Here is a 55,727-nt window from a genome sequence, read left to right on the forward strand (position 1 = left end):
CCAGTAATTAAGAAATTACAATGGAAAACGCTATATACACCTATTTTGGTAATAGGAGCACCAAAAGAATTTGAAGAGGTAATGAATCAGTTTGGTGTTGAAGTACATACAGAAGCAAGAACTGAAAAATATGGATTTATTCTTGTATTCGGAATATCGAATAAGGAGCTGCAAGAGAAGGCTTTAGCTGTTGTAAATCTTCTTAATGAAGATGGGTTGCTTTGGCTTTGTTATCCAAAGAAATCATCAAAAACATATAAAGGATCTGATTGTAGTAGAGATACAGTAGGAGCAATGTTAGCTGAACGAGATTTTGAACCGGTCCGTCAAATTGCTATTGATGAGGATTGGTCAGCTTTACGTTATAGGCATATCAGCCAAATAAAATCAATGAAAAGGACATTTGCTGTTACAGCAGAGGGAAAAGAGCGCACAATGAAGGAGGAGAACTAATGAGAATTGCGAGTTATCAAATGGATATCGTACCTGGTCAACCGGTTGAAAACCGTAAACTTGTGGCGGAGTGGGCTAAAGAAATCTGTAGAAATGGTAAAGTAGATGTTCTAGTATTACCTGAGATGTGGACTACTGCCTACACATTACCGACATTAGAAGAGACGGTTAAAGAGGATAAAGAACAAACAGAAGTGTTCATTGCTGAATTAGCTAAAGAACATCAAGTGAATATAGTTGCTGGTTCTTATGCCGCCTTTGATGTTGATGGTATTTATAATCGTTCACTCATTGTAAACAGAGCTGGAGAACGAATTCATACATATGACAAGATGCATCTAGTTCCAATGTTAGACGAACCTACTTATCTAAAGGGCGGCAAGCATGGGGGTAAGATGTTTGAGTTAGACGGTAAGAAGATGGGCATCATTATTTGTTATGATTTGCGTTTTCCTGAATTAGTCCGGTCCTTAGCGTTACAAGGGGCAGAAATGATTTTTGTTGTCGCGGAGTGGCCTGAAGCTCGTGCGATGCATTGGGAAATCCTCCAACAAGCTAGGGCCATAGAAAACCAGGTCTATATAGTTAGTTGTAATCGTGTCGGTACATATGATGGAGTGGAATTTGCAGGGCGTTCGATGGTTATTAGCCCGTGGGGAGACACAATTTATAAGGCATCGGCATCGAAGGAAGAAACGATAAACGTTCAAGTAGAATTGAATGATGTTAAGAAAATACGGGAGCAGGTTCCAGTTTTTAAAAGTCGAGTTCCAGAACTTTATGATCGTCATTAATGGAAGTATAAAGAAAAAGGAGCGTCGTAAAAGGTCTGTTTTTGACTTTTTACGACGCTCCTTACATTGTACTTATTTTCTTTTTCCAAAAGGTTAATTAAACTTTTTGGAGCTTATCGATAAATTTTAGCGAACGGCCTGTCCCAATTGCAACAGCTTCGAGAGGATTAGGAGCGATATGAACAGGAACAGATATTTCAGTTGAAAGCCATTCTTGCATACCGTTTAACAGAGCTCCACCACCGGTAAGGGTAACCCCTTGGTCGACAATATCGCCACTTAATTCAGGAGGACAATCCTCCAGTGTTGCTCGGATCGATTCTAGCAGCTGGAACATTCCTTCTTTAAGTGCTTCTTGAACTTCAATTGAATTTAGCATAACGGTTTTCGGTAAGCCGTGAACGAGGTCTCGTCCTCTTACTTCCATTTCTAATCGTTCATGTTCAATCGGAGCATAGCCAATTTCCATTTTAATTCGCTCAGCTGTACGTTCACCTATTATGATGTTATACGTTTTACGAACATGTTGAATAATGCTTTCATCAAATTTGTCGCCACCAATTCGAATCGAATGACATGTAACGACTCCACCAAATGATATAATCGCTACTTCTGTTGTTCCTCCGCCAATATCAACTACAACATTGGCTATTGGTTCTTCAACGGTAAGGTCAGCTCCAATCGCAGCTGCTAACGGTTCTTCGATAATATGAGCTTGCTTTGCACCACAGCCTCGGACAGCATCTAAAATAGCTCTACGCTCTACTGATGTTGAGCCAGAAGGGGCACAAACGACGACACTTGGTTTCCTAACGGATAAGTTAAGTGTTTTACTAGCCTTTTTCATAATGGCTTTTAACATGTGACTCGTCATATTGAAATCGGCAATAACCCCATCTTTTAGCGGACGAACTGTTACGATATTTGCAGGTGTTTTTCCTACCATATTTTTAGCCTCTAGACCAACAGCTAATACTTCATTTGTATCAAGGTTAATGGCAACGACTGAAGGTTCGTTCAAAATCATGCCTTTGTCTCTACTGTAAACAAGTGTATTTGCAGTTCCTAAATCTATTCCAATTTCTGCATTTTTCCACATTAATATTCACCAACTTTTTTTGTGTAGTAGTCTACGCAAGTATTGATTTTACAGGATAGAAAGAGGGAAGCATAGAGACGGTTTACTCATCTTATATGTAAGAATATGAGAGGAATGTGGGACTAATAACGAATTTTGACGAGATTTTAATTTTGATGAGACTTTAGTATGAGTTATGTCGAAATACGTCTTATTTTATTTGGAATGTTTGAAGGAGAAGAACTTCCATTTTCAAAGGCTCTAGATTGAAAAATATAGCAAAAGACTCAAACATTTTAAGGTATGTTTGAGTCTTTTTGACTTACTTATTTTTGTTTAATAGAGATAACATCTTCTTCACCTAAAGAGACATCTTGCTGTTTATTAATCTGAATAAATTCACCTTCTGCAAGATTTGTAAACACGATAGGTGTAATCGTTGAAGTAGCATTTTCTCTGATGAACTCAAGGTCAAAACGTAACAATTCTTGTCCTTGTGTGATGAGATCATCTTGCTTTACAAGTGTTTCAAAACCTTCACCTTTTAAGTTGACCGTATCTAGACCAACGTGAATCAAAATTTCTTTTCCTTCGTCAGATAAAATACCGATTGCATGTTTAGTTGGGAATAGGTTAACTATTTTCCCTGAAACAGGCGACTTTACAACACCTTCAGAAGGATCGATAGCAAAACCATCACCCATCATTTTTCCTGAAAATACTTGGTCAGGTACTTCTGTAATAGGTAGTACTTTCCCTTGTAAAGGTGAGGTGAAATGGATGTCACCAGCAACTGCTTCTGTTGCCTGAGCGGGTTCTTCAACTGGTGTTGGTGTTCGTCCATTAATAATGTCTTCAATTTGTGTTTTGATATTTTCGGAACGTGGACCAAAAATGGCTTGGAAGTTTTGATCTACTTGCATAACGCCAGAAGCGCCAAGTTCTTTTAATCGGTCTTTATTTACTTTGTCGCTTTCTTTAACGGACACTCTTAAACGTGTGATACAAGCGTCAAGGTGAGTTAAATTCTCTTTACCACCAAGTGCTTGTAAAATATTAAATGGAAGTTCTGAGCCTTTTTTGTGTGATTGACTTGAACCTTCATCTGTATTACCGACTGCTTTTTCACGTCCAGGTGTCATTAAGTTAAATTTCTTAATCATAAATGTAAACAGTACATAGTAAATTACGGCGAAGATAAGACCTACAATAATGACGATCCACCATGGTTCACGTCCTGGAATAATTCCAAATAGGAAAAAGTCGATCGCGCCACCAGAGAATGTATAACCTAAATTAATATTAAGGTAGTATAAAATAACAAATGAAAGACCATCTAATACAGCATGGATAAAAAATAGCAATGGTGATAGGAATAAAAATGAGAACTCAATTGGTTCTGTGATTCCTGTTAAAAATGAAGTTAGTGCAGCTGACCCTAACAAACCACCAACTAGTTTTTTATTTTCAGGACGAGCTTGATGGTACATTGCTAATGCTGCAGCTGGAAGACCAAACATCATAATAGGAAACTCCCCAGCCATAAAGTGCCCAGCAGTGATTTCTACTCCATCACGTAACTGTGCAAAGAAAATGTTCATGTCTCCATATACCATGTTTCCGGCAACAGTTTGATAGGAACCGAATTCAAACCAAAATGGAGCATGGAAGATATGGTGGAGACCAAATGGAATTAACAAACGTTTAATGAAACCAAAGAAGAATACAGCAACAGCCATTCCTTCTTCCATTAAGAAGATAGAAGCTGTGTTCATTCCTGTTTGGATTGTCGGCCATATAAAGTATAATGCGATACCGACAAAGAAAGAAGAAAATGCTGCAACAATTGGTACAAATCGTTTCCCTGCAAAGAAACCTAAAAACTGTGGCAATTCAATATTGAAGAATTTATTATAAGCCCATGCAGCGAGCGCACCAATAATAATTCCTCCGAATACCCCGGTTTGAAGTGTTGGAATCCCTAACACAAGAGCGTGGGCTGGATTTGCTTGTTCAAGGACACTTTCAATGGTTAATCCACCCATTACACTCATTGTCATATTCATAACAAGATATCCGACTAATGCAGCAAGGGCGGCAACACCTGCGCCATTTGTTAACCCGATTGCTACACCGAGTGCGAAGATAAGAGCTAAATTATCAAAAATGACACCACCGGCAGATTCCATCATTGTAGCTAAGCTAGTAAAAGCATCATTTTCTAAAAAAGGCATAAGCGAAATCATATTTGGATTTCTCATTGCGTTACCGATGGCTAGTAACAAACCTGCGGCCGGTAATATAGCAACTGGTAACATCAATGATTTACCGATTCTTTGTAAATTACCAAAAGCTTTTTTAAACATACGTTTACCTCCTTAATAAATTTTCTCAAAATTAGTATGGGTATTTAAAAGCGGAAATATCAGAAAAAAAAGCATGAGTAAAAAGGAGAGACCGCACAGTGGAAAAAAGAGTGTCCTCTTATTTCCATACTTGTGCAATCGTTTTCCTTTCCACTCATGCCTGCATAATCAGTAACACGTAAAAAGTATGATAGCTAATTGTTATTGTTTTGAAAGTTGCTGAAGATGTAGCGTTAAGTAAACGGCTTCAGCATCTGGTATAGTCTTTTTTAACGCTTGTTGCATTATTTTCATCAATTTCCACGACAAATTGTAACACAGAGGATATTCGGCTTGCAATACCTTTTTTAAGGGTTCTTGATTATCCATATATTGTTCTTTAGTTATACGCTCAATCGCATGATGTAGATGACGGACAAGTCTTAAATACCTTGTATCTTTATGATCCATCTTAATATTTAACGATTCTTCAATTACTAGTACTAGTTCAGAAATCAATTGTGTGTGACGATTTACTTCTCTAAGGGTGCGTCTAGTTAAGGCACTATGAATATGCAAGGTAATAAAACCAACTTCCCCAGGGGGAATTAAAATGTTTAGTTCATCGTTTATATGATCTACTACTTCACAAGCAACTGCAAATTCCTTTGGATAAGCCAATTCAGTTTCATTTAGAAAAGGATTCTTAATATCAAGTCCTTGCTTAATTCGTTTAATAGCATAGAAGAGGTGATCCGTTAAACTGATATGAATATGTTCGTTAAGGCGTATAGAGAAGCGATCTTCTACAATTTCAATAATATCATTCATGAGTCCGATGAAACTTTCATCTACATAGTTAAGTAATTGTTTATATTGTTCCTGATCTTTTTCTTCTCTTAATACAAAAAATTTCTCAGCCTTATCGCCGGCTACTGTGTCGCCAATTTTTTTGTTGAAACCAAGTCCTTTTCCAATTAGAACGACTTCTTCATACTCAGGGTGTTCCGCGACAATAACATTGTTATTTAGGACCTTTTTGACAAGTAACATTTGCTCCTCCTTTCGCTGATGAGGAATTTGTCGAAAAATGCGTTCTTTTTGCTTTAATCTTAGCGCGTAAAGGAAATATCGTCAATTAGAAGCATTAATAAACTTTTTCCATTATTTTATAAAGGGAAAAACGGTCGCTTTTTTCTTTCATTTCTACTACTATAAGGGTTGAATCCCGGTTAGGAGCTGTTTTACGTGAATCAACCTATAAGTTATCAAGAAATGACAGAAAAAGTAAAGAAAATCAACCAACGTGATTATGATTATGAACAACCTTTTTTCGATCTAGTTGATCAACTTCTGGATGAAAGTGAAGGCAAGCATGTTCACAATTTTTTGACGGATGCTTTTGAAAGATTATTAGCTCAAGTAAATAAGGAAATTGAGTTAGTTGAGGATGAGCTAGGACTGACACCAACCTGTGGAGTAGGATGCGCCCATTGTTGTTATTTTCCGATTATCGTAACGAGACTTGAAGCTAAGTTAATGTTGCTTTTTATTAATCAATTGCCTGAGGCGCGAAAACAACGTATTTTCCTTCAAATATCCGAATATCATGATAAGTTCTCAAGTGAGATTAATGTAATTAAGAAATTCGACTTTAAGAAAGACGATTCCTTTAAATTAAAATATAAACAGTTAGGTCTCCCTTGTATGTTTCTAGATGAAGAAACGAATAGATGTATTGCTTATGAAGTTCGCCCGATTCCTTGCCGAACTTACTTGAATTACACGAATGCAAGTGTCTGTTCAGAAGAACATTTGCCAAAAGAGCCTGTTAGTTTTGAATTTTTACATCGCTTCTATGTTCAAGGAATGGATGAAATTATTCAAGAAATCCTTGAAGTAGTGAGCGATCAATCATTAGGATTTTCTTATCCTAACGATGCAGCTGAAGTGAATTACTTACCGATTTTAATTGAGGAAGAGTTAAATAAAAAGTCTCTAAAGTAACTATTAGTATAAAGGGTCATATCTGTTAGTTTTAACTAGTTAACAGGAGTGGAAAGGTAGTATTCTTTGAATGTTACCTATTTGTACAAAATTTTCTAAATATTTTTCATTTAGTATCCGCTGTACTCGTGGTATTATTAGAATAAGACAGTAGTTATTCTTAAATTTAGAGTTAGTGCATAAGCTATAATACTTACTAATGTTAGAGAGAAGCTTTAGGGAGGGATTGCTGGTGGAAGAGAAAGAGATGAGTACGTATTTTGAAGATCGAGTGACCAAAGCAAAAGTTCAGTTTGAGCGCACGGTTGATTGTAAGCATACGGAGTTCGATGATCTATACCCTTATATGACGGAGCAACCTCAATTTTTCTGGTATAAGCGTTATGTAGCATGGCAAGAATTATTAACTGTTGTGAAAATTGCTGATGATATGCAAGTGGAATGGAAAAAGCTTTTCTTAGATAAGCAAGCTTCCTTTATTGAAAGTAGAGTACTGGATGCAAAAGTGTTAGATGATTGGTATGAAGAACAAGGAAAATTAGAAACAGAATCATCTTCTAAACAAGAGTAGATCAAGTGAGACTGTTAAAGGGATCCCCTTTCTGACAGTCTCACTTTTTGTCATAGTAATAGTACATGAGTGGAAATGAAGGTGAGTGCCTGATGAAACAAGTATCGTTGCTAATCGTTTGTCTGACATTACTTATAACTGCTTGTCAAACAATTGAAGTACCTGAAGAACCTAAAGTAGAAGAGAAACATGAACATGATCAAATAGAGGTGGACGCAGGTAGGGAAAATACCTTCAATGAAGAGATTAGTAAGGAAGAAGGAGAAAATGAAATAAAATTAGAACAGTATGAGGGCAAGGACCCGGATCAATGGGGAGAAAATGTTACTGGGGTTAAGACGAGTATAAAAACCGATGAAAGGGTAATAGCTTTAACGTTTGATGCATGTGGAGGACCATATGGAAACGGGTATGATGAAGAGTTAATTCAATTCTTAAAAAGTGAACAGATTCCAGCAACATTGTTTATTAATGAACGTTGGATTAAAGAGCACGAAAAGGCCTTTCTTGAATTAGCGAAAGACCCATTGTTCCAAATTGAAAACCATGGAACTGCCCATGTCCCACTATCTGTAACTGGAAAGGCCGCCTGGGGGATTGAAGGTACAAACAGTCCAGAAGAAATTGTAAATGAAGTAATGGCAAATCAAGAAACAATTGAAAGTTTAACTGGACGGGCCCCTACCATGTTTCGTTCAGGTACGGCATTTTATGATGAAGTTGCTGTTGAAATTGTAAATGAGTTAGGGCTTGAAGTTGTGAATTTTGATATTTTAGGTGATGCAGGGGCTACTTACAATGCTGATCAAGTTTATACAGCTTTACTGCAGGCGAAAAAAGGGTCAATAGCACTTTTACATATGAACCAGCCTCAAAGTGGGACAGCGGAGGGTGTAAAGCGTGCAGTCTTACAATTAGAATTGGATGGCTTCTCATTCGTTAATCTTGATGGTTTTGAGCTACAGTAATTAATAATTATTTATAAACCATTGATCTAACAAAAATGCTCAGCAAACGTGGCTGAGCATTTTTGTTCTAGAAAAGTTAGTTAAGTGTAATGTGGGAATCACGATGTTGATAAATTCCATCAAGCTTATCGTCGACATCTTCCTCAATCTCTTCATTTGACGGCATGGAATCGTAACTCTCAATGATTGTAAAAGTTTCAAGACAAAGAAGATGGTATGGGTATTTTTCACCACGATCTTCAATAATAGCATAAAGCTTATTTCCTTTTGTGCTTATAAGGTCACCAGGCTCTTTAATCGAACGTTTACGGTTAATGGTCACATTCATGCTGGATTACACCTCTTTTTTAGCACCATTATCGACAGGAAATGCCATTTATAAACGTTGTTTATTGTTTTTTCTTATTGTTCGCTCGATTGCTCCCATTATCAATCATTTCACTTGCAACATCTTCGTTTAATAAGTTCTCTTTAGGCGTTTGGTTATTTGTAGCAGCTTTGCCGGCTTGACGGTTACGTTTGTTCATATAGATCCTCCTTCTAATTGTCTTAAGATGGTTTCACTGTTACTATTTCTTTAGAACAAAATTATATACAAAGAGTAGGTGTCATTTGTGGCCAAAAAGAAGTTTTATGTTGTGTGGAAAGGAAGAAAAACTGGCATATTTAATTCATGGGCTGAATGTGAGGCGCAAGTTAAAGGATTCACTGGAGCAAGATTTAAATCCTTTCCTACAAAAGCAGAAGCAGAGGCTGCTCTTTCAGGTAAGAGAACAGCTGGTTCAGGTTCTAAGCGCTCTACTGCAGAATCAGTTAGTGAAGAAGTTGAATGGGATAGCATATCTGTAGATGTAGGTTGTCGTGGAAACCCTGGGATTGTAGAGTACAAAGGAGTCGATACGAGAACGGGAGAAGTTTTATTTGCACATGATGAAATTCATATTGGTACAAATAATATGGGGGAGTTCTTAGCGATCGTTCACGGATTAGCCTATTTACAAAAGCAGGGAAGTACGAAAACGATTTATTCTGATTCGATGACAGCGATAAAATGGGTGAAACAAAAAAAAGCGAAATCAACTCTAGAACGAAATGAAAAAACAGCTTATATCTGGTCACTTATGGATCGTGCTGAAAAGTGGCTTCAAACAAACGATTATCAAAATAAAATTAAGAAATGGGAAACGGAAAAATGGGGAGAAATAAAGGCGGATTATGGGCGTAAATAACGTATAGCTTATAATAGCGGAGGTAAATTAGCTTAACTGTAAAGGTAGGAGGAGTTTTAATGTATGCAGAACTTATCGGTAAGCAGCGTAAATACTTTGAGCAAGGGGAAACACATGAACTTACGTTTCGTATTAAGCAGTTAAAGCAATTAAAAAAGGCAATCAAAGAACATGAGCATGAACTTATTGAGGCATTACATAAAGATCTAAATAAGTCAGAAGAAGAGGCCTTTTTAACGGAAATTGGTCCGTTATATCAAGAAATTAAGCATACGATTAACCACTTACCTAAGTGGATGAAGCCTAAGAGGGTCAAGACAGCAATATCTCATATAGGTTCTCGTGGGGTGATTTATTCAGAACCCAGAGGAGTAACCTTAATTATTGCCCCTTGGAACTATCCTGTCCAATTAGCATTTGCTCCATTAATAGGGGCTATAGCTGGAGGGAATTGTGCTGTCATAAAGCCATCGGAACTGACACCTAACACATCTAAAATAGTGCGAATTATAATTGAGAAGTACTTTCCAGAAGAGTATATTGCTGTTAAAGAAGGTGCGGTCGAAACAAGTAAACAATTATTAGAGCAACGCTTTGACTACATCTTTTTCACAGGAAGTGTTGCTGTTGGAAAAGTCGTTATGGAGCAGGCGGCGAAACAGCTCATCCCGGTTACGTTAGAGCTTGGAGGTAAAAGTCCAGTAGTGATCGATAAGAGTGCACGCCTTGATTTAGCGGCAAAAAGAATTGCATGGGGGAAATTTCTCAATGCAGGACAGACGTGTGTTGCACCTGATTATGCCCTAGTTCATGAAGATGTAAAAGATCTATTTATCTCCCTACTAAAAAAGCAAATTGATCTTTTATTTCGAGAAAAAGTGGAATCACAACTTTATCCACGTGTTGTTAGTGAACGGCATTTTAATCGGCTGCTAACGTTCTTAGAAGAAGGAGATGTGATAAAGGGGGAACGTATAACCGAGAGCAGCTCACGATCTCCCCTACTCTATTAGAAAATGTAAATTGGGATCAAGCGATAATGAACGAAGAGATTTTCGGGCCGATTTTACCGATTTTTACTTTTGACCAAGTGGAAGAAGTAATTCCAATTATTCGAGAACGAGCCAATCCACTAGCTTTTTATGTATTTGCTGAAGATCGAGCTGTTCAAGACTTGTTAATTAAAAATCTTTCATTTGGTGGAGGCTGTATCAACGATACCATTATGCATTTGGCAACTCCTCATTTGCCCTTTGGAGGGAAAGGGGAAAGTGGAATTGGAGCCTACCATGGATATGAGAGCTTTGCTGCATTCACCCATAATAAAAGTATTTTAAAACAAACAACACGATTTGATCTTCCGTTACGTTATAAACCTGATTTGAAGCTGCTAAGAAAGGTATTTCGCTAGACGAAGTATCTAATCGATTTCCATTCCAGTAATGTTGACTTTTTTCTCGGCGCGGAGTCTACGTAAATATTCTTCGCTAAGGTTTTGTATGTTTCAATAAAAACTTCAACGTTAGGTGACGAAAAAGATTGAATTAGATTAAGCTTTTATAAAAAACGTATTGGCGATTCAATTCGCAATACGTTTTTTAATGTAGGGGATATTTATAACTTCAGTCCGCTTCGACTCTTAAATCTTCTTAATAGAATATGACTCTCTACTCTAGTAATCCCTTTCAAAGCATATAATTCTTCGTTAATAAAATGCTCTAATTGTTCAAAGTCTTCTACAAGAACATGCATGTGTAACGTACTTGGACCTGTCATTTGATAGCAACTTGCAACCTTTGGATTTTCAGCTAATGTTTCTGCAACGGAAACAAGAGATGTAGGTTCGCAATCTACCTCAAAAAAAGCAGATACTTTTTTGCCTATTTTATCAGAGTTGATAACAACACTAAATTTCTCAATGACTTCGTCTTCAATGAGTTGGTTAATTCGTTCTCGAATGGCTACACGGGAGAGACCTAGTTCCTTTGCAATATCCACATAGGACATACGGCCATTTACGGTTAAGAGTTCAAGTATTTTTTTGTCGGTCGTGTCAATTTTCATTATTTACCACACCTTTATACAACTTAGATAATATTATTATAGAACATTTTAATTGTTGAAAACATCCTTCCAGGAGATGGTTTACATCAAAAGTTTCTGATACACTATTATTACGAGTTACGAAATAGTGAGGAGGTTTTAAATGATGAAATTTCCAGAGGTTTGGGATTTAACTTCTATTTTTAAAGGTGGAAGTAAATCTGAACAATTTAAACAGTTCGTCCAAGAAACGGATGAATTATTAATAACTTTAGAACGTAAACTTGTACAGCAAATTTCGCTTGATCAACTAGAGACGTTTATACATAATGTCCAAGAATATATGCAAAGAGCCAGAGAAGCTTCAGCCTTTATAAGTTGTTTAACCGCACAAGATGTGAAAGATCAAGAAGCACGACTCTGGCTTGGTAAAGTAACTGAACAAAATACACAAATTCAAAATATTTGGGGAACAATTGAAAACTTCCTTGTTGAATTAACAGAAGAGGAATGGAAGGCATTTATTTCACGTCCATCGTTAGTAGGTATTGCCTTTAATTTAGAAGAGAGAAGGCAGCAATCAAAAGAGAAACTCTCATCGTTAGAGGAGAAATTAGCAGCTCAATTAGCGATTGATGGTTATCATGCATGGGGAAATGTTTATAATAGCGCAGTTGGCCGTATGCATATTCCATTTGAGGAAAACGGTGTAGAGAAACAGTTGTCGCCTGGTCAACTACAAAACCGTATGAACAGTTCAGATCGATTAATACGTGAAAGAGCATTTAAAGCATCTGAGATTGCCTGGGAAAAAGAAGCTGAATTATTTGCTCAAACGTTAAATCACTTAGCGGGGTTTCGCCTTAATTTATACAAAGCAAGGGGATGGGATCGTGTTCTAAAAGAGCCGCTTGCGATTAATCGGATGAAAGAAGAGACGTTACAGATGATGTGGGAAACCATCACTGAAAATAAACCAAAGCTCTATAAATTTATGGAAAGAAAGGCTAAGCTTTTAGGTATGAAGAAATTAGCAATGCACGATGTATCTGCGCCTTTGCCTGTCGAGGGTGATACGACAATTTTATATGTAGACGCGTGTCAGTTGATTATCGAACATTTTAGGGCATTTAGTCCTAAGTTAGCTACCTTTACAGAAGGTGCTCTTCGTGACGGTTGGGTTGAAGCGGAAGATCGAGCTGGAAAACGGCCAGGAGGATTTTGTACGACCTTTCCAATTTCGAAACAGTCCCGTATCTTCATGACTTATGACGGAACAATGGCGAATGTCGCAACACTCGCCCATGAATTAGGGCACGCGTATCATGGTTATTGCTTAAGAGAATTGGATCCTCTAGCACAACGGTATGCAATGAATGTAGCGGAGACAGCATCAACTTTAGCGGAAACGATTATTGCCGAGGCTTTAGTGAAAGAGGCAGCTAATGAAGACGTAAAATTATCATTATTAGAAAACAAAATATCTCGATCACTAGCCTTTTTCATGAATATTCATGCTAGATTTTTGTTTGAGACAAGATTTTATGAGGCTCGTAAGGAGAAAGTGTTATCCGTTAGTGAATTGAATACAATGATGGAAAAAGCACAAAGAGAAGCATATGGTAATCAATTGTCTTCTTATTCACCAACATTTTGGGCTTCTAAATTGCATTTTCATATTACAGGTGTCCCTTTTTATAATTTCCCGTATACATTTGGCTACTTATTTAGCTTAGGTATTTATAAGAAGGCTCTAGTAACTGGCAGTTCATTTGAACAAGACTATATAGCCTTACTTCAAGATACTGCAAGTATGACGGTTGAGGAGCTTGCAGAAAAGCACTTGAAAGTTGATCTGACTAACAAAGCTTTTTGGCAAGAAGCGATTGACCTTGTATTAACGGATATAGACGAATTTATGACTTTAACAGAAAATAGATGCTAAGATCTTCTGGAGGCTTGCCAAAAAGGATATAACTTTTTTTCGGCAAGCCTTTCGGGGCTGTAAAGGAACGTCAGTATTGACTTCCTCTTCAAACTTTCTCGAACAGAGTCCGTAAATAATGTATAATAAATTGTATATTTAACTAAAGGTACCGTTCAATTTTAACATTTTAAAAAAGGCATATTGATGAAAGAGAGTGAGAAAAGCATGGGTCGTAAGTGGAATAATATTAAAGAAAAAAAAGCTTCTAAAGATGCGAATACAAGTCGCATATATGCTAAATTTGGCCGTGAAATCTATGTTGCAGCAAGGCAAGGTGAGCCTGACCCTGAATCAAACCGCGCATTAAAGGTTGTACTTGAACGAGCAAAGACATATAGTGTGCCAAAAGCTATTATTGATCGAGCAATTGAAAAGGCTAAAGGTGGTTCGGAAGAAAATTATGATGAACTACGTTATGAGGGGTTTGGACCGAATGGCTCGATGGTTATTGTAGATACATTAACAAATAATGTTAATCGTACGGTTGCAGAAGTACGATCGGCATTTAAGAAAAATGGCGGAAATATGGGTGTTAGTGGTTCCGTAGCTTTTATGTTCGATGCGACAGCTGTTATTGGACTAGAAGGAAAAACAGCGGATGAGGTACTTGAGATATTAATGGAAGCGGATGTAGATGTTCGTGACATTCTGGAGGAAGAAAATTCTGTGATTGTATATGCGGAGCCTGATAACTTCCATGCGGTACAAGAAGCATTTAAAGATGTTGGAATTACTGAATTCACAGTAGCCGAACTAACGATGCTAGCGCAAAATGATGTTTCTTTATCGGAAGAAGATCAAGAGCAATTTGAGAAATTAGTTGATGCGTTAGAAGATTTAGAGGATGTTCAACAAGTGTATCATAATGTTGATCTAGGTGAGTAACAGTTTTGAAAAGAGCAGGCCTATTTTTTGATAGGCCTGCTCTTTTCATAAATTATTTCTTGATTCAGGCCTAAGTTAGTGAGGAGAATCTTGCCTTAAATATCTTTTATCTTTCATAAATAATTTCCAGAACCAGATAAAGACAGGAATCAAGATGGCCATGCCAATACCATAACCAATTAACAAGGAATAAAACATTATATCATTGGTAAAAGCATCGTAAATCGTTACATTAGGATAGAGAAAGTATGGCATATGTGCTGAACCGTAGGCGAAGCTTGCTAATCCAAACTGCAAAGCAATTAGCAATACGGCTACGCGAGGTTTACCGATACTCATTTTTTTCGAAGGCCACCAAAGGGCACTATATCCAATCGCAAACGCTAATAAAGACAGAGTGAAGAGAAGCCATTCGTTTGCCATGTTTTCAAACATCCAAAAAGCTTCTGGTATTAAAGTGAAAATGGCACCAACAGCAAAGGAAAGTGTAATAGGACCTAAAATAATCGCATTTCTTCGATAAACATGGTAGGTCTCCTCTGAATTTGCTTCGTTTGCATAGTCACTTAATAATAAAGCTGATAAAAATAATTCTGTACTTAGTCCAAAGCCAAGGTGGGTATAGAAGGTTGGACTTGTAAACAATTGATTAAGTAAAATATATTGACGATCTCCAACTGTTTCGACGAATCCACCAATTGCTGCAGGTAACATACTGATTAATAAAGCGGGGATTAGCAGTCCTGTAACCCCAGAAATTATCACTAACATGTTTGTATATTTTTGCACGGTGTAAGAGTAAACCATAAACGCACTACGAATAGTTAATAAAAAGAGTACGAGACAAATGGGAACAATCATCAATGTTCCGAGTGTTGCCGCAGCTCCTGGGAAGAAACTAACGAGTGCTACAACAAGCAATACTAAAAAGACATTGGTTACTTCCCAAGAAGGAGAGAGGTAACGGTTTGCAATACTAGCAGCTTTTGTATCTGTTCTTTTTCGATAGTACATTGCCCAAAAACCAGCGCCGAAATCTATCGACCCAGCAATGGCATACATGAATAAAAAGATCCATAAAATCGTAATCGCTATATAGACAGGCTCCATCTTATCACTCCTCACCTCATATTTTTAAGTGATGCTGTGTAAATCTTTTGAAACCGGGTTGCGATTGAAATAGAAATGCATGACAAGTGCTGTAATAACGAGAAGTACTACATATAGGGAGACGAACAAGATAAAGAGCATTCCTAAATTCCCTGAATTCGTAGCAGCCTCACTTGTAAGTTGAAAGCCATAGATCGTCCATGGTTGCCGGCCGGTACAGCTGAAGATCCATCCTGTCTCAATTCCAACCATAGCGAGGGGACCAGAAACTACGATTCCAGCTAACAACCATTTTGGGAAAGGCTTTTCGCTTTTACGGTTTTTGAACCAATACAACCAATACACTCCCGCTAGGAGAAGAAGAACAGAACCAATTCCGACCATCACATTAAATAAGGTGTGAACGAATAATGGAGGCCATTCTTCTTGTGGATAATCATATAAGCCTCTTACTACTCCGTCAGTTGAGCCTGTTGCAAGCCAACTAAGCATCCCTGGTATCTCAATTCCTCCAACGACTCTACCAGCCTCTGGATCAGGAGTACCCATGATTGCTAAAGGCGCGTTCGATTGAGTTTCAAATAAACCTTCTGCAGCTGCGAGCTTCACGGGAATATGTTCATGAAGTAATATAGCTGTATCGTGGCCGCTATTAGCTGTATACACACTCATTGCAAGTGCAACGGCTAAAGATAAAGATAATCCTTTTTTGTGATACGTGATTTCTCGAACACTAAGACCTCCTCGAAATAATTTGTAAGCTGCAACTGCAGCAAGTACAAAGGCACCCGTCATATAGGCGCTTCCGACAACATGAAAAGAAGTAACGAAGAAGCTTGGGTTAAAAACAGCTGCCAGCGGTTGAACATTCGTTATTTGACCATCTACTACATCAAAGCCACGAGGTGTATTCATCCATGCATGAGCATCTGTAATTAGAACAGCAGAAGCTGTAGCGCCTAATGCGACAAAGAAAACACTAATTATTCTCATCGTTGGCGAAAGTCGATCTGCTGCGTATACATAAATGGATAAGAAGAGAGCTTCAAGAAAGAAAGCAAATATTTCAATTTGGAATGGAAGGGCAATGACTTGTCCTACAATTTCCATAAACCCAGGCCAAAGCAAACTAAGCATAACAGCTACAATGGTCCCAGAAGGAATGGCAACGCCTAATAAAATAGCTACTCCTTTTGTCCATCTTTTGGCAAGCGTCCCATAATCATCATCTTTGCGAATGATTCGCATGATCTCAGCAAGAAGGATCATTAAAGTGATTCCTACTCCTAATGTTGCAAAGATAATATGAAAAGCAATGGAAGAACCAAATATAGTTCGAGCCAGCAATACATTATCCATTTTCTTACGCTCCTTCAAAAATAAAAGTAGGTATGTATAAAGTGAATCTACACAACTCTTACTGTGCGTTATCAGCTCTTGTAATATTCGTATGATTTTCCATTTTTTAAAAAGAAAAGAGCGAGTTGCCAATGTGGCAAACTCGCTCTTTTTTATTTAGGTTCCTGTTGGTTTGTTGTTTCTTTTGATTTACGCTCATCAATTCTCTCATCGATTTTTTCTAACGCGACAGGGTCATTAAGTAATTGTTTTTTATTTTCTAAAACTAACTCCTCAAAAGAAGTTACTTGTCTACGCATTTTTACATCCCACCTCATAGTAGTGAAATTACTAACTATCATAAGTATAGCAAATAATCATTCGTTTAGTAGTTGAAATTGTTACAATTGTTTGAATAAATAAATTTTACCGGAAAATGTCGAATCTAGTAGAAGGTTAATGAGAGTGGAAGTTGCCCACAGAAATCGGTAAATTTATTAACAGTATACCTTGTTTATTCACAGTGAAACGCTTACTTATTAACATAAATGTGGAAAACTTTGTGGATAAATAAAGGTGCATGTACGATATAAAAAAGTATTTACAAAACAGTTTATTATTGTTAGAATATTTTTAACAATTAGAAAAAGTTAAAGAGGTAGTACTTAGAAAGTGAGCGACTGCTCAATCGATAAAAAGAAAAAAGGGAGAGAGAACCATGACAGTTTCAGAAAAAAAGATGATTGAAGACATGCAAAAGAAATTAGATCGACTTGCTACAGAGTTAAATGAATTAAAAAAGTCAAGCCATGATGGTTTTGAAAAGTTAGAGACTGATCGTTTTCTAACTCAAGCCTATAATTAATCGACAAAGAGTGCCTAAAATATCTATTTTTTAGGTCACTCTTTTTTACTGGTTAAAAATAAGAAGGGAGCAGTATAATGACTCATCGCCGAGAGCAAATTTATCAATTTACCCTACCTACGCCTTTTTTAGTAGGACCCGTTCATGTTTATTTAATTTGTGGTGAATCGTTAACTCTTGTAGATACAGGACCATTAACAAAGAAGGCTAAAGAAATACTTGAGAATGAATTAAAGAAACTTGGCTTCACATTTCAAGACGTTGAGAGAGTCGTACTAACCCACCATCATCCTGACCATGTTGGTTTAACAGCGCAATTTCCTTCTGCATTAAAAATTGGTCATCCTTACTTAAAGACGTGGTTACAGAAAAATGATTCTTTCTTTCAACGTTATCAACAATTTTTTGATGCTTTGTATCAGGAGAATGGAGTTCCGGCTGACTTAATTGAAAAAACAGTCCAATCAAATAGTGGGTATTTAAAACATACAGTAAAAACCGACTTGGATGTATGTGTAACAAACGGAGATGACCTAACGGGACTTACAGGCTGGAAAGTATTTGAGGTGCCTGGTCATGCTCAGACTCACATTCTCCTTATGCGTGAGGTGGATCGTGTAGCAATTGGAGGCGATGTGCTTCTCAGTACGATATCTTCCAATGCTCTTTTAGAACCACCGATGGAAGAAAGGATGGAGCGACCGAAAACATTACTTCAATATAGACGCTCACTGAAACAGATAAGGGAATTAGAGTTGAAGGTCTTACTGCCTGGACATGGTGATATCATTACGAATGTAGATGAACTAATAGAACAAAGGCTACAAGGGCATCTTAAGCGAGCAAAGGTGATTAAGAAATTACTTGCAAATTACAGGTGGACAGCAAACCAAATTAGCTCTATATTGTTTCAAGAAAAGCATATAAAGGAACCAACATTAACTTTCTCTGAAACAATGGGACATTTAGACTTATTGCTAGAGTTAGGAGAAATCAATGTAACAAAAGAAAAAGGAATTTATTTGTACTATAATGAGTGATTAATCATTCATATTGCTGAAAGGATAGAAAGCTTGCCTTTCCTTTTCATTCCTATTCCTGATAAAATAAAGGGAGTAATAGTAGGAGGAGGGGCTAGTTTGAAAAAGCAAGAAAGAAGTTCTTTTAAGTTAGTGTGGATTTTTGGATTGATTATCATTTCAGTTGTATTAGCTAAGAAAGAATGGAGAACAAAGTTGCTAGCTGAATTAAAACATGCTCGTGAGTCAACTGAACAGGCGGTTGAATTTATTAAAGAAAACCGAGAACAAATCGTTGACCAGGTTAGAACAACTGCTACTGAGATTTCAACAGTTGTTCGAGATATTACGAGCGATGTTAAGAAGCTTAGCGAAACAGCTTCTCATCTAAAGGATAGCTCCGAAGAAATTATGAAAGCAACGAAAGAAGCAGCAGATGGGATGAGAAACTTGAAACAGAGTTTACCTAGTTCAGAGGTAGAGTCTAAACAATAACAAGAGGCTTGGCAAGTTTATAAAAAAGGGCGTCTAAAGCAGGTCATAAAAGATCTTTTAGATGCCCTTTTAATTAATAGAAGCTTTTTGGTGTCCTAGTAAAAATCACAATAATAAAAAAGATGAGTAGCAACATTAGTCCTATAATAATGAAATAGCTAACCCCGCTTAAAAATTGAATAAATACCCCCCTAAGTAAGGTCCGAGTAAGCTCCCAATACTAAAGGCGATTCCACAAAGAATATTTCCTGTAGGTAATAGTGATTTAGGGGTTAAATCAGTCATGAAGCTTATTCCCATAGAAAAAGTGGATCCGACTAACATACCTGCAATAAATAAACAAATTGTCAGTCCGAGTGTAGTATTCTCTAAGAAGCTCGCAACAAAAAAGGAAAAGCTTCCTAATAATAATAGTAACTTAATAATGATCTTTCTACCATATTTGTCACTTATGATTCCAAGAGGCAATTGAAAGATAATACCTCCAAAAGCAAAGGAAGCTAAGAGTATCGAAACGCTTGTTACGTCTATTCCAATACGTAAAGCGTAAATAGGGAAACTCCCATTTAGAGATGCTTCTAAAAAGCCATACCCTAATGGAGGAAGTAGGGCGACCCATGAATATTTAAGTGTTCTTCCAAAGCGCCCAGCTGTATCTCGAAAGGAAGTTAATTCAACTGCCTGTTCAGGAAAGTCATTATGAAGGAAAAACAAAAGTAACCAAGCAATGAAACAGAGTGCAGCGGAGACGATGAACGGGAGAGCTTCATTATATTTCATTAAAGGTGTCATTAAGGGCCCAACAGCAAATCCAATGCCGAAAAAGAGACCGTAAATACTAATATTGCGACCACGTTGTGCTTTAGGAGTTACTGAAGTAATCCATGTTTGTGTTCCGAAATGCAGAGCATTATCGCCAATGCCTATACATAGACGCAAAAAGAACCAGAACCAGAATGACTTCCATAATGGGAAAAAAGCTAATGCAATGACAACGATTAAGCCGCCAGTAACAATAATCGGCTTATAACCAAATTTTCTAAGTGGAGGTTCCATAAAAGGAGAGATAATTAGAATTCCAATATAAAGTGCAGTTGCGTTTAAACCATTTAAAGTTGCTGATACACCATCTTGTTCAAAGATGATGGAAATGAGCGGCAGCAACATTCCTTGACTAAATCCACTAATCGCAACAATACTAACTAAAATCCAAAAATGTAGTCGTTTCATGTCCTTCCCTCATTTGCTGAAGCGATTTATTTATTTTATCGCGTTATCTCTTCCTTGGCTATAGGATTTATGTAAAAGAGCATGACGATAGAGGGGGAGACTGGTACAATAAAAGCAGTCAAATGAAGGAGGCAGTAAGATGGAATTTCATATGAAGGAAAACAGTTTTGTTACAGATTTAGAGTTTGGTCAATTAGAAGTGTCTGGAAATGCTGAATATGGGTTTCGCCCTTATCAATTATTAGTTTCTTCCATAGCTGTGTGTAGTGGGGGCGTACTAAGGAAAGTATTGACTAAAAAAAGAATCTCATATAACGATATAAAAATTACAGCTGATGTTACTCGGAATGAAGCAGGTGCAAATGAGGTAACTGATATACATCTTCATTTCCTAATTTCAGGATCAGATGCTAATGATGAAAAGATCGCAAAAGCACTAGAAGTTACAACAAAAAACTGTCCAATTGTTCAATCGGTAAAAGACTCCATTCGTATAACTGAAACTTTTGAACAAGTTTAAGATGCATAATGACTTTCGTGCCCTACTTGCATTAGCATTTGGAGCTTTTGTTCAAGGATTGGCAATGGCTTTTTTCTTATTTCCGTTTGAGATTGCATCTGGTGGGGCAGCGGGAATCGCGATTTTATTTGAGAGATGGTTTGAGGTTTCATATGCACTAACAATTTGGGGAATGAATATTACTCTGTTAATGCTAGCCATAAGATGGATAGGTATCAAAAGTTGTATGAAAACCGTTTATACGGTGTCCATTACTTCATTAACACTTTGGTTTACTGAATATATACAAATATCATGGAATTTACCAATGATAATGAGTATGGTAATAGGTGCCGTTTTATTTGGAATAGGGGTAGGCCTTCTTTTTCGCTTCGGTGCCTCTTCTGGTGGCTTGGCGATTATTGCTCATATTCTTTTTGTTGTCGCAAAGATTCTTCCTGGAAAGTCAATGTTTTGGATGAATCTGATTGTCTTTTCACTTGTTGCATACGTAATTGATTGGCAATTATTTATTTATGCAGTTATAACTCAATGGGTAGCAACTAAAGTATTAAATCAAGTAGTGTTATATCGCTCTTCTTTGAAAACAAAAGAGAACACTTCCCTTTCAGCATAGGGGCTTTGCATAAAGCTTATATACTGTTAAAATGCCGTTAGATTTCCTAAAGAATGTATTAGTAGAAACTTAGCTAATATTTCCTCGGAAATTGACGAAAAAAGCCGGTGGAAACATCGGGAATAAAGAGAAACAATTAGAAAACATCGAATCTTGTTAAAAGAATTGAGGAAATTCATTTATGAAGTCTGTTTTAATTAGAGCATTAAGTTATACGGGAGGTTTATTAATTGTCTCTTTCGGAGTAACATTAACGATCCTCGCTGGTCTAGGTGCAGGCGCTTGGGATGCATTAAATGTTGGGTTAGCAAATAGTACTCGATTTTCTGTTGGTAATTGGGTTATCTTTGTCGGGATGATATTAATTATTATCAACGCATTGCTAACAAAATCAAAGCCAGTTATTCACTCATTGATAACTATTTTAATTTTAGGTTACTTTATCGATTTTTGGCTGATTTTTGTTTTTAATGACTCATTATTTAGTGGAATGGGACTTCAAGTTGTTATTTTATTGATTGGAATTGTCGTTCTTGCTTTTGGGGCATCTATCTACATGCAAGCCGAATTTGCTTTGATTCCAATTGATGCCTTCATGTTTGCTATTAGGCATGTTCTAGGAGTCAACTTAATGATAGCGAAAACGATCGGTGAACTAGTTGCCTTAATTGCTGCTTTTATAGTGGGCGGACCAATTGGAATTGGAACAGTATTCGTAACATTTCTAATAGGTCCGTTAATACAATTTTTCTTTCCGAGGGTGGGAAAGAGGCTTGATTGGAAAGCCGCTCAAGAGTGAGCGGCTTTTTTCTATTTACTTATTACCTTGTTGTTTTGCTCTTTCATTTGTAGCTTGTACAGCTTTGTTTATAAGAGTTGCAAATTGATTTTCGGCGAGAAGGGAAAGGCCCGCAGCCGTTGCGCCACCAGGGGAAGTAACTTGATCTCTCAACTTCATTGGATCACGATGCTTATCAAGCATTGCAGCGCTACCGATAATCATTTCAGTTACAAGCTTTCTCGCTTGTTTCTTTGTGATACCATAAGTATGAGCTGAATCCTCAAGTGATTCAATGAAGTGATATAAGAATGCTGGTGCACTCCCTGTAATAGCAGTTAAGTCATGAACTTGCTGTTCTGATAGTTGTTCTGAAGCCCCAATCGCTGAAACAATTTTGTTAAAATGCACAACGTGTTCATTCTTAACGTGTTTCCCGAAGGCGTAAATCGACATTGATTTGCCAACATCTGCTGCAGTATTTGGCATAAGCCAAGCAACAGGGGTTTTGTCAGTCAAATAACGCTCTAATGTACTTGGCCCAATACCTGCAGCTACTGTTATCACAAACTGATTTGAGCGTATATGTGTGTTCATCTTAGTTAATACTTCGTCATGAGCACTAGGTGGACAAGCTAAAAGTACGACATCTACTTCATGTAGCACTGAGAGCCAGTCGGTAGTTGTATTAATTTCGTATTGCTCTTTTAACGATTTTAATCGTTGAACGTCTTTTTCATTGGAAACTGTAATATGAATGTCTTTTTCTTTTTGCAGGATTCCAGAAAAGATCGCTTCGGCCATTCTTCCGGCACCGATAAATAAGATATGTATGTCTTTCATTATAAAACCTCCTTAAGTAAGTTACCTCAACCTTCTGTTTAGATAACTCACTTAACGTTATCAAAAAATACTTGCTTGCGGAAGCAATGGATAATATTTTTTTGAATCGCTCAAACTAAAGCATAACCACATGTCTCTAAATGAACTTAGGAGGTTTAATGATGAAGCGTTTGATCTTAGCTTTAACAGCGATCTTTTTATTAACCATGAGTATGACCATTTCGGCAGCAGGTGAGAACAAAGAAGAGAAAAAGGATTTCAAAATTCCTGATTCAGTAGTGAAAATATCAAAGGAAAATACTTATACAAATCCAACTCAAGATTTGCCTTATCTTCAGCCAAGTGAGTTAGCGAAAGAGTTGCTTACAACGACAGATGTAAGAATTGAGAACCCAGATTTAATTAGAATCTTAAATGAATCAACAATTAACGATTCCAAATTAGCGTTAGGCTTTAGAGCTTCCATCTATTTAGGAGAATGGCCGTTAGCTTATCAATCTGATGGAACTGAAGTGAATTGGGAATATCAAAAAGTAAATACGAATTATTTAGATAATCGTGGAGGCAGATCTCCACAGAAATTAACTTATTATCAGGAACAACAAAAAAAGGTAAATGGTGGTCTAACGGCGAAAATTCCCAATAGCGATGCTGTGAAAAAGATGATGATGATTAAAGCAACTGAACATACCAATTTACCATTATCTTTTGAAACGGTAATCGGTCAAGGTACGAAAAAAGGAAACACATATAATATCGCTCCAAAACAAGTTGGTTATTTAAATAGTTATGTACCTGCTGCAAATGAAAAGGGGAAAGTTACTTATGGAGAAGTTTACTTGACCTTTAAAGGCGGAAAGCGAAAATTAGAAGTGAAGAATGTAACGCAGCAAGGAATCGGAGCATGGATTCCCGTGCAAGACCATCTGTCCTTTAGTTTTGTGGCTGCCAATCAACCTAAATAAAGAAAAAAAGAGACGTTTCAAAAAGTCAAATTAGACCTTTTGAAACGTCTCTTTACAGTTATATATTAGAACTTTTTTTGGTGAAGTCAACAGTTGGATAATAAGCGTCTTTAACAAGAACGTTAGGACCTAAACATTTAACAGATGGACAATGACAGTTAAGTGAATTGGCGAGATCTGATTTGATCCATTTGGAATAGGCCTCTGGCAAAGATGTATTCTTGATGTTTCCTAACGGAGGTGTGTCACCGAAATCGGTTACGATAATATTACCATCAAAAATGTTAACGTTTAGCCGTGACCGTCCGTCTGGGTCATTTCGAACAGTTACGTTTTTCTCTGTTAGCAATCGTTTTTGTAGACGAAGATCTTCTTCATTCTGACTGCAAGGATAAAAGGGCAATGTTCCAAATAGCATCCAATAATCATCCTTTTTTACATCAAGAAGGCGGTTAATACCATTTCTAATCTCCTCTAACGTAGCAACTTCAAGTGTACTTGCAAAATCGCTTGGGTACATGGGATGTATTTCATGACGCTGGCAACCCATTTCAACAATCTGTTCATGTATGCTTTCTAAATGTGGGAGGGTTCTTTTGTTAATCATCGTTTCAGCTGAAACAAGTACCCCTTGACTAGTTAGAGCCTTAGCATTTTCAACCATTCGGTGGAATAAGGCTGAACGCTGCTCAAAGCTCGGTTTGCGCTTCATTACGGCAAACCCGATTTCAGCAAAGTCATGAACGCTTCCATAGTTATGGGAAATGTGAAGGACGTCTAGATAAGGAATGATTTTCTCATATCTCTTTAGATCTAGTGTTAAGTTAGAGTTAATTTGAGTGCGAACACCACGTTCGTGAGCATATTTCAACAATGGAACAACATAATGATCAACAGACTTCATTGAGAGCATCGGTTCTCCACCGGTAATACTAAATGCTTTTAGATTTGGAATTTCTTCTAATCGTTGAATGAGTAAATCAAGTGGCAAAGGTGTCGGGTCTTTTGGTTGCAAAGTATAGCCAACTGCACAATGCTCACAACGCATATTACATAAAGTAGTTGTTGTGAACTCGACATTCGTTAACGTTAATTTACCGAACTCATCTATATCTTGATACGCCTCCCAAGGATCATTAGCAGGCGTTATCTGTGGAAAAGTTTCAATCACAAAACTCGTGCTCCTTTTTACAAATTCACTTCTATCATCTTAACGCAAAAGCGTCTAAAGAAAAAGGTCGGTTTTTAATACGAAAGGTGAGGTCCGCACTTTCTTCAGTAGCCTCTCGATTTTTGTCTATGTACTTAGGTGAAAAATTGTATAGAAGAATAGAATCTGTTACACTCGAGGTGACAAAGATGAGTAAAAAGGAGCGATTGTATTGGGTGGAGCAATTCATGATAAAAAAGAACAAATGGATTATTTGCAAAATAGATTAAATATGGTGATGAATGTTCTTGAGACGATAGATCCAGAACAGGCTGGAGTAGAAGAAATTGATCGACTGTTAGCCATGTTAGATGATATTGAAGTAAAGTGTAAGCAATTTCGTCATGATTGGTCTGAGTAGGGAGTGGTAATGTGAACTTATACTTAGTTCGACATGGTGAATCGACAGGAAACGTTGCAGGGAAAATTCAAGGTTGGAAGGATTTCCCTTTATCAAACTTAGGAAGAGACCAAGCTGAACTTGTTGCGGAGTATTTCAAAGAACTACCGTTGGATTATATATATAGTAGCGATTTAATACGTGCATCAGAGACAGCGGAAGCAATTGCTACTAGAAAGAATCTGTCTGTACATAAATGGAAGGAAGTTAGAGAAGTTCATTTAGGGCCATTTCAAGGCTTGTCACGCCAAGAGATTTTTGAAAAATACCCTGACGCAGCTTCTAAGACTATTTTAACTTCTGGAGTTGAAGGAACTGAAACCATTGATGAGTTAACGAAACGATGTCAGTATATTGTACAGCAGCTACAAATTGCTCATAAGAATAATAATGTTGCAATTGTATCGCATGGTGGATTTATTAGTATATTTTTAATGTATCTAATCGCCGGAGATCAGTGGCATACCCTTCACCGTCCATTTCAAATCGGTAATACAAGTATTAGTCATATAGAATGGCCCAAAAATCGTAGAAATCCAATCTTCCATTATGTGAATCGAACGACACATTTAGTGACAGAAGCGAAACTGAATTCAAATATGAGGTTATTATAGAGGCGTCCTATTAGGGCGTTTTTTCTTTTGATTTTCCATATGTTAGGTTGAACGCGCTTCCACTTTTCTCTTTCGGAATTTTTGGACTAGCATTATAATAGTAATGACAAAGAAAAAGTTTGTACGGAAAAGGAGATGGATGAAATGAAAAAATTAGAAGAAAGTATGTATCAACTGATTGTTGAAACATCAACAAATTTACCCAATGATGTACGTCGTGCGATTGCTGCTGCTAAAGCAAAAGAGAATGCAGGAACACGTGCTGCACTTTCACTGTCTACAATCACTGAAAATATTGGAATGGCTGATGAGAACGTTTCACCAATCTGTCAAGATACGGGGATGCCAACTTTTGAAATTAAAGTGCCAATTGGTGTCAACCAAATTGAAATGAAAAAGGCTATTTATGCTGCGATTGCTAGAGCTACAAAGGATTCGAAACTTCGTCCAAACTCTGTTGATTCACTTACAGGGAAGAACACAGGTGATAACCTTGGGGAGGGGACACCAGTCATTCATTTCGAACAATGGGAAAAGGATGTTATTGATGTTCGATTAATCTTAAAAGGCGGTGGCTGTGAGAATAAGAATATTCAGTATAGCTTACCGGCGGAATTAGAAGGTTTAGGACGTGCAGGTCGTGATTTAGATGGTATCCGTAAATGTATTATGCACTCAGTTTACCAGGCACAAGGGCAAGGCTGTAGTGCTGGCTTTATTGGAGTTGGAATTGGAGGAGACCGTACAACAAGCTATTCTTTAGCGAAAGAACAACTTTTCCGTGCGGTTGATGATGTGAATGAGAATCCGGATTTACAGAAGCTCGAAGACTATGTATTAGAAAATGCGAATAAATTAGGAATTGGAACAATGGGATTTGGTGGAGAAGCTACGCTCCTTGGATGTAAAGTCGGTGCAATGAACCGTTTACCAGCAAGCTTCTTCGTATCTGTCGCTTACAACTGTTGGGCATACCGCCGTCTCGGAGTTGTTCTTGACCAAGAAGGAGCTATTCAAGAATGGCTTTATAAAGATGGAGAAAAAGTAGATTTAAGCGATGCTGAAAAAGAAGTAGCTGCTACAGAGGAAGTTACAGATGTTCGTGAAGTTGTGCTACAAGCTCCAATCACTGAAGAACAAATTCGTGAATTGAAAGTTGGAGATGTAGTGATCATTAACGGTATGATGCATACTGGTCGAGATGCAATTCATCATCACTTAATGGACCATGACGCTCCAATCGATCTAAATGGACAAGTGATTTATCACTGCGGTCCTGTTATGATGAAAGATGATCAAGGAGAATGGCATGTAAAGGCAGCTGGACCAACTACAAGTATTCGTGAGGAGCCATATCAAGGAGATATCATGAAAAAGTTTGGCATTCGTGCTGTCATTGGTAAAGGTGGAATGGGTCCTAAAACATTAAAGGCATTACAGGAGCATGGTGGGGTATACTTAAATGCAATTGGTGGAGCTGCACAATATTACGCAGACTGTATTAAGAAAGTAAAAGGTGTAGATTTAATGGAATTTGGGATTCCAGAAGCAATGTGGCACCTTGAAGTAGAAGGATTTGCAGCAATTGTGACGATGGATTCGCACGGAAACAGTTTGCATGCTGATGTAGACAAGTCATCTTTAGAAAAGTTAGCACAATTTAAAGAACCGGTTTTTAAATAAAATAAATTAAATTAGTTGATACTGCACAACTAACAACTTTAGCAGTAAACATTTACATATCAAAAAGTTAATCATACATAAACAGTTTAACTCGTGAAACACTAACAAAAAAAAGAGAGGGAGCAGATTGGAACATGAGAAAAAAGACACCTTTCCTTGCAGTACTTTTCATTGTAGCCATTTTTGTTAGTTTTTCTTCAGTTGCCGAAGCTTATGACAATACAACACATAACTGGAGTTATAAGCCCGAGAAAGACAATAAGCCAGTCACGACAGAACCTGAATTCTTAAGGTTGCTTGAAAATGCCAATGGCTACTTTATCGGTGACACTACTAAGAAGGAATTGTATTTAACTTTTGATAATGGTTACGAAAATGGTTATACAGCTAAAGTGTTAGATGTATTGAAAGAAAAGAATGTCCCTGCTACTTTTTTTGTTACCGGACATTACCTTGATAATGCCACTGACCTTGTAAAGAGAATGGTGGAAGAAGGTCATATTGTTGGAAATCATTCATGGCATCATCCTAGTTTACCTGAAGTAGGAGATGGTCGCTTAATCAATGAACTAACTAAAGTAAAGGAACGTTTTACGGAAATTACGGGTGTTAAAGAAATGAACTATCTACGCCCACCGAGAGGTCAATTTAGTGAACGGTCTTTAGAATTATCTGAAAAGCTAGGTTACACAAATGTCTTTTGGTCGATGGCTTATAAAGACTGGGAAGTTGACAAACAAAAGGGTGGAGACTACGCATATAATCAAATTATGAAACGAATTCATCCTGGGGCGATTATGTTAATTCATTCTGTTTCAAGTGATAATGCAGAGGCGTTGCCAAGGGTAATTGACGATGCTCGTAAACAAGGGTATGAATTTAGAAGTCTGGACGATCTTATGTTTCAAAAGCAAACAGAAGCACTACCCTTTCCATGAAGTAAGAGACACGTAAAAAAGATCCCGCTATAAGCTTATAGCGGGATCATCCTTTAGTTTGCGTAGCTTTCTTGCCCAATTGCTGCTGCAATGGTTTCTAGTGTACTTACATCTGTTACATCAAAAGCAATTGGATGCCTGCTACGGACAATCATCATGCCAATCTCTTCTTCCATCGAATTCGTAATAGGGAATTTTAACTCACCGTTACACTCCCACCTTAAGTCATCTTCAAATGAAGAGGCTGCAACTAATTTATGGTCAAGATTCTCATACATGTAGATTCCTACCCAATCGATATAAGGAACTTGCTCAACAAGACTCTCAACCGTTTTCTCAAAAATTGAATTAAGGCTTTCCTTTTTAAATACGTGGGCCATAATTTGTAATGAAGCCACATCTGTAGGTATAGACAAAATCATCTCTCCTCTATTCGGTCATCTTTAACCTATTTTAGCAGATTTATATAGGTTACCGGTCTAGCAAGTTTAGGAAGAAATGTTCGAACATGCTATAATAGAGGCGCATTATGAGGACGGAGTTGAAAATATGAATGAAAATCAAACAAAAAAAACCGCAAATATATCAATTGGACAACAGTTCCCACTTACCATTAAGCGTCTTGGGATCAATGGGGAAGGAGTGGGCTATTTTAAACGACAAGTTGTTTTTGTTCCTGGGGCTCTTCCAGGAGAGGAAATTGTTGCTGAAGTAACTAAAACTAGTCCTCGCTTTTCTGAAGCCAAAATGATAAAAGTACGGAAACGGTCAAAAGAAAGAATTGAACCACCTTGCCCTATTTATTTTGAATGTGGTGGTTGTCAACTTCAGCATATGGACTACCAAGCGACATTGAGAGAAAAGAGAGATATAGTAAAGCAAGCTTTTGAACGGCATACGAAACTAAATGTAGAGAAACTAAAAGTACACGAAACGATTGGAATGAAAGATCCATGGAATTATCGGAATAAAAGTCAGTTACAAGTTGCAAAGAAAGGAGAGAATGTTATAGCCGGGTTATACGCTATGAATTCTCATAAATTAATTGATCTCTCTGACTGTAAAGTGCAGCATCAAGCAACCAACAAAGTAACACAGACAGTAAAACTAATACTTGCTGATCTCAATGTGCCTATTTATAACGAAAGAAAGCATAAAGGTATCATCAGAACGATTGTAACACGTGTAGGTTTTGAAACGAATCAAGTTCAGGTCGTCCTTGTTACGAAAGAAGAGGAACTTCCTCGTAAGGAGGCGATTGTCAGTGAAATCAAAAGAAGGCTGCCACAAGTAACTTCAATTATTCAAAATGTAAATAGTCAAAAGACGTCTTTGATCTTTGGTGGCAAAACGATACATTTAGCTGGTGAAGAAGCGATTGAGGAGAAGCTTGGAGAACTTTCCTTCTCACTATCAGCTCGTGCTTTCTTTCAATTAAACCCAGTACAAACAGTAAAGCTTTACAATGAAGTAAAAAAAGCAGCAAAATTAACAGGAAAAGAAAAAGTGGTAGATGCCTACTGCGGGGTTGGGACAATTGGTTTATGGCTAGCAAAAGATGCTGCCGAAGTAAGAGGAATGGACGTTATTGAAGCTTCCATAAAAGATGCAAGAAAGAATGCTGAAAATCACCGTTACCAGCATGTTTCCTATGAAGTAGGTAAGGCTGAAGAATGGCTTCCACGCTGGCAGAAAGAAGGTTGGAGACCAGACGTAGTAGTAGTCGACCCACCACGTACAGGTTGTGATAAACAGTTGTTAAAAACCATCTTAGAAGTGAAACCAAAGCGTATGGTGTATGTTTCGTGTAACCCATCTACTTTAGCAAAAGACGTCGATTTACTTACTAAGAAAGGGTATAAAGTTAAATCTATTCAACCAATTGATATGTTTCCCTGGACAGCACAAGTTGAGAGCATAACGGAATTAGTAAGAGAAAAATGATACAACATGCGCTTACAATGATCCGGAGGGATTGCTTACCATTTGGAACTTATTCACCATATATGGATTTGTACAGGAGCTATTACAAGTTGCCTAGTATAAAGGTTAAACATGAGTACGGCTATATTAGAGCAGGAGAATATCAATTATTTACTCAATGCTTTAAGCCATCTAATCAAAGTGCAATGGTAATATTGCTGCATGGCTATCTAGATCATGCTGGTTCTTTTAACAGGTTAATCACTTTTCTAATAGAGAATCATTTTGAAGTCGTTTGTTATGATCTACCTGGGCATGGTTTATCAAGCGGTGAGCGAGCAACTATCTCTAGTTTTGAGGATTATATTACATCATTACAAGTGATATATGATCGTGTTGTTCCATCTTTAACGCAACGCCCATACTTTATCGCACATAGTACAGGGGCAATGATTGGCCTAGAATTTGCTAAGAGGTCAGTTGAAAGATTTGCTAAGATGGCACTTGTTGCTCCTCTTTTTAGACCTCCCTTGTGGCAACTTTCCAAAATAGGTTTGTTGTTCACAAGAAAAATTATGTTCATAAATTCATTTAAACGGATCTTTCAAACTAATTCCTCAGACCAGGATTACTTATTGTTTACGAAAAGGGATCCATTACAAGAAAAAAGATTACCATTGTCTTGGCTCGAAGCGCTTAACAAATGGTTGCGTTTTAATGATCATCATACATCAGAGGATCTTTCGTTTCTTATGATTCAAGGTGATCATGATAAAACAATTGATAGTAAATATGGATTAAAAAAAGTACAAGAATCTTATCCTAATAGCCAAGTGATTATCATGGGAAATGGTCATCATCAGTTATTGAATGAGGGTGATGTTATTAGAAATCAAACCTTTTCGATTTTGTTAAAGTTCCTAAAGGGCTAGAAAAATAGAGAATGAAAAAAGGATGAACCAAGGAGTAAGAAACTTGGTCATCCTCTTAAGGTTTATGGATGATCTTGCTCGATTGAGTTTTGACGATTGATTTCTTCTGCTTGGCGATAAGCATCAATCATACCCCATATCCACATAATCGGGTACGTAATAAAGCCAATAAGTATAAACATAAGCAATGCATTAATAAACTGGATTAACATGAAGGCGATTCCTTTTCCAATTTGTCCGTTATAAATTTGACCTAACCCACACCAAAGGGCACTTAATACAGCAGCTAATCCAGCGTTTTTAAGAGGTTGCATAGAACCGGTTGTCATGATGTTTTACCCCCTTATAAAGTAACTGATATACTTAAGCGTATTACATAGATTCTAAATAAATAACTGCAATTTCAGAGGAGGATGTTATGGATCGTATTCAATTAGCAAATGATTTATCTTTTTCAAGACTTGTTCATGGATTTTGGCGTCTTAATGAGTGGAACCAAACGAAAGAGGAAACACTTGATTTAATTAAATTTGGATTAGAGCAAGGGATTACTACATTTGATCATGCAGATATTTATGGAGCATATACGTGTGAAAGCCTTTTTGGAGAAGCACTAGCATTAGAACCCTCTTTAAGAGAGAAGATGGAGATTGTAACAAAGTGTGGCATTGTCTTTGAAGCAACTGCAAGACCTCAACATAAATCTCATCACTACAATACAAGCAAAAAACATATCATTGAATCTGTAAATAATTCTTTAAGAGATTTAAAAACAGATTACATTGATGTCTTACTAATCCATCGTCCAGATCCATTTATGAATCCAGAAGAAGTTGCAGAAGCTTTTTCTAAGTTGAAAACATCTGGCAAAGTCCGATATTTTGGCGTATCTAACTTTAAGCACCATCAATTTACAATGCTGCAATCGTACGTTGAGGATAAATTAGTTACAAATCAAATTGAGCTATCTCCGTATCAATTAGAAAATATTGAGGATGGAACATTGAACCTTTGTCTCGAAAAAAGAGTGAAACCGATGGCGTGGTCTCCGTTAGCTGGTGGGAAATTATTTACGGGAGTAGATCCTAAGAGCATAAGACTTCAAAAAGCACTGGAAAAGGTCAGGGATGAAATTGGAGCTATAACTATCGATGAAGTTGCTTATGCATGGCTACTCGCTCATCCTGCCGAGATAATGCCTATTATAGGCACTAGCAAAAAGGAACGACTCATGCGTGCTGTTCAAGCCCTGGATTATCACATAACATTAGATCAATGGTTTGAGATTTTACAGAGTTCAATGGGACATGATATCCCATAACAATACTGAAGCTTGTCACCAAGGCCCAATGTTACTTGGTGACTTGTATTAATTAGGAAACACAAATCAAAGTACTGGAATATAATTTTTTGGCTGCAGTCGAAAATCTTTTGTCTGATTAATAAATACAAATGTTATAATTTAAATGCAAGCAGTAATTAAAAGTTATCTTTACTGTTATGCCTGCCTCTATTATTTCAGTATGACTACATAATTAATAGTAAGAATAAAAGTAAGCATCACCTAATGTTAGGTTAACGAAAAAAGGAGAGACAATATGGACGTTTATAAAGCTCATTTTATCCATCCTTATACCCACGTTCCACTTATTGTATATTTTAATGAAAGTGAAGGGTATGTCACATTTGAAAAAGATCAAGAAGTTTTACAGTTATTATTACAATTGGATGAAGACTTAGCACATGATCAAAGCTTTCTTTCAAATGTGAATCAAGTGTCTAACTTGTGTAAGACACAATATCCTGTAAGTTCTTTTAAAGATGTGTTTGAGTTTTTAGAGCATATAGGAATCGGAGAAGAAGATCTGAATTTCAAGCAGTTATTTCTTCATTAACGTTATATAGAATTGAGGGAAACTATGAAACTGATCATGACATGTAAAATACCTGATGAATTAATGAACCCAATAAAAGAAAAATATGAAGTAGTGACAGTAGAAAGCGATCATGCATTAATGTCTCGTAAGCGTTTACTTGGAGAAATAGTTGATGCAGATGGTTTATTTACAAACGTGGCCGATCATATTGATGAAGAGCTTTTTGAACAAGCAAAGAAGCTAAAAGTCATAAGCACGATGGCTGTAGGCTATGACAATATCGATTTACAAGAGGCGAAGAAAAGAGGAATTCTTATCGGCCACACTCCAGGTGTCCTGACTGAAGCAACAGCTGATCTCACATTTGCCCTTTTAATGGCTACTGGTAGAAGGGTAAAAGAGGGCGCTGATGCAATTCAAAACAATGAATGGAAGGGGTGGCTACCCTTTTACTTAACCGGTCAAGAGATTTACGGAAAAACGATTGGCATCATAGGGATGGGCCGGATTGGAGTTGGGGTAGCGCGTAGAGCAAGAGGATTCTCGATGAATATCCTTTATCACAATCGTAGTAAAAATGAGGAAGCAGAAAAAGATTTAGGAGCTACATATGTAGAACTGGACCAGTTGTTAAAAAAGTCTGATTATGTTGTGCTCCTTGCTCCATCAACAAAGGAAACGTATCGAATGATGAGTACTGCTCAGTTTCAATTGATGAAAAAATCAGCAGTGTTTATTAATACATCAAGAGGTTCTAATGTTGATGAAGATGCACTTTATGAGGCTTTACAGTCTGGAGAAATATGGGCTGCGGGGTTAGATGTTTTTGAAAATGAACCAATTTCGGCTAACCACAAATTATTGCAACTTAATAATGTAACTGCACTACCTCATATTGGAAGTGCTGCTATAGAAACAAGAATGAATATGGCTCGTTTAGCGCTAGAGAATTTAGTAAATGGGCTAGAAGGCCGCCCTCTTGTTCACCAAGTAATTTAATAATGCTCATCATAGCTTTTAATTTATTATTTAGCTATCTCAAGAATTGGAATAGAAATGACAATGGCTTCGTTTGCTACGCGATTGGAAAGTAGAGGGTTTCTTCTCTCAAGACTTTTATAAAATGTAGCGACTTCGTTCAATGCTTCGGAGGGACGTCTCAATAGGTCAAAACCAAACCTATTGAGACGTCCCCTGCTTTTTAATAGCTTTGTGAAGTAAACACCTACCACCAAAATGGACGGTGTGGCCTCGGTTGCCAAGCTTGCCATGGATGCCAATGTTGTTGATAAGGGTACCATGGGTGGTAAGGTGGACGCCAAGCTTGCCAATTTGATTGTTGAGGGGTTAATAGGCTCATATCTTGAAGCCAGGGAAACATAAGATCACCTCTTTACTTTAGATAATACAGTTTATTGTCCTAGCTATTAATAAGAGCTTGTTCAATGTTGAATTGGGCAGGGCAGAGATGATCTTTATATTGATATGTAAGGTTATAGCAACTAGTCTTTATTTATAGAGAATGTCCTCACGTAACGATGCAACTTTTGTTATGGCTTTGTCGATGTCAGGTTCATTTATTCCAAAGTGGGCGAGAGCTGTATGGAGGTGTTTGGCAATGGCGTCAAAATGAGCTGGCTGTAAATTCATGCCTGAGTGTGCCTTAGCCATTGATTTCCCTGAATATTGGTTCGGACCACCTAATGCAAAACTAATAAATTTAGTTTGGTGACGCCGCTGTTTCTCCATATCAGTTTCTTTGAAGAATTGGTTGACCGTTTCGTCTTTTAATACTAATTCGTTGTAAAAGTAGTCGACCACCTTTGCAATCGCGTCTTCTCCTCCGACTTTTTCATATAGCGTTTGTTCCATGTTGGCCACTCCATTCATTATAAATATACAATAATTTTCCACCGAGGCTATTTTTTTATACTACTTAATTTAATAACCTTAATTAATTTCTTCAAAACAACAGCCTTTTAAAAAGAAATAAACCAGTTGACTAAAAAGTCAACTGGTTTAGAAAATCAATCTTCATCTACAGGATATACTCCATTTTCATCATGTACTTCGTTCCCTGTAAGTGGTGGATTAAAAACACAAACCATACGCATATCGCCCTTTTCACTAGCACGTAGTAAATGTTCGTCATGCTTATCTAGTACATATATTTCGTCTTTTTTAATAGGCCATACTTTGTTATCAGCAAGTGTTACAACTTCACCTTCACCTTCAATACAATAAACAGATTCAAGGTGATTTTGATACCAAATATGAGTTTCTGTGCCGGCTTTTATAATTGTATCACTTACGGAATATCCCATTCCGTCTTTTTTATTTACTAAACGACGGCTGATCCACGTTCCTCCGTCTACTTCACGTTCTGTACCTAGAATGTCTGCTAGTTTGACTACTTTCATGTTAGAGTACCTCCAAAATTATGTGTTTTCTATTAAAAGGAGAAAAGAACTCCTCTTCAAGTTATGAGATGACTAATTCTCTTGCACCAAGTACAGCTTTGACACTGTCTTCAATAATTTCAAAGCCTTTCTCTAATCCCTCGTCATCAATAATAAGAGGAGGGAAGAGCTTAAATACTTCATCTTTAGGACCGGAAGTTTCCATAATGAGACCACGTTGGAACGCTTCTTCTGCAACGCTTGAAGCTAAACCATCGATATCTGTTGCAATTCCTACCATAAATCCGCGTCCTCGCACTTCTCCGTTTAATTCAGGATACTTAGCAACGATGCTTTCTAAGAAAGCATAAATCTTCTCTGATTTTTCTTGAATGTCCTTTTCAAAGCTTGCATCTTTCCAGTAATTTAGTGCTGCTGTTGCTGTAATAAAGGCATGGTTGTTACCTCTAAAAGTACCGTTGTGTTCACCAGGAGCCCAGATGTCTAATTCAGGACGAATTAATGTAATTGCTAATGGTAATCCGTATCCACCAATTGACTTTGACATACAGACAATATCAGGTTTGATTCCAGCTTTTTCAAAACTAAAGAAGGTTCCAGTACGACCGACACCTGCTTGAACGTCATCTACAATCAGCAGAATGCCCCAACGCTTACAAATTTGTTCTATGCGTTGTAACCACTCGAAACTTGCAGCATTAATGCCGCCTTCACCTTGGACTGTCTCGAGGATCATTGCAGCAGGGATTTCAACACCGCTACCACCATCCTCTAGGAAACGCTCGAGATACTCCAGAGTGTCGAGGTTGTCATTAACAAAGCTATCATATGGCATTGTTACTACATTTTGTAATGGAATACCTGCTCCTTTACGTTTGAAGGCATTACCTGTAACGGAAAGTGCACCGATTGTCATTCCGTGGAAGCCATTAGTAAAGCTAATGATATCCGTACGACCAGTAACTTTACGAGCTAACTTCAACGCACTTTCAACTGTATTAGTACCAGTAGGTCCTGGAAACATTACTTTATAATCTAGATTCCTTGGTTTTAAAATGACTTCGTTGAAAGTTGTTAAGAATTCGGCTTTTGGTGATGTTGCCATATCTAGTGAATGAGTAATACCATCACTTAGAATATAGTCAACAAGTTTAGCTTTCATCATCGGATCATTATGACCATAATTTAGCGCGCCTGCTCCTGAGAAAAAGTCAATATATTCTCTTTCTTTTTCATCCCACATTTTATACCCTTTTGCTTTTGTAAAAACAGTTGGAAAACTACGGCAATAACTGCGTACCTCTGATTCAAGATTTTCAAAAATGCTCATATCTGTCTGACTCATACTTTTCTCCTCCTATTATACCTATACTGGGTAATGTATTTGCGAATTTCCACTCATCCCGCATCGTTCTGTGTATGACTATTTTTTTATCGGTCCTACACGGAACGTTAATTCAGCTTCATGACCCTCTTCAGGGAATAAATCTTCTGAGAAGCATTCGCTTACTTCACATTCGGTTTGAAAACTACGAGCTAAACTACGGAAAAGTGCCTGTGATGCTTCGTTTGACGGAGTAACTGTCGCTTCAACGTAAGATACATCTTTGCAACCAGAACGGTTCACAAGTTCTGTAATTAACTTAGATGCTAACCCTTTCCCACGTTGCGAAGAATGGACTCCTACTTGCCAAACGAAAACAACATCTTGTCGCTCTGGAGGAATAAAAGCAGTTACGAAGCCAACAAGTTGATTGTTTTCCTTTGCGACTACACAAGTTTCTGCAAAAAATTCACACATCATAATGTACTTGTAAGCAGAGTTTTGATCAAGTGTTGACTCATTTACGAGTTCCCACATTGCTGCACCATCTTCAACAGTCGGTTTTTCAAACTGAACCGCAGCTGTTTTTGAGGGTGCAGGAGCCATTTGACTTTTAATGTCGGTTTCCCCCTTACACGTTCAATTTTTTTTTTACTATTTAATCATAAGCGGAGTCAAAGAACGACGCAACTTAGGTTAACAGGGATTAATTAGCAAATGAAACGCTTAGGTGGGATGAAGGAGTATAAGGGCAATGATTGCTGAGAATGCTTCCAAATGGTTAAGTTTTCTAACTAATTGAAATAGACAGATCAATTCAATGCGGGAAAAACCCTATAATTATAAGGGGTTCGTGATTTCTGTAAAAATACAAATTATTTTAAAAAAAGAAAACAACCTGTAATTAGGTTGTTTTCTTTTTTCTAGGTTAGTGTCTCAAATTACATTTTGCTACGATTTGCTACTCGATCAGCTGCTCTGAACTCTGATCCATAGTTTACTTCCTGAGCTTTACGTAATGTTTTGCGATCTTCGTGTCCACGACGTTTCTTTTTATCCATACTGAGCACCACCTTCTTTAAGAATAGTATCAGTATAATCAAAAGAAGGTAGAGTTAATCTTAATTATGCTTCTTTTATTTCTAGAGTTTCTTCTTCTTGTTGTGTTCTCATTAAATGAAGATGGTATTGATCTTTTTCAATTTGAAAAAGGTTATAAACATCTTGATTTGTATTAATGTGATCATAGACATCTTTTCTAATATCATTTGCTAGTGTACAGTAAGGCAATTTCTCAGCAGCCTTAAATGATCGAATGTTCTCTTTACGAATACGCATAAATACAGTTTGAATATCACAAGAGAAGAACAACTCATCAAAAAAAGCATCTTTTGCTACTTTATTATAGCCTTTTCCAAAGTAGGGCTTTCCGAGCCATGTACCTAAAAAGCCACTATTATTTGAAACATCGAATAAATTAATTGTACCTATCGGTGCGCCCCATTCATCAACAATAGTGCGAGAAATGAGCTCGCCGCGTTCTTCAGCTTCTATTGTCTGTTTTGTTAGGAATACAAACTCATCATATGAATTTGCCTTCTGACGAACAAATGGAAACACGGCCGGGTCCACTATCAATTCGAACAAAGCATGACAATCAGCGACGTCTCGTTTTTTTAAAATCACAAAAAGCCCTCCTTTTGATGAGGGCAGAAAAAGAGCTCCACCCTCGAATTTAATAGTCGATCTTATCAAATTCGGGGTGGGAATCGAACCCACTAGAACCAGCATAGCTGGTGGCGCACCAATTGCCTTCCCAATGCTTATATAGTTGTTAATTAAGCGATATTGGGGATTCTAGCGTGTTTATAGTAGGTAAACAACAGTTTAGTTTGAAAATACGCTTATATTCTCTTGAATCCTTTTATATATTAAATGTTTTTTTGAAAAAAAGATACCTATTTTTTATAAATTTTTCGTGAAAAAATCTGCCATTTTGTTAAAAATTTATTTAGAATAATCTAACTCTTGAGGAGGTGTGTCAGGGCTGAGTCTAAAGTGGGATATAAGAACGAATAATGCGTTTTAATTGCTTTAGTAGGTAATACTTGTTGCCCATCAAGAACGAGTGTACTCATTTCTCCAAGCAAAGCCTTTAAAGCAAAAGATGGAGCCGGGAGCCAATGAGGTCGACGTAAAGTTCTTGCTAACTGTTTTCCAAATTCGTTCATCGTACAAGGTGAAGGCGCTGTTACATTAAATGGCCCTGATATTCGACTTTCTTCAATAGCAAATTGAAACATCTGAATGGCATCATCAATATGAATCCAACTTAACCATTGGTCACCAGTTCCAAGAGGGCCACCCGCAAATAGGCGGTAAGGGAGCAACATTTTTGCTAGCGCGCCTTCATTTGGGTGAAGTACGACACCTAACCGGCAGTACACTACACGAAGATCAAAGATTGTCGCTTTTTCCGCTTCTTTTTCCCACTTTTGTACAACGTCAGATAAAAAGTCTTTTTTAGCAGGTGTGGACTCCTCTGTGAAGATAGCCGTTTTTGAATGTCCATAATAACCAATTGCAGATGCGTTAACCAATACTTTTGGTTTGATAGGAAGTTTTTCAATTAGGCGGGTAATCGCTCGAGTAGATTCAATTCGACTGTTTAAAATTTGTTCCTTTCGTATAGAAGTCCAGCGCCCTGATCCAATGGATTCGCCAGCAAGATTCACGATGGCGTCAATTCGGTTAAACACAGTTTCAGGAGTCGCTTCTTCATCAAGCCATTTTACATAGTAAACATTGGGTTTTACTGGTTTATTCGTTTCATCTCTTGTTAAAATATATACGGTATGACCTTGATCAACTAATCGATCGGTTAACCTTGTTCCAATAAAGCCTGTTCCTCCTGCGATTGCAATCTGCATAATAGTACCTCCTGATCGTTTTTAAAAGCTGGAAATGGAGAACGTTCAAAACATTTGATGAATGTCTCCGTTTAGGGTTAGAAGCAGGTTATACTGATTCTAGTTTACTTTTTTAATAGAATTTATTGCAACTGTAAAGGTAGGTGATTGGTTTGGCGATCATTTCAAAAATCCAAATTCAAGTGAAAAATAAGCAGCGCTATAATGTGTTTCTAGATACTGGAAAAGGAGAAGAGTATGCTTTAAGTGTAGATGAAGATTTAATTATTAAACATGGGTTACGCAAAGGGATGGATTTAGATGAAGATGCATTGATCGAATTAATTGATGAAGATGAAAAGAAGAAAGCATATTATTTGGCAATCAACTATTTATCCTATCGAATGCGTTCTATTGAGGAGATACGTACTTACCTTCAAAAGAAAGAAAAAGAGGAACACCATATTGAAGAAGTTATATTGAAATTAATAAAGGATCACTTATTGAACGACCTTGAATTTGCTAACAGTTATATTCGATCAAAACAGGCTACACTTATGAAAGGTCCAATAAAGCTTAAGCAAGAGCTCCTTCAAAAAGGAGTTGAGGAAACAATAATTGAACAAGCATTAGAACAATACTTGATAGAGGATCAGGTTGATATAATTGTCAAATGGTTAGAAAAACAGAAGAAACGTTCCGTCAAAACGTCTAATCGTGCTTTTTTAGAAAAGTTATCAAATCAGCTCCAATTAAAAGGGTTTGCTCGAGAGACCATCGTGGAAGCTTTAAAGGAAGTAGATCTATCGAATGAAGAAGATGAAGAATGGAAGGCCATTTGTTTTCAAGGAGAAAAAGTTAAACGAAAGTATCAGGAAAAATACAAGGGGTGGGAATATAAGCAAAGAATAAAACAATTCCTTTATCGTAAAGGATTCTCGGTTGAGCTAATCGAAAGGTATATTGATGATGAATGAGACTGAGACTGTAAATAGTATGATATGAGACAGAATGGATAATAGTAATTGTCCATTTTTTGTTCAAAAAAGTTTGTGAAACATTGAGCAAATTAATTGTATAATAGAATTATGAGTAAGCTATATATATATAGGATTAAACAAAGGAGAGAGAACATGGCTACTATTATTGCGTTAACGCCAATCTTGGCCGTTTTGATATTCTTGGTCTTTATGCGTATGCCGGCAATGAAGGCAATGCCGATAAGTCTCTTCGTTACGGCATTAGTTGCATATTTATTTTGGAAAGTGCCAATGGTTCAAATTGCAGCTGCTTCAATTGAGGGGATTTTGATAGGGCTGTCTATCTTATACATTGTCTTAGGTGCCATTTTATTATTGAATACTTTACAATTGAGCGGAGCTATTGACACGATTCGAAACAGTTTTTTAGGGATTAGCAATGATCGCCGCGTTCAAGTCATTTTAATTGCGTGGTTGTTTGGGGCTTTTATTGAAGGTGCCGCAGGATTCGGAACTCCGGCAGCTATTGCAGCTCCTTTACTAGTTGCTTTAGGATTTCCACCGTTAGCGGCAGTTGTTTTATCTCTAATAGCAGATAGTAGCCCTGTTTCATTCGGTGCGGTTGGTACACCTGTAATCGTTGGCGTGCATCAAGGATTACAAGAAGGAGCGTCACTCGCTCCTGTGGCTGCTTTGTATTTAGGGGACATGGCGATAACTGACTTTCTTCGAATGATATCAGCGCAAGTAATGAGGATTGATGTGATTGTTGGAACGTTTATGCCTTTGATTCTTGTTCTTTTATTAACGAGATTTTTCGGTGAGAATCAGTCATGGAAAGAAGGTTTGGCAATGTGGAAGTTTGCGATTTTTGCTGGATTAAGCTTCACAGTTCCAGCATTGATTGTTGCCACCTTTATTGGACCGGAGTTTCCTGCTATCATTGGAGGTTTATCTGGTTTGGTTATGGTTCTTTTGGCGCTTAAGAAACGTTGGTTCTTACCGAAGGAGAGTTGGGATTTTGGTGAAGAGAATTCATGGAAGGCGGAATGGTTTGGGTCAATTAAACTTGAGAAACAGAATCAGAAATCAAGATTGCCATTAGCGCTCGCTTGGATTCCTTATATTTCACTTGGAATTATACTTGTCATTACTCGTCTAGACATTTTACCAGTAAAGGAATGGTTATTGAGCTTCATCGTTGGTTGGGAAAATATTCTTGGCACAGAAATAACAGCTAACTTCCAACCGCTTTATTTACCTGGAACGGTCTTTCTAATTGTAGTTATCATTACTTTTTTCTTACACCGTATGACGGTATCTGCTTTAAAACAAGCAATCAATGTCTCAAGTAAGGCACTTATAGGGACAGCTATTACACTTTTTACAGCAGTGCCAATGGTACGTATATTTATCAATTCTGGTGTGAACGAGGCTGGATTAGAAAGCATGCCTGTTGAACTTGCGTTTCAAGCATCTTCATATTTAGGTGGTGCATGGCCTATGGTTGCCCCATTTATTGGAGCGTTAGGGTCGTTTATATCCGGTAGTGCTACGTTTAGTAATATGATGTTTTCGTTGTTTCAATTTAACGTTGCAGATCAAAGTGGCTTAGACCCAATGCTTATCCTAGGATTACAAGTTCTCGGTGCCAATGCAGGAAATATGATATGTGTTGTGAATGTGGTTGCGGCAGCTTCGGTTGTCGGTCTTGTAGGAAAAGAAGGAACCATTATAAGAATGACAATGTTGCCAATGGTTTATTATGCTGGCTTTGCTGGGTTAATTGGACTCGTTATAGCTTTTCTATAATTAAACTTTTGTTTGTTTTAAGCGTTTCATCTATAATATGAAGTGGATGAAAAGAGAGGGATGAGCAAAAAATGGAACAGCAAAAGAGATTTAGTCAGATGTCAGAATACGAGCTCCGTCAAGAAATTGCTCGGTTAAATGAAAAAGCTAAAAAAGCAGAACAAATGGGGATGTCTAGTGAGTTTGCCGTATATGAGCGACGTGTACTGATTGCCAAAGCTTATTTACTAGATCCGGAAGATTTCAAGCCCGGGAAAAGTTATGAAATTGAGGGCGGTTCTACATTTGAAATATCATATTTAAATGGATATTTTGCTTGGGGGTATCGTGATGATACAACATCGTTAGAAGGAATTCCTATTTCTTTACTTATTAAAGTAGAAGGAGAAGTCGAATAAGACTTCTCCTTCTACATAAATGAACTATCGTTGAGCTTTTCGGTGTAGCCTTACTTTAATATCTGTTTGACTCATTTGTGTTTCGCCACCAATTTGCTTTGAAGCATGTTTAGGGTTAGCACGTGGGGAATCAAACGGACTTCTGTATTCTGAATCAAATTCAAATGTCTGTTTCTCCTTACCCATAGCAGGCACCTCCAGAAACGTTGGATAATTAAATGAAAAACACTTAATTATAATTAATTGTTCGTATCACCATCGGTTGTTCTCATACGAGCTCTAGGGTTTGTATTAATACTTAAGTCAGCTCGTTTGGACTCATTTTTATTTCGGATGTCCTTTGGTGAGTACCCCTCGAACTTAATATGATTTGGAAAGCCTTTTGCTTTGTTTCGCATTGTGATGACCCTCCCTTCCAACGTGTTCTGTAATAGTATGAACACAGGATTAGAAGTTATGAGACGTAATGATTGTCAAAGGAGGAAAAGATGATGGAAGATCGCTTCAAAAGATTAACTGAACAGTTAATATCTGTTAATACTGAAATAAGTGTTAATCAAGCAAGAACATGGGTAGAGAGTTTATGGGAAGACTTTGAGACAACGAGAGCGAAGGGCGGATGGTCCTACAAAGGGCAAGATGTTACAGAACAAATTGTAGCAAAGTGGATAAAGCAGTATGGACCTATGCTTCATAAATACACTTCAACAAAAGAGAAATTTACACATTTAAATCAGGATGATTCATTAAAACATTAATGGGGAGTTTAGACCCTTTTAGAAGCTTAACTGTCAGGTTTTCTTCGATTAAAAACCACTGAAGAAAGGTGATCCTAATTCAGTGGCTTTTGGCATTAATTATTATTCTGTTACAATATTTAACTTCTTTTGCAATGTTTCTTCACTAAAAACCCAACCTGTATACGAACTAATAATAGATAAATTTTGGTCTAATTGAACAATCGCCACAAAGGGATAGTGTCCTTTGCTTCGATAGCGTAAATCGACGAAGCGAACCTCTGTAATCTCCCCCTTTTCTTCAACTTCCCAGCGATATGTTGGAGAAAAGGATAAGAATGCCGATAAATTAGAATCTTTTCTAGCAGCATTGATGATAGGAATATTTGGAATTGGGTCAAATGAGTATTGTTCAAAGTACTCAATTTGATGATTTTTACATTCCGTGACAAATAAGACGTCACGTGTTCGAATGACAACATGCCATTGACTCCATCTAATAGAAGGGGAAACAAAAACATGTGTTGCATCTGGATGAAGGGTTTTAGCGAGTTGGACGACACGTCTTTTTTCTATAATTCTCCAGAAATAATAAGACACCAACACAAGGTATAATACCAACATCGTTCGTCCTGGTGGTAACCCTAAGGCCCAAAATGCAAAAGCAACTAAATGACTAAAGAAAATAAAAGGATCAAAAATGTTGATTACGCCAAGCGCGAGCCACTTATTTGAAAAAGGTCGTAAAGCTTGGGTACCATAAGCATTAAAGATATCAACAAAAATGTGTAAAAAAACAGCGATAAACGACCATAGCAAAACGGTTAGCCAATTTGTCTCTGGGGTTAAAAGAATAATGCCACCAGTAATAAAAAGAGGCCATATAAAGATTGCTGGTATGGAATGAGTTATTCCACGATGGTTTCGAATATATACAGCATTATTTCTTAATTTTAATACTGTATCAAAATCTGGAGCTTGAGAGCCAATGATTGTGGCAATCATGACCGAAGTAGGGAGTAATGGGTCACTTGCTATAGTGGGGTCTAATGTGGCCAAGCCGCCTAAAGATATCCCCATTACGACATGAGTACCTGTATCCATCGTGAACAAACCTCCTTAATAACTAATCAACGTTGATATATAGTTTATTTATACCCGAATTAGATCTGAATAAAAAGGGGAGAAAGATAAAAATGATTAAACCTTTACAAATTTTTATGGAGTATAAAGTAAAAGAGGAAGAAGTCGAAGCTTATGAACGCGACATGAAAGAGATTTTAGCGATCTTGCCTGAATATGAGGCTAAGAATATACAATGGTACGTTGCAGATGATCAACCATATCTTTATGTAGAAATGTATGAAGTGCCAACCACTTCTCACTATCAAGTATTAAGAAAAATTCGTCGCCAAGAAGAACATAAGATATTCGGGAAAATTGTTCCGTATATTAATGGAGGCGCAGAAAAGATTCATTGTTGGGCATTTCAAAGGAAGGAATAAAAAAACGTGAAACAGGAACTTCTTAATGATTTTGACATAACAGGATTTCAGGAAAGTTTAGTTAGTTGGTTTCTAGAAAATCAGAGGGAATTACCTTGGCGTGAATCAAGAGATGCTTATCGCGTATGGGTTTCGGAAATTATGTTACAGCAAACAAGAGTTGAGACGGTTATTCCGTATTACCAAGCATTCATGCGAGAATTTCCTACTGCTGAGGCTTTAGCAGAAGCAGAGGAAGAACGGATTCTAAAAGCATGGGAAGGATTAGGTTATTATTCTCGAGTACGCAATTTACAATCAGCGGTTCGAGAAGTTGTGGAAAAATATCAAGGAAGAGTACCCGATACAAGAAAAGAGATATCCTCGTTAAAAGGCGTAGGCCCTTATACAGCAGGTGCCATACTAAGTATCGCTTATGGAAAGCCTGAGCCGGCAGTTGATGGGAATGTGATGCGTGTCCTTTCAAGGGTTTTTATTGTTGAAGAGGATATTGCAAAACCCGCTACAAGGAAAATTTTCGAGACGATCCTTTATGATCTTATCTCAAAAGAAGACCCCTCTGCATTTAACCAGGGTTTAATGGAACTTGGAGCACTAATCTGTACACCGACATCTCCAGGTTGTTTGCTTTGTCCTGTGAGGGCATATTGCAGGGCCAATCAAGAGGGGATTCAATCGCAACTGCCAATTAAGTCAAAAAAGAAAAAGCAAACAATGAAACATATGGCTGCAGTTGTCGTGAAGAATCAAGCAGGAGAAATTCTCATTGAGAAAAGGCCTGAAAAAGGCTTGTTAGCTCGTTTATGGCAATTTCCCAATATTGAGGTAACCGATCAAGTCAACCATCAGATTGCACTTAGTGACTTCCTAGAAAAGGAATTTGATCTTAAAATAGAAGTACAAAACGAGGTTCAAAAAGTCGAGCATGTCTTCTCTCACTTAATTTGGAATATTACAGTGTATGAAGCTGTAGTTATAAACGAAACGAAAAAGAGGAGTGGCCGAACTTTTAAATGGGTAAAGAGAAATGAAATTGAAGAATATGCTTTTCCTGTTTCTCACCAAAAAATTATTCAACAAACGCTATTTGTAAATTAAGGAGGAAACCAATTTGGATTTACACTTGAATAACAAAGTTGTTCTAGTAACAGGGGGATCTAAAGGTATTGGACTTGCAATTGCAAAAGCTTTCATCGAGGAAGGTGCTAAAGTAGCGATTGTTGCAAGGGGAGAAGAAGATTTGGCAAAAGCAGCGGCTACATTTGATGGTCTTATTACGATTCAAGCTGATTTAAAAGACGAGCTTGAGCGTAAACAAACCGTTCAAGAAGTTATTAACCGTTTCGGAACAATTGACATTCTTGTAAATAATGTAGGTGGAAGCAATGGGTCTACAACTGAAGAAACTGAACTTTCTTTATTCCATGAAGCTTTTGACCTAAATTACTTCTCAGCTGTGCATTTCAGTAAATTAGTGTTGCCTTATATGAAAGAGAAGAAGGCAGGAAGCATCATTAACATCTCTTCCATCTTTGGCCGTGAATCTGGAGGTAAAGTAACTTACAACAGTGCCAAAGCAGCCATGATCAGTTTTACTAAATCGTTAGCTGATGAAGTCATTAAAGAGGGAATTCGTGTAAATGGTGTTGCTCCTGGGTCTGTTTTACACCCTTCAGGAAATTGGCAAAGAAGGCTTGAAGAAAATCCAGAGAAAATAAAGGAATTTATCGAAAGTGAAATACCTGGTGGTCGCTTTGGGACGGTAGAAGAAATTGCAAATGTTGTTGTTTTTTTAGCATCTGAACAAGCAAATTGGGTAGTTGGAGCAACATTAAATGTTGATGGCGGTCAATCTAAATCAAATTTCTGAAGCCATGGCCAATTTGAAAAAGGTGTGAGACCTTCTTCACACCTTTTTAGTAAATGAACAACAAAAAAAGCGACTATAACGGAGTGTTTGGTTCTGAGTTATTGTCTACCGGGTAAGCATCATCATTAATCATATGAATTTCTCTTATTTTGTCCTTTGTTTCTGTTGTTCCTAAACGATAAAGCTCTTCATAAACATCATTTAACCCCCGTTGAAATTCATTGCGATCTTGGTCAATCTTCCCATCGTCGAAATGTCGGAATGAAAAAAGGTTACCAAGTTCTAAATCATGCCTTTGTACCTCGTGTAATAAATCTTCTAGTGCTTTTTTCTCTGCTTCTGTTGCTTCTATTTCATATTCAATTAGTTGCCCATCGTCGATACGTGTTGGATTAATCTTGTCCATACTTATGGGGTTTAAATTTACATAATACAACTGTTTTTCCATGTGATATCTCCCTTTCTATATCAGGCTATCCTTTAGTTTTCCCTTGTTTGTAAAAGTTATTTAGTTGAAAAAGGTAGAGGAAAAACCACTGAGTAAAAGGCAGAGCCTAACTTAGTGGTTTTTAGTATTCCTATATTAGATAGACAATTCATGATTCAGAATAATTCGGCCATCGAATTCTTTTGATTCTAAAGCTGCATGAGCTTTCTCAGGAGAATGGAAAGGTACTACTTTTCCAATATGTGATTGGAAATGACCTGAAGCGAAACCTTCAGAAATTGCATTACCTGCTGTTAGCAATTCTTTAAGCGGTGCTGTGAAAAGAAAAACTCCAATTAATGAAGCATGCTTCATGTTAAGTTGTCTCCATAATAACGGAGGCGTGTTATTAGCTGGAGATCCAATTGTAATTATTCGACCTCCGATAGTAATTATTTCAAGATCCTTTTCTAAGTTTTCGCTAAGTGACATGTCTAAAATAAGTGAAACGCCTTTTTGATTTGTGAACTGCATAACCTTTTCAACAAGGTCTTCTGATGTATAGACGATGACTTCATCGGCTCCGACTTCTTTCACGATTTTAGCTTTTTCTTGGTTACTTGCTGTAGCAATTACGGTTGCCCCATTTTTCTTTGCAAGCTGAATGGCAGCATGTCCGACTGCACCAGCACCGCCGTATATTAAGACTGTCTCATCTTCTTTCAGTTGACCTCGATTAAAGAGTGATAAATACGCAGTCATGAATGGCATCGCCAGTGCTGCTCCGTCTTGAAAGTGCAGCTCATTTGGTAGTGGAAAAACGAGATCAGCAGGAACGGCAGCGTATTCAGCGGAAGCCTCTTTCGCATTTGTCGCCCACACCCGATCACCCACTTTAATAGTTGTTACAGTTGCTCCAACTTCCGCAACTTCTCCAGCCAAATCAAAATGAGGGATGTGAGGGAATGAATTGACCTGGCGAATCCCCTTTCTAAAATAGGTATCAACAGGGTTTACCCCACTAGCTTTTACTTTGATAAGAACTTCATTTTCTTTTATAACAGGTTTTGGCACATCTGCTACCTTTAATACTTGTGGATCACCATATGATTCATAAATAACCGCTTTCAAAATTAGATCGCTCCTTTAAAAAATATATGTATAATTTGATTTTATACGAAGTTCTATATATAAAAAAGAGAAACCTCAAAGAAGAAGAATCTTTGAGGTTGAATGAATTAATCATAATGAGGCTTCGTTCCTTGTGTCCAAGTTGCTTCTTGATGAAGTCCTCCACGTGCTTCGATTTCACGGATGATCTCGCGGTGAATGGTTACACCTTCTACATTTAAGTAAGGAGTCATTTGCTGAAGCCCATGGTGGAAATAAGCTAATTCCTTATCGGTCCATTGATCTATTGACATCATAGATAGCTCTGTCATATCTCTTCCTACATACATATTTATTCACTCCTTAGTTGTTTGACCTTAGTGTTTCTGATCGTAGGTAGGGCTATACGATATAATGTGGATCTTTGTCGATGGAGGTATATCTTTTTTAATATAAAAATTTATAATTTACTTGAATAAAGTGTTTCGCCGAAGGACATCTTAATAGTCGTGGAGGTGATACACATGGATAGACAACAACAACAAGCGTCTAAAACAAACGCACAACAAGTTAGAAGACAAAACGCTGCTTCTGCACAAGGTGCAGATACAGAATTCGCGAGCGAAACTGATGTACAAGAAGTACGTCAGCAAAATGCTCAGTCTCAAGCTCGCAAGCAGCAAAACTCTTCAAGACAACAGTAATAACAAAAACAAGCATCCTTTGGCAGATCGTCCAGAGGGTGCTTGTTTTATAATTAAGAGGATAATGATTAAAAAGGATATTAAGACGAACGATAATATGTTTTTTAATCATTATAGAAGTAAATACCAACATGGAATCTTTTCGTGCTAATTTATTAGGATATAATTTACAAGCCTAAATCCAGACAAACTTTTGTGCTTGAAAGTTTCAAAATTACAAAAAAAAAGGTATAATGAAAAAGAGTATATGTATTTGTATTGAATTAGTATGAAACGGTAGTGATTAGAGTAGGAAGCGAGAGTAACTGAAAAGTATAGAAGATCTACTCTACCTACAGACGTCCAAAATAGCATAGAAGGGAGTTATTTATGAATTTTCCCAAAGTAGGAAGCAATATTGAAATCCATAGCTACAAGCATAATGGGTTGATTCATCGCATTTGGGAAGAAACAATCGTGCTTAAAGGGACGTCAAAGGTTGTAATTGGAGGAAATGACCGAATTCTCGTAAAGGAGTCGGATGGAAGAAATTGGAGAACTCGTGAACCGGCTATATGCTACTTTGATTCCGAACAGTGGTTTAATACGATTGGTATGATTCGCTCAGACGGGATCTATTACTATTGCAACCTTGGTTCACCTTTTACTTGGGATAATGAAGCTTTAAAGTATATTGATTATGACCTTGATATAAAGGTGTTCCCAGACATGACCTTTAAGCTCTTAGATGAAGATGAATATGAATTACATCGTAAGCAAATGAATTATCCACCGGCTGTAGATGATATTCTCAAACGAAGTGTCGATGAATTAATCTCTTGGATTCACCAAAGAAAAGGGCCGTTCGCCCCTCAATTTGTTGAGAATTGGTATGAACGTTTCTTGCAATATCGTTAAAACAGTAGGTCTGACTATGGTTAGAACGAATAACACGTGCTAACCAGGTCAGGCTTTTGTCATAGGTGTGATTTTTAACACGGACTAGTATTTATAATAACGGTTAAAATAACATCAATCATTGATTTAGACAGAAATAGCTTTTCTAAAAGAGGGGGTGGCGAGGCTGGATAGCATAAAACGCTATATGGCTTTCGTCAAGCCATATTGGAAAGAAATTATTATTACGATTTTAATTGGGATTTTGAAATTTGGGATTCCTTTATTAATGCCATTAGTGATGATGTATGTCATTGATGATATTATTTTCGCGGAAGCGATGAATCAGGATGAGAAAATTACTCTACTGTTACAAATTATGGTTATTATGTTTGTTATTTTCGTTGTCATACGCCCGCCGGTTGAGTATTATCGTCAATACTTTGCGCAATGGATAGGTAGTAAAGTGTTATATGATATTAGAGATCAATTGTTTACTCATATCCAGAAGTTAAGTTTAAAGTTTTACTCAAATCGAAAAGTAGGAGAAATTATTTCTCGTGTGATTCATGATGTCGAGCAAACTAAGAACTTTGTCATTACTGGTTTAATGAACATTTGGCTTGATTTAATAACGATCATAATTGCGATTATTATTATGTTGAATTTAAATGTATGGCTCACACTTGTTGCAATATCCATGTTTCCTTTCTATGGATTTTCAGTGAAATATTTCTATGCACGATTACGTGGCCTAACTAGAACCCGCTCTCAAGCACTTGCTGAAGTCCAAGGTCATTTACACGAAAGAGTGCAAGGAATGAGTGTTATTCGCAGTTTTGCTCTAGAAGAACATGAGCAAACACAATTTGCGAAGCGTAACACTCATTTTCTGAATCGAGCTATCGATCATACGAAGTGGAATGCCAAGACTTTTGCCGTTGTAAATACAATTACTGATATAGCACCTTTACTAGTTATATTTGCTGCAGGTTACTTCGTCATTATTGGAAATTTAGAAGTTGGGGCAATGACGGCTTTTGTTCTCTATATGGAGAGGTTGTATGGACCGTTACGTCGACTCATTAATTCCTCTACGACATTAACTCAAGCAATCGCTTCAATGGATCGTGTGTTTGAATTTGTTGATGAGAAATATGATATTGAAGATGAACCTCAGGCGAAACCTTTAACAAGAGCAAAAGGACAGTTAGAGTTTCGCAATGTCACTTTTCAATATAATGAAGAAGACAAACCTGTATTAAAAAATATCAACTTACATATTTCGCAAGGGGAAACGATTGCCTTTGTTGGAATGAGTGGTGGAGGCAAAAGTACAATTATTAGCCTCATTCCGCGTTTTTATGATGTTTCTCTAGGTCAGATCTTATTAGATGGAAGTGATATTCGAAATTATAAAGTTCGAACGTTACGAGATAATATCGGTATGGTACTGCAAGACAATATACTATTCAGTGATTCTGTAAAACAAAATATCTTAATGGGGAGACCTGGAGCTACAGATGAAGAGGTTATTGCGGCAGCTCAGGCTGCCAATGCCCATGAATTTATTTTAGGGTTACCTAAAGGCTACGATACAGAGGTCGGGGAAAGAGGCGTTAAGCTTTCTGGTGGACAAAAGCAACGTGTAGCTATTGCGAGGGTCTTCTTAAAGAATCCACCTATATTAATTTTTGATGAAGCGACATCGGCGCTTGACCTTGAAAGCGAGCATTTTATTCAAGAAGCTCTTGAGAAGCTTGCAAAAGACCGAACAACTTTTATTGTGGCACACCGTTTATCTACAATTACGCATGCAGATCGAATTGTCGTCATTGAAAATGGGGAAATTGTTGAAGAAGGAAGCCATGAAGAATTAATGAAGCGTGAAGGAAGTTATAAGAAGCTATTTGATGTGCAACAACTACACTAGAAAAAGAGGGAGTTTTCCAAACGTCTGTTGACTGATGGAAAACCCCCTCTTTTTTATTCATCGTCCTGTGTCTCAATCTTTACTTCATTTTGTTCCTGGTGATAGTTAAAAAAGCTATCAACTAAATGATCGAGATGTTCGAGTTGCTCTTGATATTCAATCATTTGGGAAACGGCTGGAAGAAGATGAAGCCACTGATCATAAGCAATGCAAGGTTGATCTTGTAAGCTAATATAAAATTTCATAAGGTCTTCTTTTCCTTTGTTCATGTTCTCAATTAAATCCTCTGAATGATTTGAATGAACTTTTCCGATATACCTAAGTAAGATCCGATCGTGATAAGTAGTAAGGTAATCGAGTTGTTTTTCGAATTTTTTATGAGTTTCTTCCGGCATGATTGACAACTCTTCGGCTCGCCTCTCAAGATTCTTTAATAGGTACAATGACTTCTTTGCGGTAATTAGCATCTGCCGATAAAGTACAACTTTCCTTGCTTTTCCGTACTTACTTTTCAAGAAATAGTTTCTTTCTTCTTTGTATAGCAAAAATAAATTCTCTAGCTTTACCATCTTTTCTTCTAATCTAATTAAGTCTTTCTTTAGGGCGCGATGGTCTGCGGCATTCCGTATAAACAACATTGTCCATTGATTCATGTCTTCTGTTGCTTTGAGAAGTTTGTGATAAAGCTTTGTTTCATACCTCGGAGGGATAAAAAGTAAATTAATAATAAATGCTGCTAATACCCCTAGAATAACTAAAGCAAATCGACCTGTTGCAAATTGTATAAAGTCATCTGTTGGACTTTCCATAATAATAATGACAGTTACAATTGCGAGTGGGATAGTAGTAGGTTCAAGTCTGACTTTCAGAATGATTGAAATGGCCAAAATAACAACTAGCCCTACAACAAAAGGGTCATGGCCAAATGTCATCACGAAAATAACAGCTAAGATTGCACCGATAATATTTGCTTGGACTTGTTCTAATATCGTTTGAAATGTGCGATACAAAGATGGTTGAACAGCGATTGCTGCAGCCAATGCTGCAAATAAGGGTGGTTCTAAATTAAACCACATAGCTAAATATAGTGATAGCATCACAGCAAGCCCTGTTTTAAATATACGAGCTCCAAGTTTCATGTGAGAAAAAATCTCCTTTTACAATTTATGCAATTCTCAAATATTACATAGTAGTATTTCAAAGTTTTTCTAGATTACTCTAAAACACACCGAAGGGTAATATACAATGTATTGCCTGTCCAAATCAAGCCTTTTTAAATAAAAAAGAGTGTAACATAAAGGAATAATATACCTTTTGGTTACACTTTTATCAATTATCTTTCATTTAAAGCAGCGAATGCTTCATTAACAGCTTTTATTGTAACTTTTATGTCTTTTTCTGTATGAGCGGTCGTTAGAAACCATGCTTCATATTTAGATGGTGCTAAATTAATACCTCTTTTTAATAGCTCTTTAAAAAATTTGCCGAAAAGCTCTCCGTTTGTTTTTTCTGCTTGTTCATAGTTTTTCACTTCTTCATCTGTAAAATAGACGGTTAAAGCTCCCTTTAAACGATTAACCGTTATAGTTTGGTTGTGTTCTTTTGCTGCTTGGAGGATCCCTTCTTCGAGCATAGTCCCTAAACGATCGAGATTTTGATAAATGCCGTCTTCTTTAAGTACTTCTAGGCAAGCAATTCCGGCGCTCATTGAAGCTGGATTACCAGCCATTGTTCCAGCTTGGTAGGCTGGTCCGAGTGGAGCTACCTTCTCCATAATGTCTACTCGCCCACCGTAAGCACCAATCGGAAGTCCTCCACCGATTATTTTTCCTAGTGCTGTCATATCGGGTTCAACACCTAAGTAATTTTGAGCACCTCCATACATGAAGCGAAATGCAGTAATGACCTCGTCGTAAATAACAAGAGCACCAGCCTCGTGAGTTAGTTGATTCACTTTTTCGAGAAAACCTTCGACTGGCTCAACAATGCCGAAATTGCCGACGATTGGCTCGACCAGTACAGCTGCGATTTCATCACCCCATTTATCAAGTGCATCTTTGTATGCGTCAATATCATTAAATGGTACTGTAATGACTTCTTTTGCAATGCTTTTGGTTACCCCTGCAGAATCAGGAGTGCCAAGGGTAGATGGGCCCGAGCCGGCAGCGACTAATACTAAATCAGAGTGTCCGTGGTAACAACCAGCAAATTTAATGATTTTGTCTCGGCCTGTATAAGCTCTAGCTACTCGAATTGTCGTCATAACTGCTTCTGTTCCTGAATTTACGAAACGAACTTTTTCTAAAGAAGGGATGGCTTCTTTTAGCATTTTTGCAAACGTATTTTCTAACTTTGTTGGTGTGCCATATAAAACCCCGTTTTCAGCTGCTTTTTGAATGGCTTTCGTAATATGAGGGTGCGCGTGTCCAGTAATGATGGGTCCATAGGCGGCTAAGTAATCAATGTAACGATTACCATCGACGTCCCAAAAGTAAGCTCCTTTAGCTCTCTCCATAAAAACGGGACTTCCTCCGCCTACCCCCTTAAATGCTCTAGATGGGCTGTTCACTCCTCCTACAATAAGGTCTTGTGCTTCTTTATATAATGTTTCAGAGTTTGTCCAATTCATTTAATTCCCTCCTGATTCACTAATTCAAACTTCTCTTAGTTATTCAACCATAGTCGAGTATGAAGAGCAAATACAATTAACTGTTAAGAGAAGCTTGGTTTCACGTTTCTATTGTAAAGAAATTCTTCTACTAGTTCAGTAATTCTATATGGACTAGTATCATAACAATAACTGAAGGGGGTGGTACGAATATGAATTTGCTTTTGTCTCTTATATTAGTGATTGCTACAACTGGATCAGTTGTCAGTATTCTTATGTTAATTCGATACCAGCCTATTCGTGGAAGTCATACAGTTTCTTTAAGGCATTTTACTTTACTTATTTTGGTTTATATAACTGTGATTTTATCTTTTTCTAATTTGTATTTAGGGTTGGAA

General features: G+C 37.3%; 64 protein-coding genes and 2 pseudogenes (2 of these 66 cut by a window edge). 36 read left to right on the forward strand and 30 right to left on the reverse strand.

Going from position 1 to position 55,727, the window contains the following annotated elements:
* Both BkAM31D_RS03030 and BkAM31D_RS03035 read left to right on the forward strand, forming a co-directional pair.
* Positions 1–453, forward strand: the 3' portion of a protein-coding gene (locus tag BkAM31D_RS03030; protein WP_066157811.1) for a hypothetical protein. The gene continues 6 nt to the left of window position 1, outside the view; the window shows 453 of its 459 coding nt (coding positions 7–459); the start codon falls outside the window, past its left edge; the stop codon is at positions 451–453.
* Entirely contained in the window at positions 453–1,247 is a 795-nt protein-coding gene (locus BkAM31D_RS03035; protein WP_066157808.1) for a carbon-nitrogen family hydrolase, read from the forward strand. The genes BkAM31D_RS03030 and BkAM31D_RS03035 overlap by 1 nt, the downstream gene beginning before the upstream one ends.
* A 97-nt stretch (positions 1,248–1,344) precedes the next feature.
* Here the strand turns inward: BkAM31D_RS03035 and mreBH are convergent, their stop codons facing one another.
* The 3 genes from mreBH to glcT all read right to left on the reverse strand — a co-directional run bounded on the left by mreBH (position 1,345) and on the right by glcT (position 5,723).
* Positions 1,345–2,346, reverse strand: coding sequence for a rod-share determining protein MreBH (gene mreBH, locus BkAM31D_RS03040; RefSeq protein WP_066157806.1), 1,002 nt, complete (start codon positions 2,344–2,346; stop codon positions 1,345–1,347).
* A gap of 305 nt (positions 2,347–2,651) precedes the next feature.
* A complete protein-coding gene (gene ptsG / locus BkAM31D_RS03045; RefSeq protein ID WP_066157801.1) occupies positions 2,652–4,691 on the reverse strand; it encodes a glucose-specific PTS transporter subunit IIBC in 2,040 nt (679 codons plus the stop codon).
* A 201-nt stretch (positions 4,692–4,892) separates the two neighbouring features.
* Entirely contained in the window at positions 4,893–5,723 is an 831-nt protein-coding gene (gene glcT / locus BkAM31D_RS03050) for a glucose PTS transporter transcription antiterminator GlcT (protein ID WP_066157798.1), read from the reverse strand.
* Between the two features lie 195 nt (positions 5,724–5,918).
* Between glcT and BkAM31D_RS03055 the strand changes: the two genes are divergently transcribed.
* The 3 genes from BkAM31D_RS03055 (at position 5,919) to BkAM31D_RS03065 (ending at position 8,216) form a co-directional block, all read left to right on the forward strand.
* On the forward strand, positions 5,919–6,677 hold the full coding sequence (locus BkAM31D_RS03055; RefSeq protein ID WP_066157795.1) for a YkgJ family cysteine cluster protein: 759 nt from the start codon (positions 5,919–5,921) through the stop codon (positions 6,675–6,677).
* Between the two features lie 232 nt (positions 6,678–6,909).
* Positions 6,910–7,248, forward strand: coding sequence for a hypothetical protein (locus tag BkAM31D_RS03060; RefSeq protein ID WP_371807179.1), 339 nt, complete (start codon positions 6,910–6,912; stop codon positions 7,246–7,248).
* Positions 7,249–7,340: 92 nt separating this feature from the next.
* Positions 7,341–8,216 carry a polysaccharide deacetylase family protein gene (locus BkAM31D_RS03065; RefSeq protein ID WP_066157789.1) on the forward strand — a complete coding sequence of 292 codons (876 nt, stop codon included), beginning with the start codon at positions 7,341–7,343 and terminating at the stop codon, positions 8,214–8,216.
* A 76-nt stretch (positions 8,217–8,292) separates the two neighbouring features.
* Here BkAM31D_RS03065 and BkAM31D_RS03070 read toward each other — a convergent pair whose 3' ends face one another.
* Positions 8,293–8,544, reverse strand: coding sequence for a hypothetical protein (locus tag BkAM31D_RS03070; RefSeq protein WP_066157786.1), 252 nt, complete (start codon positions 8,542–8,544; stop codon positions 8,293–8,295).
* Positions 8,545–8,605: 61 nt separating this feature from the next.
* Complete coding sequence (locus BkAM31D_RS23860; protein WP_169801146.1) at positions 8,606–8,743, reverse strand: hypothetical protein; 138 nt, start codon at positions 8,741–8,743, stop codon at positions 8,606–8,608.
* 87 nt (positions 8,744–8,830) lie between these two features.
* Between BkAM31D_RS23860 and rnhA the strand changes: the two genes are divergently transcribed.
* Both rnhA and BkAM31D_RS03080 read left to right on the forward strand, forming a co-directional pair.
* Entirely contained in the window at positions 8,831–9,445 is a 615-nt protein-coding gene (gene rnhA / locus BkAM31D_RS03075; RefSeq protein ID WP_066157783.1) for a ribonuclease H, read from the forward strand.
* Positions 9,446–9,504: 59 nt separating this feature from the next.
* Positions 9,505–10,856: pseudogene (locus BkAM31D_RS03080) on the forward strand (aldehyde dehydrogenase).
* 203 nt (positions 10,857–11,059) lie between these two features.
* Here the strand turns inward: BkAM31D_RS03080 and BkAM31D_RS03085 are convergent.
* A complete protein-coding gene (locus BkAM31D_RS03085) occupies positions 11,060–11,509 on the reverse strand; it encodes an Lrp/AsnC family transcriptional regulator (protein WP_066157778.1) in 450 nt (149 codons plus the stop codon).
* Positions 11,510–11,651: 142 nt separating this feature from the next.
* On the opposite strand from BkAM31D_RS03085, the gene BkAM31D_RS03090 reads away from it, so the two are divergent.
* Together BkAM31D_RS03090 and BkAM31D_RS03095 are read left to right on the forward strand one after the other, a co-directional pair.
* A complete protein-coding gene (locus BkAM31D_RS03090) occupies positions 11,652–13,433 on the forward strand; it encodes a M3 family oligoendopeptidase (RefSeq protein WP_306807434.1) in 1,782 nt (593 codons plus the stop codon).
* A 207-nt stretch (positions 13,434–13,640) separates the two neighbouring features.
* On the forward strand, positions 13,641–14,360 hold the full coding sequence (locus BkAM31D_RS03095) for a YebC/PmpR family DNA-binding transcriptional regulator (RefSeq protein WP_066158186.1): 720 nt from the start codon (positions 13,641–13,643) through the stop codon (positions 14,358–14,360).
* Positions 14,361–14,435: 75 nt separating this feature from the next.
* Here BkAM31D_RS03095 and BkAM31D_RS03100 read toward each other — a convergent pair whose 3' ends face one another.
* The 3 genes from BkAM31D_RS03100 to BkAM31D_RS03110 form a co-directional block, all read right to left on the reverse strand.
* Positions 14,436–15,470 (reverse strand): cytochrome d ubiquinol oxidase subunit II, encoded by a 1,035-nt coding sequence (locus BkAM31D_RS03100; RefSeq protein ID WP_066157776.1) that lies wholly within the window; start codon positions 15,468–15,470, stop codon positions 14,436–14,438.
* Positions 15,471–15,494: 24 nt separating this feature from the next.
* The gene (locus tag BkAM31D_RS03105) at positions 15,495–16,829 is read right to left on the reverse strand and encodes a cytochrome ubiquinol oxidase subunit I (protein WP_066157773.1); all 1,335 of its coding nucleotides are present in this window, start codon (positions 16,827–16,829) and stop codon (positions 15,495–15,497) included.
* A 152-nt stretch (positions 16,830–16,981) separates the two neighbouring features.
* The gene (locus BkAM31D_RS03110; RefSeq protein WP_084372356.1) at positions 16,982–17,128 is read right to left on the reverse strand and encodes an FbpB family small basic protein; all 147 of its coding nucleotides are present in this window, start codon (positions 17,126–17,128) and stop codon (positions 16,982–16,984) included.
* A gap of 398 nt (positions 17,129–17,526) precedes the next feature.
* Here BkAM31D_RS03110 and BkAM31D_RS23865 point away from each other — a divergent pair, with 398 nt between their 5' ends.
* The 3 genes from BkAM31D_RS23865 to BkAM31D_RS03120 all read left to right on the forward strand — a co-directional run bounded on the left by BkAM31D_RS23865 (position 17,527) and on the right by BkAM31D_RS03120 (position 19,187).
* A complete protein-coding gene (locus BkAM31D_RS23865; protein ID WP_169801145.1) occupies positions 17,527–17,673 on the forward strand; it encodes a hypothetical protein in 147 nt (48 codons plus the stop codon).
* A 77-nt stretch (positions 17,674–17,750) separates the two neighbouring features.
* A complete protein-coding gene (locus tag BkAM31D_RS03115) occupies positions 17,751–18,713 on the forward strand; it encodes an MBL fold metallo-hydrolase (RefSeq protein ID WP_066157770.1) in 963 nt (320 codons plus the stop codon).
* A gap of 99 nt (positions 18,714–18,812) precedes the next feature.
* Positions 18,813–19,187 (forward strand): hypothetical protein, encoded by a 375-nt coding sequence (locus BkAM31D_RS03120; protein WP_235820519.1) that lies wholly within the window; start codon positions 18,813–18,815, stop codon positions 19,185–19,187.
* 73 nt (positions 19,188–19,260) lie between these two features.
* Here the strand turns inward: BkAM31D_RS03120 and BkAM31D_RS03125 are convergent.
* Positions 19,261–20,417 (reverse strand): annotated as a pseudogene (locus tag BkAM31D_RS03125) (MFS transporter).
* 139 nt (positions 20,418–20,556) lie between these two features.
* Between BkAM31D_RS03125 and BkAM31D_RS03130 the strand changes: the two are divergent.
* The 3 genes from BkAM31D_RS03130 to BkAM31D_RS03140 all read left to right on the forward strand — a co-directional run bounded on the left by BkAM31D_RS03130 (position 20,557) and on the right by BkAM31D_RS03140 (position 22,352).
* Positions 20,557–20,937 carry an OsmC family protein gene (locus BkAM31D_RS03130; RefSeq protein ID WP_066157764.1) on the forward strand — a complete coding sequence of 127 codons (381 nt, stop codon included), beginning with the start codon at positions 20,557–20,559 and terminating at the stop codon, positions 20,935–20,937.
* Complete coding sequence (locus BkAM31D_RS03135; RefSeq protein ID WP_169801144.1) at positions 20,924–21,553, forward strand: YitT family protein; 630 nt, start codon at positions 20,924–20,926, stop codon at positions 21,551–21,553. The genes BkAM31D_RS03130 and BkAM31D_RS03135 overlap by 14 nt, the downstream gene beginning before the upstream one ends.
* A gap of 181 nt (positions 21,554–21,734) precedes the next feature.
* Positions 21,735–22,352 carry a YczE/YyaS/YitT family protein gene (locus BkAM31D_RS03140; protein ID WP_066157758.1) on the forward strand — a complete coding sequence of 206 codons (618 nt, stop codon included), beginning with the start codon at positions 21,735–21,737 and terminating at the stop codon, positions 22,350–22,352.
* Positions 22,353–22,367: 15 nt separating this feature from the next.
* Here the strand turns inward: BkAM31D_RS03140 and proC are convergent, their stop codons facing one another.
* Positions 22,368–23,177, reverse strand: coding sequence for a pyrroline-5-carboxylate reductase (gene proC, locus BkAM31D_RS03145; protein ID WP_371807193.1), 810 nt, complete (start codon positions 23,175–23,177; stop codon positions 22,368–22,370).
* A 158-nt stretch (positions 23,178–23,335) separates the two neighbouring features.
* Here proC and BkAM31D_RS03150 point away from each other — a divergent pair, with 158 nt between their 5' ends.
* A complete protein-coding gene (locus BkAM31D_RS03150; protein WP_066157750.1) occupies positions 23,336–24,139 on the forward strand; it encodes a YfkD famly protein in 804 nt (267 codons plus the stop codon).
* Between the two features lie 58 nt (positions 24,140–24,197).
* Here the strand turns inward: BkAM31D_RS03150 and yfkAB are convergent, their stop codons facing one another.
* Entirely contained in the window at positions 24,198–25,310 is a 1,113-nt protein-coding gene (gene yfkAB / locus BkAM31D_RS03155) for a radical SAM/CxCxxxxC motif protein YfkAB (RefSeq protein WP_066157747.1), read from the reverse strand.
* A gap of 211 nt (positions 25,311–25,521) precedes the next feature.
* On the opposite strand from yfkAB, the gene BkAM31D_RS03160 reads away from it, so the two are divergent.
* The 4 genes from BkAM31D_RS03160 to pdaA all read left to right on the forward strand — a co-directional run bounded on the left by BkAM31D_RS03160 (position 25,522) and on the right by pdaA (position 28,984).
* Entirely contained in the window at positions 25,522–25,710 is a 189-nt protein-coding gene (locus BkAM31D_RS03160; protein WP_066157744.1) for an SE1561 family protein, read from the forward strand.
* An 11-nt stretch (positions 25,711–25,721) separates the two neighbouring features.
* Complete coding sequence (locus BkAM31D_RS03165) at positions 25,722–26,363, forward strand: histidine phosphatase family protein (protein ID WP_066157741.1); 642 nt, start codon at positions 25,722–25,724, stop codon at positions 26,361–26,363.
* Positions 26,364–26,507: 144 nt separating this feature from the next.
* Positions 26,508–28,046 carry a fumarate hydratase gene (locus BkAM31D_RS03170; protein ID WP_066157739.1) on the forward strand — a complete coding sequence of 513 codons (1,539 nt, stop codon included), beginning with the start codon at positions 26,508–26,510 and terminating at the stop codon, positions 28,044–28,046.
* Between the two features lie 134 nt (positions 28,047–28,180).
* Positions 28,181–28,984: a delta-lactam-biosynthetic de-N-acetylase gene (pdaA, locus tag BkAM31D_RS03175; protein ID WP_066157737.1), complete on the forward strand. Its 804-nt coding sequence runs from the start codon at positions 28,181–28,183 to the stop codon at positions 28,982–28,984.
* A 53-nt stretch (positions 28,985–29,037) separates the two neighbouring features.
* On the opposite strand, the gene BkAM31D_RS03180 is transcribed toward pdaA, so the two are convergent.
* The gene (locus BkAM31D_RS03180; protein ID WP_066157735.1) at positions 29,038–29,400 is read right to left on the reverse strand and encodes a hypothetical protein; all 363 of its coding nucleotides are present in this window, start codon (positions 29,398–29,400) and stop codon (positions 29,038–29,040) included.
* Positions 29,401–29,533: 133 nt separating this feature from the next.
* On the opposite strand from BkAM31D_RS03180, the gene rlmD reads away from it, so the two are divergent.
* Together rlmD and BkAM31D_RS03190 are read left to right on the forward strand one after the other, a co-directional pair.
* The gene (gene rlmD / locus BkAM31D_RS03185) at positions 29,534–30,928 is read left to right on the forward strand and encodes a 23S rRNA (uracil(1939)-C(5))-methyltransferase RlmD (protein WP_066158182.1); all 1,395 of its coding nucleotides are present in this window, start codon (positions 29,534–29,536) and stop codon (positions 30,926–30,928) included.
* An 89-nt stretch (positions 30,929–31,017) separates the two neighbouring features.
* Positions 31,018–31,839: an alpha/beta fold hydrolase gene (locus BkAM31D_RS03190; protein ID WP_066157732.1), complete on the forward strand. Its 822-nt coding sequence runs from the start codon at positions 31,018–31,020 to the stop codon at positions 31,837–31,839.
* Positions 31,840–31,901: 62 nt separating this feature from the next.
* On the opposite strand, the gene BkAM31D_RS03195 is transcribed toward BkAM31D_RS03190, so the two are convergent.
* Positions 31,902–32,168: a hypothetical protein gene (locus tag BkAM31D_RS03195; protein ID WP_235820518.1), complete on the reverse strand. Its 267-nt coding sequence runs from the start codon at positions 32,166–32,168 to the stop codon at positions 31,902–31,904.
* 89 nt (positions 32,169–32,257) lie between these two features.
* On the opposite strand from BkAM31D_RS03195, the gene BkAM31D_RS03200 reads away from it, so the two are divergent.
* The 3 genes from BkAM31D_RS03200 to BkAM31D_RS03210 all read left to right on the forward strand — a co-directional run bounded on the left by BkAM31D_RS03200 (position 32,258) and on the right by BkAM31D_RS03210 (position 34,715).
* A complete protein-coding gene (locus tag BkAM31D_RS03200; protein WP_066157728.1) occupies positions 32,258–33,160 on the forward strand; it encodes an aldo/keto reductase in 903 nt (300 codons plus the stop codon).
* Between the two features lie 277 nt (positions 33,161–33,437).
* Complete coding sequence (locus BkAM31D_RS03205; protein WP_066157725.1) at positions 33,438–33,734, forward strand: hypothetical protein; 297 nt, start codon at positions 33,438–33,440, stop codon at positions 33,732–33,734.
* A gap of 24 nt (positions 33,735–33,758) precedes the next feature.
* Positions 33,759–34,715: a 2-hydroxyacid dehydrogenase gene (locus BkAM31D_RS03210; RefSeq protein ID WP_066157722.1), complete on the forward strand. Its 957-nt coding sequence runs from the start codon at positions 33,759–33,761 to the stop codon at positions 34,713–34,715.
* 226 nt (positions 34,716–34,941) lie between these two features.
* Here the strand turns inward: BkAM31D_RS03210 and BkAM31D_RS23440 are convergent, their stop codons facing one another.
* From BkAM31D_RS23440 to BkAM31D_RS03245, 8 genes are all read right to left on the reverse strand, one after another.
* Positions 34,942–35,097: a hypothetical protein gene (locus BkAM31D_RS23440; RefSeq protein ID WP_157076877.1), complete on the reverse strand. Its 156-nt coding sequence runs from the start codon at positions 35,095–35,097 to the stop codon at positions 34,942–34,944.
* A gap of 128 nt (positions 35,098–35,225) precedes the next feature.
* Positions 35,226–35,588 carry a group I truncated hemoglobin gene (locus BkAM31D_RS03215; RefSeq protein WP_066157715.1) on the reverse strand — a complete coding sequence of 121 codons (363 nt, stop codon included), beginning with the start codon at positions 35,586–35,588 and terminating at the stop codon, positions 35,226–35,228.
* A 155-nt stretch (positions 35,589–35,743) separates the two neighbouring features.
* Positions 35,744–36,136, reverse strand: coding sequence for an ectoine synthase (locus tag BkAM31D_RS03220; protein WP_066157711.1), 393 nt, complete (start codon positions 36,134–36,136; stop codon positions 35,744–35,746).
* Positions 36,137–36,197: 61 nt separating this feature from the next.
* Positions 36,198–37,481 carry a diaminobutyrate--2-oxoglutarate transaminase gene (gene ectB, locus BkAM31D_RS03225; protein WP_066157706.1) on the reverse strand — a complete coding sequence of 428 codons (1,284 nt, stop codon included), beginning with the start codon at positions 37,479–37,481 and terminating at the stop codon, positions 36,198–36,200.
* A gap of 78 nt (positions 37,482–37,559) precedes the next feature.
* A complete protein-coding gene (ectA, locus tag BkAM31D_RS03230; RefSeq protein WP_066157702.1) occupies positions 37,560–38,066 on the reverse strand; it encodes a diaminobutyrate acetyltransferase in 507 nt (168 codons plus the stop codon).
* Between the two features lie 335 nt (positions 38,067–38,401).
* The gene (locus tag BkAM31D_RS03235; RefSeq protein ID WP_084372352.1) at positions 38,402–38,521 is read right to left on the reverse strand and encodes a YfhE family protein; all 120 of its coding nucleotides are present in this window, start codon (positions 38,519–38,521) and stop codon (positions 38,402–38,404) included.
* A gap of 64 nt (positions 38,522–38,585) precedes the next feature.
* Positions 38,586–39,143, reverse strand: coding sequence for a GNAT family N-acetyltransferase (locus tag BkAM31D_RS03240; protein WP_066158179.1), 558 nt, complete (start codon positions 39,141–39,143; stop codon positions 38,586–38,588).
* A gap of 338 nt (positions 39,144–39,481) precedes the next feature.
* Complete coding sequence (locus BkAM31D_RS03245) at positions 39,482–40,390, reverse strand: TIGR01777 family oxidoreductase (protein ID WP_066157695.1); 909 nt, start codon at positions 40,388–40,390, stop codon at positions 39,482–39,484.
* A gap of 152 nt (positions 40,391–40,542) precedes the next feature.
* Between BkAM31D_RS03245 and recX the strand changes: the two genes are divergently transcribed.
* From recX to BkAM31D_RS03260, 3 genes are all read left to right on the forward strand, one after another.
* On the forward strand, positions 40,543–41,346 hold the full coding sequence (recX, locus tag BkAM31D_RS03250; protein ID WP_066157693.1) for a recombination regulator RecX: 804 nt from the start codon (positions 40,543–40,545) through the stop codon (positions 41,344–41,346).
* Positions 41,347–41,502: 156 nt separating this feature from the next.
* On the forward strand, positions 41,503–43,161 hold the full coding sequence (locus BkAM31D_RS03255) for an L-lactate permease (protein ID WP_084372350.1): 1,659 nt from the start codon (positions 41,503–41,505) through the stop codon (positions 43,159–43,161).
* A 71-nt stretch (positions 43,162–43,232) separates the two neighbouring features.
* On the forward strand, positions 43,233–43,559 hold the full coding sequence (locus BkAM31D_RS03260; RefSeq protein ID WP_066157691.1) for a YfhH family protein: 327 nt from the start codon (positions 43,233–43,235) through the stop codon (positions 43,557–43,559).
* A gap of 24 nt (positions 43,560–43,583) precedes the next feature.
* Here BkAM31D_RS03260 and BkAM31D_RS03265 read toward each other — a convergent pair whose 3' ends face one another.
* Both BkAM31D_RS03265 and sspK read right to left on the reverse strand, forming a co-directional pair.
* Positions 43,584–43,745 carry a YpzG family protein gene (locus tag BkAM31D_RS03265; RefSeq protein ID WP_084372349.1) on the reverse strand — a complete coding sequence of 54 codons (162 nt, stop codon included), beginning with the start codon at positions 43,743–43,745 and terminating at the stop codon, positions 43,584–43,586.
* 53 nt (positions 43,746–43,798) lie between these two features.
* The gene (sspK, locus tag BkAM31D_RS03270) at positions 43,799–43,957 is read right to left on the reverse strand and encodes a small acid-soluble spore protein K (RefSeq protein WP_084372347.1); all 159 of its coding nucleotides are present in this window, start codon (positions 43,955–43,957) and stop codon (positions 43,799–43,801) included.
* A gap of 90 nt (positions 43,958–44,047) precedes the next feature.
* Here sspK and BkAM31D_RS03275 point away from each other — a divergent pair, with 90 nt between their 5' ends.
* Positions 44,048–44,317 carry a YfhJ family protein gene (locus BkAM31D_RS03275; protein ID WP_066157689.1) on the forward strand — a complete coding sequence of 90 codons (270 nt, stop codon included), beginning with the start codon at positions 44,048–44,050 and terminating at the stop codon, positions 44,315–44,317.
* A 102-nt stretch (positions 44,318–44,419) separates the two neighbouring features.
* Here the strand turns inward: BkAM31D_RS03275 and BkAM31D_RS03280 are convergent, their stop codons facing one another.
* Positions 44,420–45,400: a metal-dependent hydrolase gene (locus BkAM31D_RS03280; protein ID WP_066157686.1), complete on the reverse strand. Its 981-nt coding sequence runs from the start codon at positions 45,398–45,400 to the stop codon at positions 44,420–44,422.
* 92 nt (positions 45,401–45,492) lie between these two features.
* Between BkAM31D_RS03280 and BkAM31D_RS03285 the strand changes: the two genes are divergently transcribed.
* The 3 genes from BkAM31D_RS03285 to BkAM31D_RS03295 are packed head-to-tail and all read left to right on the forward strand — an operon-like array spanning position 45,493 to position 47,671.
* On the forward strand, positions 45,493–45,801 hold the full coding sequence (locus BkAM31D_RS03285) for a hypothetical protein (protein ID WP_066157684.1): 309 nt from the start codon (positions 45,493–45,495) through the stop codon (positions 45,799–45,801).
* Between the two features lie 6 nt (positions 45,802–45,807).
* The gene (mutY, locus tag BkAM31D_RS03290; protein WP_066157681.1) at positions 45,808–46,899 is read left to right on the forward strand and encodes an A/G-specific adenine glycosylase; all 1,092 of its coding nucleotides are present in this window, start codon (positions 45,808–45,810) and stop codon (positions 46,897–46,899) included.
* A 13-nt stretch (positions 46,900–46,912) separates the two neighbouring features.
* Positions 46,913–47,671 carry an SDR family NAD(P)-dependent oxidoreductase gene (locus BkAM31D_RS03295; RefSeq protein WP_066157678.1) on the forward strand — a complete coding sequence of 253 codons (759 nt, stop codon included), beginning with the start codon at positions 46,913–46,915 and terminating at the stop codon, positions 47,669–47,671.
* Between the two features lie 73 nt (positions 47,672–47,744).
* Here the strand turns inward: BkAM31D_RS03295 and BkAM31D_RS03300 are convergent, their stop codons facing one another.
* The 3 genes from BkAM31D_RS03300 to yfhS form a co-directional block, all read right to left on the reverse strand.
* Complete coding sequence (locus BkAM31D_RS03300; RefSeq protein WP_066157674.1) at positions 47,745–48,119, reverse strand: hypothetical protein; 375 nt, start codon at positions 48,117–48,119, stop codon at positions 47,745–47,747.
* Positions 48,120–48,254: 135 nt separating this feature from the next.
* A complete protein-coding gene (locus BkAM31D_RS03305; RefSeq protein WP_066157671.1) occupies positions 48,255–49,229 on the reverse strand; it encodes an NADPH:quinone reductase in 975 nt (324 codons plus the stop codon).
* Positions 49,230–49,336: 107 nt separating this feature from the next.
* Positions 49,337–49,558, reverse strand: coding sequence for a mother cell protein YfhS (gene yfhS / locus BkAM31D_RS03310; protein ID WP_066157668.1), 222 nt, complete (start codon positions 49,556–49,558; stop codon positions 49,337–49,339).
* 174 nt (positions 49,559–49,732) lie between these two features.
* Here yfhS and BkAM31D_RS03315 point away from each other — a divergent pair, with 174 nt between their 5' ends.
* The 3 genes from BkAM31D_RS03315 (at position 49,733) to BkAM31D_RS03325 (ending at position 52,721) form a co-directional block, all read left to right on the forward strand.
* A complete protein-coding gene (locus tag BkAM31D_RS03315; protein WP_066157665.1) occupies positions 49,733–49,912 on the forward strand; it encodes a gamma-type small acid-soluble spore protein in 180 nt (59 codons plus the stop codon).
* A gap of 369 nt (positions 49,913–50,281) precedes the next feature.
* A complete protein-coding gene (ntdP, locus tag BkAM31D_RS03320; protein WP_066157662.1) occupies positions 50,282–50,809 on the forward strand; it encodes a nucleoside tri-diphosphate phosphatase in 528 nt (175 codons plus the stop codon).
* A 166-nt stretch (positions 50,810–50,975) separates the two neighbouring features.
* The gene (locus BkAM31D_RS03325) at positions 50,976–52,721 is read left to right on the forward strand and encodes an ABC transporter ATP-binding protein (RefSeq protein WP_066158178.1); all 1,746 of its coding nucleotides are present in this window, start codon (positions 50,976–50,978) and stop codon (positions 52,719–52,721) included.
* A 53-nt stretch (positions 52,722–52,774) separates the two neighbouring features.
* On the opposite strand, the gene BkAM31D_RS03330 is transcribed toward BkAM31D_RS03325, so the two are convergent.
* Together BkAM31D_RS03330 and BkAM31D_RS03335 are read right to left on the reverse strand one after the other, a co-directional pair.
* The gene (locus BkAM31D_RS03330; protein WP_066157659.1) at positions 52,775–53,860 is read right to left on the reverse strand and encodes an FUSC family protein; all 1,086 of its coding nucleotides are present in this window, start codon (positions 53,858–53,860) and stop codon (positions 52,775–52,777) included.
* Between the two features lie 194 nt (positions 53,861–54,054).
* The gene (locus BkAM31D_RS03335; protein ID WP_066157657.1) at positions 54,055–55,350 is read right to left on the reverse strand and encodes a glutamate-1-semialdehyde 2,1-aminomutase; all 1,296 of its coding nucleotides are present in this window, start codon (positions 55,348–55,350) and stop codon (positions 54,055–54,057) included.
* Positions 55,351–55,541: 191 nt separating this feature from the next.
* Here BkAM31D_RS03335 and BkAM31D_RS03340 point away from each other — a divergent pair, with 191 nt between their 5' ends.
* Positions 55,542–55,727, forward strand: the 5' end (the start) of a protein-coding gene (locus tag BkAM31D_RS03340) for a potassium channel family protein (protein WP_066157654.1). The gene runs 234 nt beyond the window's last position; the window shows 186 of its 420 coding nt (coding positions 1–186); its start codon is at positions 55,542–55,544; its stop codon lies off the right edge, out of view.

This window comes from Halalkalibacter krulwichiae, assembly GCF_002109385.1.
Taxonomy (GTDB): domain Bacteria; phylum Bacillota; class Bacilli; order Bacillales; family Bacillaceae_D; genus Halalkalibacter; species Halalkalibacter krulwichiae.

What these genes read in the sequence shown, in the direction of transcription:
- BkAM31D_RS03035 (WP_066157808.1), top strand. Translation starts at nt 453, where the DNA reads ATGAGAATTGCGAGTTATCAAATGGATATCGTACCTGGTCAACCGGTT.
- mreBH (WP_066157806.1), bottom strand. Translation starts at nt 2,346, where the DNA reads ATGTGGAAAAATGCAGAAATTGGAATAGATTTAGGAACTGCAAATACA.
- ptsG (WP_066157801.1), bottom strand. Translation starts at nt 4,691, where the DNA reads ATGTTTAAAAAAGCTTTTGGTAATTTACAAAGAATCGGTAAATCATTG.
- glcT (WP_066157798.1), bottom strand. Translation starts at nt 5,723, where the DNA reads ATGTTACTTGTCAAAAAGGTCCTAAATAACAATGTTATTGTCGCGGAA.
- BkAM31D_RS03065 (WP_066157789.1), top strand. Translation starts at nt 7,341, where the DNA reads ATGAAACAAGTATCGTTGCTAATCGTTTGTCTGACATTACTTATAACT.
- BkAM31D_RS03070 (WP_066157786.1), bottom strand. Translation starts at nt 8,544, where the DNA reads ATGAATGTGACCATTAACCGTAAACGTTCGATTAAAGAGCCTGGTGAC.
- BkAM31D_RS23860 (WP_169801146.1), bottom strand. Translation starts at nt 8,743, where the DNA reads ATGAACAAACGTAACCGTCAAGCCGGCAAAGCTGCTACAAATAACCAA.
- BkAM31D_RS03085 (WP_066157778.1), bottom strand. Translation starts at nt 11,509, where the DNA reads ATGAAAATTGACACGACCGACAAAAAAATACTTGAACTCTTAACCGTA.
- BkAM31D_RS03090 (WP_306807434.1), top strand. Translation starts at nt 11,652, where the DNA reads ATGATGAAATTTCCAGAGGTTTGGGATTTAACTTCTATTTTTAAAGGT.
- BkAM31D_RS03095 (WP_066158186.1), top strand. Translation starts at nt 13,641, where the DNA reads ATGGGTCGTAAGTGGAATAATATTAAAGAAAAAAAAGCTTCTAAAGAT.
- BkAM31D_RS03100 (WP_066157776.1), bottom strand. Translation starts at nt 15,470, where the DNA reads ATGGAGCCTGTCTATATAGCGATTACGATTTTATGGATCTTTTTATTC.
- BkAM31D_RS03105 (WP_066157773.1), bottom strand. Translation starts at nt 16,829, where the DNA reads ATGGATAATGTATTGCTGGCTCGAACTATATTTGGTTCTTCCATTGCT.
- BkAM31D_RS03110 (WP_084372356.1), bottom strand. Translation starts at nt 17,128, where the DNA reads ATGCGTAGACAAGTAACTTCTTTTGAGGAGTTAGTTTTAGAAAATAAA.
- BkAM31D_RS23865 (WP_169801145.1), top strand. Translation starts at nt 17,527, where the DNA reads ATGACAGTTTCAGAAAAAAAGATGATTGAAGACATGCAAAAGAAATTA.
- BkAM31D_RS03115 (WP_066157770.1), top strand. Translation starts at nt 17,751, where the DNA reads ATGACTCATCGCCGAGAGCAAATTTATCAATTTACCCTACCTACGCCT.
- BkAM31D_RS03130 (WP_066157764.1), top strand. Translation starts at nt 20,557, where the DNA reads ATGGAATTTCATATGAAGGAAAACAGTTTTGTTACAGATTTAGAGTTT.
- BkAM31D_RS03140 (WP_066157758.1), top strand. Translation starts at nt 21,735, where the DNA reads ATGAAGTCTGTTTTAATTAGAGCATTAAGTTATACGGGAGGTTTATTA.
- BkAM31D_RS03150 (WP_066157750.1), top strand. Translation starts at nt 23,336, where the DNA reads ATGAAGCGTTTGATCTTAGCTTTAACAGCGATCTTTTTATTAACCATG.
- BkAM31D_RS03170 (WP_066157739.1), top strand. Translation starts at nt 26,508, where the DNA reads ATGAAAAAATTAGAAGAAAGTATGTATCAACTGATTGTTGAAACATCA.
- pdaA (WP_066157737.1), top strand. Translation starts at nt 28,181, where the DNA reads ATGAGAAAAAAGACACCTTTCCTTGCAGTACTTTTCATTGTAGCCATT.
- rlmD (WP_066158182.1), top strand. Translation starts at nt 29,534, where the DNA reads ATGAATGAAAATCAAACAAAAAAAACCGCAAATATATCAATTGGACAA.
- BkAM31D_RS03195 (WP_235820518.1), bottom strand. Translation starts at nt 32,168, where the DNA reads ATGACAACCGGTTCTATGCAACCTCTTAAAAACGCTGGATTAGCTGCT.
- BkAM31D_RS03200 (WP_066157728.1), top strand. Translation starts at nt 32,258, where the DNA reads ATGGATCGTATTCAATTAGCAAATGATTTATCTTTTTCAAGACTTGTT.
- BkAM31D_RS03205 (WP_066157725.1), top strand. Translation starts at nt 33,438, where the DNA reads ATGGACGTTTATAAAGCTCATTTTATCCATCCTTATACCCACGTTCCA.
- BkAM31D_RS03210 (WP_066157722.1), top strand. Translation starts at nt 33,759, where the DNA reads ATGAAACTGATCATGACATGTAAAATACCTGATGAATTAATGAACCCA.
- BkAM31D_RS23440 (WP_157076877.1), bottom strand. Translation starts at nt 35,097, where the DNA reads ATGTTTCCCTGGCTTCAAGATATGAGCCTATTAACCCCTCAACAATCA.
- BkAM31D_RS03215 (WP_066157715.1), bottom strand. Translation starts at nt 35,588, where the DNA reads ATGGAACAAACGCTATATGAAAAAGTCGGAGGAGAAGACGCGATTGCA.
- BkAM31D_RS03220 (WP_066157711.1), bottom strand. Translation starts at nt 36,136, where the DNA reads ATGAAAGTAGTCAAACTAGCAGACATTCTAGGTACAGAACGTGAAGTA.
- ectB (WP_066157706.1), bottom strand. Translation starts at nt 37,481, where the DNA reads ATGAGTCAGACAGATATGAGCATTTTTGAAAATCTTGAATCAGAGGTA.
- ectA (WP_066157702.1), bottom strand. Translation starts at nt 38,066, where the DNA reads ATGGCTCCTGCACCCTCAAAAACAGCTGCGGTTCAGTTTGAAAAACCG.
- BkAM31D_RS03235 (WP_084372352.1), bottom strand. Translation starts at nt 38,521, where the DNA reads ATGGATAAAAAGAAACGTCGTGGACACGAAGATCGCAAAACATTACGT.
- BkAM31D_RS03245 (WP_066157695.1), bottom strand. Translation starts at nt 40,390, where the DNA reads ATGCAGATTGCAATCGCAGGAGGAACAGGCTTTATTGGAACAAGGTTA.
- BkAM31D_RS03255 (WP_084372350.1), top strand. Translation starts at nt 41,503, where the DNA reads ATGGCTACTATTATTGCGTTAACGCCAATCTTGGCCGTTTTGATATTC.
- BkAM31D_RS03260 (WP_066157691.1), top strand. Translation starts at nt 43,233, where the DNA reads ATGGAACAGCAAAAGAGATTTAGTCAGATGTCAGAATACGAGCTCCGT.
- BkAM31D_RS03265 (WP_084372349.1), bottom strand. Translation starts at nt 43,745, where the DNA reads ATGGGTAAGGAGAAACAGACATTTGAATTTGATTCAGAATACAGAAGT.
- sspK (WP_084372347.1), bottom strand. Translation starts at nt 43,957, where the DNA reads ATGCGAAACAAAGCAAAAGGCTTTCCAAATCATATTAAGTTCGAGGGG.
- BkAM31D_RS03275 (WP_066157689.1), top strand. Translation starts at nt 44,048, where the DNA reads ATGATGGAAGATCGCTTCAAAAGATTAACTGAACAGTTAATATCTGTT.
- BkAM31D_RS03280 (WP_066157686.1), bottom strand. Translation starts at nt 45,400, where the DNA reads ATGGATACAGGTACTCATGTCGTAATGGGGATATCTTTAGGCGGCTTG.
- BkAM31D_RS03285 (WP_066157684.1), top strand. Translation starts at nt 45,493, where the DNA reads ATGATTAAACCTTTACAAATTTTTATGGAGTATAAAGTAAAAGAGGAA.
- BkAM31D_RS03300 (WP_066157674.1), bottom strand. Translation starts at nt 48,119, where the DNA reads ATGGAAAAACAGTTGTATTATGTAAATTTAAACCCCATAAGTATGGAC.
- yfhS (WP_066157668.1), bottom strand. Translation starts at nt 49,558, where the DNA reads ATGTATGTAGGAAGAGATATGACAGAGCTATCTATGATGTCAATAGAT.
- BkAM31D_RS03315 (WP_066157665.1), top strand. Translation starts at nt 49,733, where the DNA reads ATGGATAGACAACAACAACAAGCGTCTAAAACAAACGCACAACAAGTT.
- ntdP (WP_066157662.1), top strand. Translation starts at nt 50,282, where the DNA reads ATGAATTTTCCCAAAGTAGGAAGCAATATTGAAATCCATAGCTACAAG.
- BkAM31D_RS03330 (WP_066157659.1), bottom strand. Translation starts at nt 53,860, where the DNA reads ATGAAACTTGGAGCTCGTATATTTAAAACAGGGCTTGCTGTGATGCTA.
- BkAM31D_RS03335 (WP_066157657.1), bottom strand. Translation starts at nt 55,350, where the DNA reads ATGAATTGGACAAACTCTGAAACATTATATAAAGAAGCACAAGACCTT.